Genomic DNA, 57,671 nt, shown 5'->3' with positions numbered 1-57,671 from the left:
GGTCGAACGACCAGGGGGCCTCCGCGAGCTCGGGCGCGCAGGTGGCGCCGGGCGCGGAGCCGCCCTCGATGAGCCGGATGGTGCTGTCGACGGATGTCACGGTCTTCTCCTCGTGAGGCGGGTGGGGGGAGTCGGGCGGCGCGCTCAGACGGGCAGCGGGCCGTTGTCGACGAGCGCCGCCGACTCGTCGTAGCGGTAGAGGCGCGGGGGACGGTGGCGGGTGCCCGTCAGGCGCTCCCCGGTGGGCACCACGGTGCCGGAGCTCTCGATCGTCCGGCGGAAGTTGGCCGGGTCGAGGGGCTTCTGCAGGACGGCCTCGTGGACCTCCCGCAGCTGGGACAGGGTGAAGGCGCCGCCGAGGAAGGCCTGCGCGATGCGGGAGTACTCCATCTTGTTGCGCAGGCGCCAGAGGGCGTAGTCGACGATCAGGCCGTGGTCGAAGGCGAGCTCGAGCGGCAGATCGGTGCAGAGCCAGGCGACGTTCTCTCCCACGATGGCCTCGTCGGCCTCGGCGGAGCGCACGAGCGCCCAGTAGACGATCGACACGACGCGGTCCTCGCCGGGGGAGCGGTCGGTGCCGCCGACGGCGTAGAGCTGCTCGAGGTAGCGCGGAGCCAGGCCCGTGGTCTCGCGGAGAGTGCGGCGGGCCGACTCGGCGAGGTCCTCGTCCGGATGCAGCGGTCCGCCGGGCAGCGCCCAGAGTCCCTCGAACGGCTCGCGGATGCGCCGGACGACGGGGATCCAGACGGTGCTCGCTCCGGTCTCCGGGTGCGGCCGCAGCGCGAAGATCACCGTCGACACGGCGAGCTGCACGTCCGGCATCCAGTGCTCCCTAGTAAGAGTCGCACCGACTGTAAGTGCTGCAACCACCTTAGTGTCACCGCCACCCGAACACCTAACGGAAGGAGCGACACGCCGCGACGAGTCCGCCCCGCCGCTAGGCTGACCGCACAACCGAATACCGGGCCGCAATACGCGACGCGGGAGAGCCGACTCCGGTCGGCACCGAAGGAGCAAGCCTCCCCGCCAATCTCTCAGGTCTCTGTACCGCGTCGAACTGGCCACTCTGGAAAGCGATCCGCTCGGATCCGCCCATGGTGAAAGCGCACGACCCCTCGGGGCGGCGCGAATCTCTCAGGCTCCACGACAGAGGGGGAGTTCCCACGGCACTGCTGTGCTCTGCCGCGAACGCGGCGCGAGTCCAGCACTGCGACGAAATGGAGAACTCATGTCCGAGACCCCGACGACGGCCCCCGAAGCCCGCTACTCGCCCCTGCACGACGTGCACGTGGCCGCCGGCGCGTCCTTCACCGACTTCGCGGGGTGGCAGATGCCGGTCCGGTACTCCGGCGACCTCGCCGAGCACCACGCCGTGCGCACCGCCGCCGGCCTGTTCGACCTCTCGCACATGGCCGAGATCCTCGTCGTCGGGCCCGAGGCGGTCGACGCCCTCGACTACGCGCTGGCGAGCGACATCTCGGCCGTCGGCGCGGGCCGCGCGAAGTACACCCTCCTCCTGGAGCGCACGGGCGGTGTGATCGACGACCTCGTCGTCTACCGCACGGGCGAGGACCGCTTCATGGTCGTCGCGAACGCGGCCAACCGTCACATCGTCGTCGAGACGCTCCGCGACCGCACCGCGATGTTCGAGTGCGAGCTGTTCGACGAGAGCGACGACGTCGCCCTGATCGCGCTGCAGGGCCCGCGCTCGCTCGAGATCCTGCAGAACGTCCAGGGCCTCGCCGTCGAGACCGAGCGGGGAGCGGAGTCGGTGCTCGACACGGACGACGCCGCGCGGCTGCTCGCGGAGCTGCGGTACTACCGCGCCGTGCCCGCCACCTTCGAGGCGCACCCGATCCTGATCGCGCGCACCGGGTACACGGGCGAGGACGGCTTCGAGATCTACGTCTCGCCCGACTCCGCTCCCGCGCTCTGGCAGGCGCTCGCCGAGACCGGCGCCGGGGCGGGCCTCGTCCCCGCCGGCCTCGCGGCGCGCGACACCCTCCGCCTCGAGGCGGGCATGCCGCTCTACGGCCACGAGCTCTCCCGCGACGTCTTCCCCGCGCAGGCCGGCCTCGGCCGCGTCGTCGCCCTCGGGAAGCCGATCGACTTCGTCGGCCGCGCGGCGAGCGAGGAGGGTCCCTCCGGAGACGCTCCCGTGCTCGTCGGGCTCGTCGGCGAGGGCCGCCGCGCCGCCCGCGCCGACTACACCGTCCTCTCCGGCGACGACGCGGTGGGAGTGGTCACCAGCGGCGTCCTCTCGCCGACCCTGGGCGTTCCGATCGCGATGGCCTACGTCGCCCCCGCCTCCGCACAGCCCGGGACGGCGCTCGCCGTCGACATCCGCGGCACGCGCCTCCCGATGACCGTCACCGAGCTCCCCTTCTACTCGAGAAAGAAGAACTGACATGGCCGTGCCCACCGAGCTGCAGTACACCTCCGACCACGAGTGGATCCGGGTCGACGGTGAGGTCGCGACCGTCGGCATCACCGCCTACGCCGCCGACAAGCTGGGCGACGTCGTCTTCGTCGAGCTCCCCGAGGCGGGAGCCCGCGTCGAGGGCGGCAGCGTCGTCGGCGAGATCGAGTCGACGAAGTCGGTGGGCGAGCTGTTCGCCCCCGTCGACGGCGAGGTCCTCGAGGCCAACACCGCCGTCGTCGACAGCCCCGAGCTCGTGAACTCCGACCCGTTCGGCGAGGGGTGGCTGATCCGGGTCCGCTTCGACGCCCTGCCCGACGGCCTCCTCGACGCCGCCGCCTACACCGAGCTGGTCGGCGAGTAGATGGCGGCCACCAGGACCCCCGGCGCCTTCGAGTCCCGCCACATCGGGACCGACGCCGACGCGCAGCGCACCATGCTCGCGGCTCTCGGCTACGACTCCGTCGAGGAGCTCGTCACCGCCGCCGTCCCCGAGTCGATCCAGGTCCGCGACCTCCCGCGGGTGCTGCCCGCTCCGGCCACCGAGACCGAGGCGCTCGCCGAGCTGCGCGCCCTCGCCGCGCGGAACACGGTGCGACGGCCGATGATCGGCCTCGGCTACTACGGCACGCACACCCCCGCCGTGATCACGCGCAACGTGCTCGAGAACCCCAGCTGGTACACGGCCTACACGCCCTACCAGCCCGAGATCTCGCAGGGGCGCCTGGAGGCGCTGATCAACTTCCAGACGATGGTCTCCGACCTCACCGGCCTCGACACGGCCGGCGCATCGATGCTGGACGAGGGCACCGCCGTCGTCGAGGCGATGCTGCTCACCCGCCGCGCCTCGAAGGCGCGCACCGACGTCTTCGTCGTCGACTCCGACGCCCTCCCGCAGACCCTCGCGCTGCTGCGCGGCCGCGCGGAGGCCGTCGGCATCCGCATCGTCGAGCTCCCGCTCTCGCGCACCGCCGCGGAGGAGGTGCCGGAGTGCTTCGGCGCCCTCGTGCAGTACCCCGGCGCATCCGGGCACCTCTGGGACCCGTCCGCCGTGCTCGCCGCGGTGAAGGCCCACGGCGGCCTGGCGGTCGTCGCCGCCGACCTGCTCGCGCTGACCCTGGTGCGCTCGCCGGGCGAGCTCGGCGCGGACGTCGCGGTCGGCACCACGCAGCGCTTCGGCGTCCCGCTGGGCTTCGGGGGACCGCACGCCGGCTACCTCGCCGTCCGCAAGGGACTCGAGCGCCAGCTTCCCGGCCGCCTCGTCGGCGTCAGCCAGGACGCGGACGGCCACCCCGCCTACCGCCTGTCCCTCCAGGCCCGCGAGCAGCACATCCGCCGCGAGAAGGCGACCTCGAACATCTGCACCGCCCAGGTCCTGCTGGCCGTCATGGCCGCGATGTACGCGGTCTACCACGGGCCGGACGGGCTCGCCGCGATCGCCGAGCGCGTGCACGGCCGGGCCGCGCTCCTCGCGCGCCTCCTCCTCGACCGGGGCCACTCCCTCCGGCACGCCGACTTCTTCGACACCGTCTCGGTCGTCGTGCCCGGCGGCGCGGAGGCGGCGGTCGCCCGCACCCGCGAGGCCGGCTTCGACGTGCGCCTGGTCGACGCCGACACGGTCTCGGTCTCGATCGACGAGACGGTCACCGACCTCGAGGTGATCGCCGTCGCGACCGCCGTCGGGCAGCTGGACTCGTCGTTCGGCTTCCTCGGCGGCTCCGCGCGGAGCATCCCCGCCGAGCTCGACCGCCGCACGCCCTTCCTCGTGCACCCGGTCTTCAGCAGCCACCACAGCGAGACCTCGATGATGCGCTACCTCAAGCGCCTCGCCGACTCGGACTACGCGCTCGACCGCGGCATGATCCCGCTCGGCTCCTGCACCATGAAGCTCAACGCCGCCACCGAGATGGAGGCGGTCAGCTGGCCCGAGTTCGCGGATCTGCACCCGTTCGCCCCCGAGGCGGACGTGCAGGGATCGCTGGCGCTGATCGACCAGCTGGAGGGGTGGCTCGCCCACCTCACCGGCTACGACTCCGTGTCGCTCCAGCCCAACGCCGGCTCGCAGGGCGAGCTCGCGGGCCTGCTGGCGATCCGCGGCTGGCACCGCTCCAACGGCGACGAGGACCGCACGGTCTGCCTGATCCCCTCGAGCGCACACGGCACCAACGCCGCGAGCGCGGTCCTCGCCGGCATGCGCGTCGTCGTCGTGGCCTGCGACGAGCTCGGCAACGTCGACCTGGACGACCTCCGGGCGAAGATCGCCGAGCACGCGGGCTCCCTCGCCGCGCTGATGATCACCTACCCGTCGACCCACGGCGTCTACGAGCACGAGGTCGCCGAGATCTGCCGCCTCGTCCACGAGGCCGGCGGACAGGTGTACGTGGACGGCGCGAACCTCAACGCGCTCCTCGGCTTCGCCCGCTTCGGCGACTTCGGCGGCGACGTCTCGCACCTCAACCTGCACAAGACGTTCTGCATCCCGCACGGCGGAGGCGGTCCCGGCGTCGGGCCCGTCGCCGCGAAGGCGCACCTCGCGCCGTTCCTGCCCGGCCACCCGCTCGCGCAGCGGCTCGAGCACGGCGTGGGCACGAAGGGCGAGCGGATCGTCCACGGCGGCGCGCCGGTGTCGGCGGCGCCCTACGGCAGCCCCGGCATCCTGCCGATCTCGTGGGCGTACGCCCGGATGATGGGCGAGGAGGGCCTGCGGGCCGCGACCGGGGCGGCCGTCCTCTCGGCCAACTACGTCGCCGCGCGCCTGCGCGAGCACTACCCGGTGCTCTACACGGGGGACAACGGGCTCGTCGCGCACGAGTGCATCCTCGACATCCGCCCGCTGACCGCGGCGACCGGAGTGACCGTGGACGACGTCGCCAAGCGCCTCGTCGACTACGGCTTCCACGCGCCGACCATGAGCTTCCCCGTCGCCGGGACCCTGATGGTCGAGCCGACGGAGAGCGAGGACCTCGCCGAGATCGACCGCTTCATCGACGCGATGATCGGGATCAAGCGGGAGGCCGACCGGGTCGGCGCGGGGGAGTGGCCGGTGGACGACAACCCGCTGCGCGGTGCCCCGCACACGGCCGAGTGCCTGACGGCCGAGGAGTGGACGCACCCCTACAGCCGCGAGGAGGCCGTCTACCCGGTCCGCTCGCTGGTGCGCGGCAAGTACTGGCCGCCGGTCCGCCGGATCGACCAGGCCTACGGCGACCGCAACCTCGTCTGCGCCTGCCCGCCCATCGAGGCCTTCGCCTGATCCGCCCGCACGCGCTCGTCGCGACCGAGGGTGAGAGAGCAGGAACGGAGCCTGGAGCCCGTCCTCGGCTCTCGCACCCTCGGTTGCGGACACCGTCGGTCCCTCACAGGCGCGCAGTGGGGCGCAGTTCACCCGGTCCCGGGGGGAACGGCGCACGGCGACTCCGGTGCGCGAGGGAGCCTGACCGTGTGGAACGCGTGGTGCAGGTGCTGGCAGGGCTCGACGGAGTCGCGACGAGCGAGCAGCTCCGACGTGCGGGCGTCACGCCGCGGCAGCTGAGGGCCGCCGTCGAGCGCGGCGCGGTCCTGCGGCTCAGGCGCGGGTGGTACGCCCTTCCGGCCGTTCCGTCCGCCCAGCGCCGCGCCGTCGCTGCGGGCGGCGTGCTCACGTGCGCCTCCGCGCTCTCCTCCCGCGGCCTCTGGGTCCTCGAGTCGGAGCAGCTGCACGTCGCCGTCCCGCCACACGCCTCCGAGCGTCGAGGGGGCAACGGCGTCCTGCTCCACTGGCGCCGGTGGGAGGGGTGCGGGCACGAGACCTCCTCCCTCGACGGACTCCGCTCCTCTCTGCTGCACCTGCTCGCGTGCGTCGACGGGGAGGACGCGCTGATGACGTTCGACAGCGCCGTGAACTCCGGAACCGTCGATCTCGACGATCTCCTCGGGCTTCGCGCTCTCGCCCCGGCCGGGAAGCGATGGGTGTTCGACGAGATCGAGCCGCGTGCGCAGTCCGGACTCGAGACGAGGGTCCGCCGGTGCGGACGCCGACTGCGCGTCCGCGTGCGGTCGCAGGTCGATGTCCCGCGGGTCGGGCGGGTCGACGTCGTCCTCGGAGACCGACTCGTGCTCGAGCCGGACGGGCGCGCTTTCCACTCCGGTTCGCACCAGCTGGAGGAGGACTACAGGCGCAGCCTCGAGCTCGCGGCGCAGGGCTACCTCTGCCTCCGGCTCTCGACTCGTCAGATCATCGGCTCCTGGGACCGGACCGAGGCGGTCATCCGTGGTCTCGTCCGACGTCGCGAGCACCTCTGGTCGGCTCTCCGGCCTGCAGACCGTCCGTGATCGAGGTGGGATCGGCGCCACGGGCCGCGAGGGGCGCGCCTGTGCCTCCTGACCTCGGTTGCGAACAGTCCGAGGTCACGTCTGCGGGGACGGCGGCGCGAACAGCTCGGGCCAGAGGGCGACGGCGAGCGGGTAGCCGACGAACGAGACGATGTCGATGATCGAGTGGGCGATCACGAGCGGCAGCGTCCGGCCGAAGCGCTGGTAGAACAGCCCGAACACCACTCCCATGACCACGTTCCCGATGAAGGGCCCGATGCCCTGGTACAGGTGGTAGCTGCCCCGCAGCAGTGCGCTGGTCACGAGGATCCGCCACCGGCCCCAGCCCAGGTCGCCGAGCCGCGCGTAGAGGTAGCCGATCACGACGACCTCCTCCTGCACCCCCGCGCGGATCGCGGACAGCACGAGCACCGGCACCGTCCACCAGTACGCGTCGAGCGGGGAGGCCACGACCGCCACGGTGATCCCCAGCGCGCGGCCGACGGCGTAGAGGGCGATGCCCGGCGCGCCGATCGCCACCGCCAGGATCGTCCCGGTCCCCAGGTCCGCCAGGGGCCGGCGCAGGTCGAGTCCCAGCCGCCCGAGCGGCCGGCCCGTGCTCTGCCAGAGCAGGAACGCGCAGAGGGCGACCGGCACGAGATCGAAGAAGAGCGCGAGCAGCTGGTACACGAGGTCGAAGCCCGGGCGGTCGCTGAGGGCGCCGTTGATCGTCGCGGTCTGGTCGGCCAGGGCGGTCGAGCGGGTGAGCCGGTTGGCGATCGAGACCACCGAGTAGACCGCGGAGGCGCCCAGCGAGAGCCCGAGGACCAGCAGGATCTCGACGCGGATCCGGCGCGGCGAGACCGCGGATCCTGACAGGTCGGTGGACACTTCGTGCGTCTCCTCTGAAGTCGATGTGTTGCGCGGTGGCCGCCCTGTGCGCACGTTTCGTGCAGAACGACGCAAGGATTCCACCTCCCGGTTACCGCTGTGTAACGGTTGCCACATGCTTTTGTGCAGATAGCGAGCGAATACATAGTCTCGTTCCAGGCATCCGCGCGACGGCCACCAGTCTCGTGCGCCGCCGCCGTCGCCACGCGCACGGCACTCCACGCGTCAGGGAAACCACTTCTCGCGCGCCCCCACACCACTGGAGGAATAGTGAACATCAGACGTTACGGATTCGGGGCTCTGGCGCTCGTCGCCGCGAGCACGCTGGTCCTGGCCGGCTGCAGCAGCTCGAACGACTCGGGCGGAGGTGCATCGGGAGGCGACGCCGCCGCGATCATCTCCACGAACGGCTCCGAGCCGCAGAACCCGCTGATCCCGACGAACACCAACGAGGTGGGCGGCGGCAAGATCCTCGACGAGATCTTCGCGGGCCTGGTCTACTACGACGCCAAGGGCGCCCCCGAGAACGACGTCGCCGAGTCCATCGAGTCGGACGACGCGCAGAACTACACCATCACGATCAAGTCGGGCCTGACCTTCACCAACGGCGACCCGGTCACCTCCAGCTCGTTCATCGATGCGTGGAACTACGGCGCCAAGCTGTCGAACAACCAGCTCAGCGCGTCGTTCTTCTCGAACTTCGAGGGCTTCAGCGACACCGAGGACAGCGAGCTCACCGGCCTCAAGGCCGTGGACGACACCACCTTCACCGTGGCGCTCAAGTCCCCGCAGTCGGACTTCCCGATCAGCCTCGGCTACTCGGCGTACTACCCGCTGCCGGCCGCCGCGTTCGACGACATGGCCGCCTTCGGTGAGAACCCGATCGGCAACGGCCCGTACAAGCTCGACGGCGACGACGCGTGGCAGCACGACGTCCAGATCGAGCTCGTCAAGAACGACGAGTACACCGGCCCCCGCGAGGCCCAGAACGGCGGCCTGAAGATCGTCTTCTACGCCACGCAGGACGCCTCCTACGCCGACCTCCTCGGCGGCAACGTCGACGTGATCGACCAGATCCCGGACTCCGCCTTCGGCACCTTCGAGAGCGACCTCGGCGACCGCGCCGTGAACCAGCCCTCGGCCGTGTTCCAGTCCTTCACCATCCCGGGCCGTCTCCCGCACTTCGACGGCGAGGAGGGCAAGCTCCGCCGCCAGGCGATCTCGATGTCCTTCGACCGCAAGGAGATCACCGACGTGATCTTCGAGGGCACCCGCACCCCGGCCTCCGACTTCACCTCCCCGGTGATCGACGGCTACAGCGACGCCCTCTCCGGCGCGGACGTGCTCGAGTACAACCCCGACGAGGCGAAGGCGCTGTGGGCTCAGGCCGACGCGATCAGCCCCTGGGACGGCACCTTCAAGATCGCCTACAACGCTGACGGCGGCCACCAGGGCTGGGTCGACGCGGTGACCAACTCGATCAAGAACACGCTGGGCATCGACGCCGAGGGCGACGCGTACCCGACCTTCGCCGAGGCGCGCACCAAGATCGTCGACCGCTCGATCGAGACCGCGTTCCGCACCGGATGGCAGGCCGACTACCCGAGCCTCTACAACTTCCTCGGACCGCTCTACGTGACCGGCGCCTCGTCCAACGACGGCGACTACTCCAACCCCGAGTTCGACACCCTGCTCCAGCAGGGCCTGTCGGACGCCGACGCCGACGCTGCGAACAAGACGTTCCAGCAGGCCCAGGAGATCCTCCTGCAGGACCTCCCGTCGCTGCCCCTGTGGTACGCGAACGTGACCGGCGGCTACGGCGAGGGCGTGTCGAACGTCGAGTTCGGCTGGAACTCGGTGCCGCTCTACTACGAGATCACCAAGAACTAAGCTCGAACCACTGGGGCGCTTCGCCCGTGCCGTCGGCCACCCGGTCACGGCACGGGCGGAGCGCCCTGTTTCGGTCACAATCGAATGAGGTCCCCATCCATGCGACTCCGGAACCGGCTGGGCTGACATGCTCGCCTACATCGTCCGACGCATCCTGCAAGCCGTCCCCGTGCTCATCGGCACCACGTTCCTCATCTACTTCATGGTCTTCTCCATGCCGGGGAACCCGCTCCTGTCGCTCTTCGGCGACAAGACGCCGAGCCCCGCGCTCCTCGCCCGCCTCGAGGAGCAGTACCACCTGAACGAGCCCTTCTTCGTCCAGTACCTGTACTACCTGGGAGGCGTCGTCCGCGGCGACTTCGGCATCTCGTTCTCCGGCCAGTCCGTCAACGAGATCCTCGCCCGCACCTTCCCGGTCACTCTGACGCTGGCCATGATGGCGATCGTCATCGAGATCGTCGTCGCGCTGACCATCGGCCTCATCAGCGGCCTGCGCAAGGGCAGCTTCTTCGACGCGAGCGCGCTGGTCGTCAGCCTCCTGCTCGTCTCGGTGCCGATCTTCGTGCTCTGCTTCATCGCGCAGTCCTTCTTCGCGATCCAGCTGGGGTGGTTCCCCCCGACCGTCGGAGCCGACGCGTCGTTCCAGAGGCTGCTGCTGCCCGCGATCGTGCTCGCCCTGTTCGTCGTCGCCTCCGCCATCCGCCTCACGCGCGGCTCGGTCATCGAGACGGCCGGCTCGGACTTCGTGCGCACCGCGTACAGCAAGGGGCTCTCGCGACGCCGCGTCATCCCCGTGCACGTCCTGCGCAACTCGCTCATCCCGGTCACGACGCAGTTCGGAGCCGACTTCGGCCTCCTGATCGTCGGCGCGACCGTGACCGAGGGCATCTTCAACGTTCCCGGAGTCGGGAACACGCTCTATCAGGCGATCATCCGAGGGGAGCGACCGACCGTCGTCTCCTTCGTCACGGTCATGGTGCTGTTCTACCTCGTGGTGAACATCCTCGTCGACCTGCTCTACGCCGTACTCGACCCGAGGATCCGCTATGCCAAATGAGTCCACCGGCGGCGTGCAGAAGTCCCGCCGCATCGACCACTTCGTGGCCCCGCTCGAGGAGACGCCGATCGCGTCGGTCGACGCCGTCAGCCTCGACGAGAAGCCCAGCAACCTCTGGACCGACGCGTGGCGCGACCTGCGCAAGCGCCCCATGTTCTGGATCTCGGGCGTCCTGATCCTCGTCATCATCGCCGTCGCACTGTTCCCGGGCCTGTTCACCTCGGTGGATCCCCGCCAGTGCGCGCTCTCGTTCAGCAACCAGGGCCCCGGCGACGGCAGCGTGCTCGGCTACACCAAGCAGGGCTGCGACGTGTTCTCGCGGATCATCCACGGCACGTCCACGTCGCTGACCGTCGGCCTCATCGTGATCGTGATCACGACGGTGTCCGGCGTCATCGGCGGCGCGCTGGCCGGCTTCTTCGGCGGCTGGGTCGACACCGTGATCATGCGCCTCGGCGACATCTTCTTCTCCATCCCCTACATCCTCGCCGCGGTCGTCATCATGTCCGTCTTCTCGGCCCACCGGAACGTGTTCGTCATCGCCCTGGCGATCGGCGCGTTCGCGTGGCCGACGACGGCGCGCGTCCTGCGCTCCGAAGTCCTCCGCGTGAAGCAGTCCGACTTCGTCGGCGCCGCCACCGCGACGGGCCTCTCGCGCATGGCGATCCTGTTCCGGCACGTGCTGCCGAACTCGATCGCGCCCGTCATCGTCGTCACGACGATCTCGCTCGGCGCGGCCATCACCGCGGAGGCGACGCTGTCGTTCCTCGGCGTCGGCCTGCCCGGCTCGGTCATGTCGTGGGGCAACGACATCAGCCAGGCCCAGCGCGACCTGCGCACCAACCCGCAGACGCTGATCTACCCGTCGATCGCCCTGACGGTCACGGTGCTGAGCTTCATCCTCCTCGGCGAGTCGCTCCGCGACGCGCTCGACCCGAAGGCGAGGGCCCTCCGATGACCGCCACGACACCGAACGCACCGCGGGGGCCGCTGCTCGAGGTCACCGACCTCGAGGTCGGCTTCCAGACCGGCAGCGGACTGGTCCCCGCCCTCCGCGGCGTGAGCCTCACGATCGAGCACGGCCAGACCGTCGCGATCGTGGGGGAGTCGGGCTCCGGCAAGTCGACGACCGCCGCCGCGATCATCGGCCTGCTCCCCGGCACCGGCCAGGTCACCGCCGGCTCCGTGCTCTTCGACGGCAAGGACCTCGCGAAGGCCTCGAGGACCGAGCTCGAGGACATCCGGGGCCGCCGCATCGGCTACGTCCCGCAGGACCCGATGTCGAACCTCAACCCCGTGTGGTCGGTCGGCTTCCAGGTCGAGGAGACCATCAAGGCCAACGGCCTGGCGACCGGTCGCAAGGAGGTGCGCGCCAAGGCGATCGAGGTCCTGCAGAACGCGGGCCTCGCCGACGCGGAAAAGCGCCTCAAGCAGTTCCCGCACCAGTTCTCCGGCGGCATGCGCCAGCGCGTGCTGATCGGCATCGGCCTGGCCGCGGCTCCCCAGCTGCTGATCGCCGACGAGCCCACCTCGGCGCTCGACGTCACGGTCCAGCGCCGGATCCTCGACCACCTCGAGACGCTGACGAAGACCGACGGCACCGCGCTGCTCTTCATCACGCACGACCTGGGCCTCGCCGCCGAGCGCGCCGAGAAGCTCATCGTCATGTACAAGGGCCGCATCGTCGAGTCCGGCGCGTCGGTGGAGGTGCTGCAGAACCCGCAGCACCCCTACACGCAGCGCCTGATCGCGGCGGCGCCCAGCCTGGCGTCGCGCCGCATCCAGTCGACGGCCGGGCGGGCCGTGGAGTCGGTCCCCGGCGAGTCGGAGGCCGTCCGCGAGGTCGACCTGGTCGGCGCGGGTGCCGCGCACCACGCCGGCGCCGTCGCCTCCGGCGCGCCGATGATCGAGGTCGACGGCCTCACCAAGGTCTTCAAGATCCGCCGCGGCGGCCTGAAGGCCGAGGACTTCACGGCCGTCGACAACGTGTCGTTCTCGATCCCGAAGGGCACCACCACGGCGCTCGTGGGCGAGTCCGGCTCGGGCAAGTCGACCATCGCCCGCCTGGTGCTGGGCCTCGAGACGGCGACCTCCGGTGCGATCTCGATCGCCGGCCGCCGGACCGAGAAGCTCAAGGGCCGCGACATGCTGGCGCTCCGGCGCTCCATGCAGCCGGTGTTCCAGGACCCGTACGGCTCGCTCGACCCGCTGCACAACATCGGCAACACCATCTCGGAGCCGCTGCGGGTGCACAAGGTCGGCGACCGGACGTCGCAGCGCGAGCGCGTCCTCGAGCTGCTCGACCAGGTGTCCCTCCCGCGCGTGATCGCGAGCCGGTACCCGAACGAGCTCTCCGGCGGCCAGCGCCAGCGCGTGGCGATCGCCCGCGCGCTCGCGCTGAAGCCGGAGATCGTGGTGCTCGACGAGGCCGTGTCGGCACTGGACGTCCTCGTCCAGGCGCAGATCCTCCGCCTCCTCGCCGATCTGCAGGCCGAGCTCGGGCTCACCTACCTGTTCATCACGCACGACCTGGCGGTGGTCCGCGTGATCGCCGACGACGTCTGCGTGATGCAGAAGGGCCGGATCGTCGAGCACGCGCCGACGGACACCGTGTTCGACTCGCCGCAGCAGGAGTACACCCGCGAGCTGCTCGACGCCATCCCCGGCGCCGGCATCGAGTTCGCGGTCTGACCGACGGTCACCAGGGCCCCGGCCCCGCCTGGACCGCTCCTCGGAGCCCTCCGGAGCGGGGATCCGGGGCCCTTCGCCGTGCGGACGCCTCGCTGCGGTACGATGGATGGTCCCCCTTTTGCACGAGAACACGAGACGAGTCCGTATCCATGGCAAGTGCCACCCGCTCCGACCTGCGCAACGTCGCGATCGTCGCCCACGTCGACCATGGCAAGACCACGCTGGTCGACGCCATGCTCAAGCAGACGAACTCCTTCGACGCGCACGCCCACGTGGACGAGCGCGCGATGGACTCCAACGAGCTCGAGCGCGAGAAGGGCATCACGATCCTCGCGAAGAACACCGCTGTCTCGTACAGCGGCAAGCACGCGAGCGACGGTCCCATCACCATCAACGTCATCGACACCCCGGGCCACGCCGACTTCGGAGGCGAGGTCGAGCGCGGCCTGTCGATGGTCGACGGCGTCTGCCTCCTCGTCGACGCGTCCGAGGGCCCGCTGCCCCAGACCCGCTTCGTGCTGCGCAAGGCGCTCGAGGCGAAGCTCCCCGTCATCCTGCTGGTCAACAAGACCGACCGCCCCGACGCGCGCATCGACGAGGTCGTCGCCGAGAGCCAGGACCTGCTCCTCGGCCTCGCCTCCGACATGGCCGACGACGTGCCGGACCTCGACCTCGATGCGATCCTCGACGTCCCCGTGGTCTACGCCTCCGGCAAGGCCGGCCGCGCCTCGGCGAACAAGCCCGAGGACGGCACGCTGCCGGACGCCGAGGACCTGGAGCCGCTGTTCGAGGCGATCCTCAAGCACATCCCGGCGCCGACCTACGACGACGACGCGCCCCTCCAGGCCCACGTCACCAACCTCGACGCGTCGCCGTTCCTCGGCCGCCTCGCCCTCCTCCGCGTCTTCAACGGCACGATCAAGAAGGGGCAGACGGTCGCCTGGGTCCACCACGACGGCACCCACACCAACGCGCGCATCACCGAGCTGCTGATCACCAAGGCGCTCGACCGCTACCCGGCCGAGTCCGCGGGCCCCGGCGACATCGTCGCGATCGCGGGCTTCCCCGAGATCACCATCGGCGAGACCATCGCCGACCCCGAGGACATCCGCCCGCTGCCGGCCATCACGGTCGACGACCCGGCGATCTCGATGACCATCGGCACCAACACCTCGCCGCTCGTCGGCAAGGTCAAGGGCCACAAGCTCACGGCGCGCATGGTCAAGGACCGCCTCGACCGCGAGCTCATCGGAAACGTGTCGCTCAAGATCGTCGACATCGGACGCCCCGACTCGTGGGAGGTCCAGGGCCGCGGCGAGCTCGCGCTGGCCATCCTCGTCGAGCAGATGCGCCGCGAGGGCTACGAGCTGACCGTCGGCAAGCCCCAGGTGGTCACCCGCCAGGTCGACGGCAAGACGCACGAGCCCTTCGAGCACCTCACGATCGACGCGCCGGAGGAGTACCTCGGCGCGATCACGCAGCTCCTCGCCGCCCGCAAGGGCCGCATGGACGGCATGTCGAACCACGGCACCGGCTGGGTCCGCATGGAGTTCATCGTCCCGTCGCGCGGCCTGATCGGCTTCCGCACCGAGTTCCTCACCACCACGCGCGGCACCGGCATCGCGAACGCGATCCTGCACGGCTACGAGCCGTGGGCGGGCGCGATCGTCACCCGCAACAACGGGTCGATCGTCGCGGACCGCAACGGCGTCGTGACCCCGTTCGCCATCATCGCGCTCCAGGAGCGGATGACCTTCTTCGTGAACCCCACCGAGGAGGTCTACGAGGGCATGGTGATCGGCGAGAACTCGCGCAACGACGACATGGACGTGAACATCACCAAGGAGAAGAAGCTGACCAACATGCGTCAGTCCACCTCCGACACCTTCGAGTCGATGACGCCGTCGCGTCAGCTGACGCTCGAGGAGTGCCTCGAGTTCGCCCGCGAGGACGAGTGCGTCGAGGTCACCCCCGAGGTCGTCCGCATCCGCAAGGTGGAGCTCGACGCGAACGCCCGCGCGCGCATGACGAGCCGCCTCAAGAAGCAGGGCTGAGCCCCGGGCGCCTCGGCGCCCGCCCACGACGAGACCGGCCGGAGCGATGCTCCGGCCGGTCTCGTCGTCTCCGCGCGGTCCTGCAGCGCGTGCCGCAGGATCTCCTCCCTGCGGGTCGGATCAGCCCGCCGGGCTCGGAGAGGGAGAGGGAGTCGCGGACTCCGCCTCGAGCGTCGAGGTGACGAAGGAGACGAACGCCGCCGCGTCGTCCGGCTTCCCCGTGTACTGCTCGCCGTTCACCAGGACGGTCGGAGTCGACTCCAGCTTCTCGAGGGACGAGTTAGCCAGCGGCTGCGTGGTGGCCCGCTGGGTCGCGGCCTTCACCCAGGGCCGGAACTCGCCCGCCGTCATGCAGGCGAGGACGTCGTCGTCGGTGACGCCCGCTCCGGTCACCAGCGCCCGCAGCGCGTCGTCGTCCAGGCCCGTCGTCCCCTCCGCCGGCTGCTGCGCGAAGAGCGCCGCGTTCACGGCGAGGAAGCGGTCCGGATCCTCGTCGGCGACGCACGCAGCGGCGTTCGCGGCCCGGCTGGAGTACTCGGAGCCGGCCGAGGAGGAGTCGAGGATCGCGATCGGGTGGATCTCGAGCGTGATCGCCCCCTTCGTCAGCCACGACTGCAGCTGTTCGGCGTTCGCCTTCTCGAACTGCCCGCAGTACGGGCAGAGGTAGTCGACGTAGAGGTCGACGGCGACGACTCCGCCCGCCCGCGTGGCGCTCTCGTCGGTCGGGACGGGGGAGGCCCCCGGAGCGAGCGCCGCGGTCGTCGTCGCCGTCACGGCCGAGCCGTCGCCCGCGAGGACGATGCCGTCGCTGAGCATGTTCGCCGGGCCGGCGCTCGCGACCTCCTGCTGCGACCAGACGTTCCAGCAGACCAGGGCCACGACCGCGAGGAGCCCGACGACCGCTCCGCCCTGCCCGAGCAGCCGGTTCCGACGCCGCCGGCGCCTCTCTGCTTCGCGGCGCTCCCGCGCCTGCGCTCGGGCGAGCTCCTGGCGCTCGCGCTTGGTCAGGCCGCTTCTCGCACTGTTCCCGGACATCGCCGGCGACGCTACGGGCGCAGGCTTCGGCGCTCCGTGGAGTGCGCCCGCCGGATCCTGGGACGGAGTGCGGGTCCTCTCAGGGATCAGGCGAAGAGGCCGGAGCCGAGGAAGTCGCTCTCGTCGCGGGCGCCGGGCGGCACGGCGAACACGGCCGAGCCGACGTGCTTCACGTACTCGTTCAGTGCATCCGTCGCGAGGTTCCGCTGCACGGTGACGAACTGCTCGGGGGAGCGCTGGAACGAGAGGAAGAACAGTCCCGCGTTCAGGCGTCCGAGCTCGTCGTTGCCGTCGACGAAGTTGTAGCCGCGCCGCAGGAGCCGCACCCCGTCGTTCGCGCTCGGGTGCGCGAGGCGCACGTGCGACTCCTGATCGATCAGCGGGGCACCGGTGGCGCCGGCGGCCGCGAAGTCGGGCTCGGTGGACTCCGTGCCGCCCGAGAGCGGCGCGCCGGACCCCTTGCTGCGGCCGATGACCCGCTCCTGCTCGCCCAGCTGGCTGCGGTCCCAGGTCTCGATGATCATCCGGATCTTCCGCGCGACCAGGTAGCTGCCGCCGACCATCCACGCGGGGCCGTCGGAGGACGGGACCCAGACGTGCTCCTGGACCGCGTCGGCCTCCTCGGACTTCACGTTCGCCGTGCCGTCCTTGAAGCCGAAGAGGTTGCGCGGAGTCGCCTGGGCGGTGGACGTCGAGGAGGTGCGGCCGAACCCGAGCTGCGACCAGCGGAGCGAGGCCCGGCCGAACGCGATCCGGCTCAGATTGCGGATGGCGTGCACGGCGACCTGGGGGTCGTCCGCGCAGGCCTGGATGCAGAGGTCGCCGCCGCCGGCCGAGGGGACGAGCGCGTCGCCGCGGAAGCGGGGCAGGGCCTGCAGCTCCGGAGGCCGGCGGTCGGCGAGGCCGAAGCGGTCAGCGCCGGACTCGTCCGTGAAGAGTGTGGGTCCGAAGCCGACCGTGACGGTGAGGGACGCGGCGTCGAGCCCGAGCGCCTCCCCGGTGTCCTCCGGGGGAGCCGTGTCCGGCCCGTCCACCGCGCCGGTCTCGCCGACCTCGAGGCCCTGGGTCATCCGCGAGGCGGCGAGCGTCCAGTCCTTCAGGAGCTCGACGAGGTCCTCGCGCGTGGTACCCGCGGCGACGTCGAACGCGGCGAAGTGCAGCCGGTCCTGCGCGGCGGTGGTGATCCCCGCCTGGTTCGCGCCGAAGAACGGCACGGTGCGCGTGGCGGAGGAGGCCGTCGCGCTCGCGGAGGAGGTGACGGCCACCGTGCCGCCCACTCCGGCGGCCAGTCCGGCGGTCCCCGCCGAGACGAGGCCGAGCAGCCCGCGCCGCGAGAGGCGGCGGGGCTCGTCGGCGGACTGCTCCGGATCCGCGGGCAGGGCTCCCTCGTGCTGCGCGGCGTCCACTACGCGGCCGGCTCCTCGACGCCGAGCACCGTGTGCGTCAGCTGCGAGAGCGGCTCCGAGAGGGCGTTGACCGCGTCCGAGAGCTCCTTCTTCTGATCCGCGGTGAGGGTGGAGTACGCGGCGAAGCCGGAGTCGATCGAGCCGTACTGGGCGAGCAGAGCGTCGAGCTCCGAGAAGCGCTGCGTGATCCGCCCGGTGAGGTCGGCGCCCTCGTCGCCGCTGGCGGTCGCGATCGGCTCGACGTTGCCGAACGCCACCTCCGCGCCCTGGACGTTGGCCGCGAAGTCCGTGAGGTCGGTGCTCGACCACCAGTCCTCCTCGCCCGTGATCTTCCCGGCCGCGACCTCGTCGAGCAGGCCGATGGCGCCGTTGGAGATGTCGCCCACCGACACGGTGAAGCCGGGGGCGTTCACGAGGTCGGCCAGGCTCTGCACGTCGTCGACGAGGCCCTGGCCGAACTGCGTGCGCTGCTCGGGGGTGGAGGGCGCCCAGTCGAGGAGCGCGCTCGTGCCGTCGGAGTTGAGCGCACCGTCCGCGGGGGCCCACAGGTCCTTCTCGATGCGGTGGAAGCCGGTCCAGTCCAGGCCCTCGGCGACCGCGTCGACCTCGCGGTAGTCGATGCGCGGGTCGAGGTCGCCGAACGCCTCCGCGGTCGGCTCGATCCGCTCGTAGAAGACGCGGGTCGACGCGAACAGGCCGCGCGCCGACTCGTCGTCGCCGGCCTCGTAGGCCTGCGCGAACTCGGCGACCGCGGGGAGCAGCTCGCCCACCTGCGACTTCACGTACGCCACGTAGTTGGTGACCGCCGCCTCCGTCGCCGCCTTCTCGTCCGCCGACTGCGCGGTGGCCTCACCGGTGACGGTGAACTCGCTCAGCCCGACCGGGGCGCCCACCTGCTGGAACTTGCAGGCGGTGTAGTAGGTGCCCGGCTCGAGCTGAGCGACGTAGGAGACGTTCTGGCCCGGGGTCACGTTCTCCTTCTCGCCCACGATCCGCAGCTTGTCCTCGGCCAGGATCTCGAACTCGTTGACGTCCGAGCCGCCGTTGGTCAGCGAGAACGTCACCGCTCCCGCCTCGGCGGTCGCCGTCGACACCTCGCAGGCGTCGTCGCTGATCGCGACGTCGAGCGCGGCGGAGGAGGAGGACGCGGGGGTGTTCGGCACGCAGCCCGTGAGGATCAGCGCCAGGGCGCCGGCGCCGGCGAGGCCGAGGGTGACGCGGGGGAGGGTGGGACGAGCGCGCGAGGACATGCTTCTCCTGGATCGGGGCGAGTGCGCCGGCGGGGCCGGAGCGGGTCAGACGGAGGTGGGAGCGGGAGCGGCGATCGGGGCCGCGCTGCCCCGTCGCGGGCCGCGCAGGCGGACCTGGCGGACGAACAGGGCGCCGACGACGACGAGGTAGAGCAGCCAGGCGGTGAACTGCAGCGCGGTCGGCTCGGGCGTGTAGTTGAAGAGGCCGCCGACCACGGCGGTCACGGGCGGCGGGAGGATCGGGCCGAGCGAGAACAGCGGGGTCCCCCAGCCGGGCAGGAGCGACGCCTCCTGCAGGTCGCCGACGCCGTAGGAGAGGACGCCGGCCGCGACCAGGATGAGGAAGCCGCCCGTCCAGGTGAAGAAGCGCCCGAGGTCGATCCGGACGAAGCCCCGGAAGATCAGGTACGCGATGACCACCGAGCTGAGGATGCCCAGCAGTGCGCCGATCGTGCCGACCCAGGCGCTGGATCCCGACCCCGCACTGCTCGAGGACACGCTCGCCCAGACGAAGAGCGCCGTCTCGATGCCCTCGCGGCCGACGCTGATGAAGCCGAGGACCACGATCCCGAGAGCCGACCCTGCGACGGCGCCGTCGAGCCGGGACTCGAGGTCGCCCTTGAGGCTGCGGGCGTTCGCGCCCATCCAGAAGATCATCCACGTGACCAGGCCGACCGCGAGGATCGAGAGGCCGCCGCCGATGAGTTCCTGGGCCTGGAACGACAGGGTCGAGGGGCCCCAGGTGAGGATCGCACCGGTCACGAGCGAGATCGCGATCGCGGCGGCGATGCCGGTCCACAGCCGCGGCAGCACGTCGCGCCGGCCGAGCTTGGTCAGGTAGGCCACGAGGATGCCGACGACGAGGCCGGCTTCGAGGCCTTCGCGGAGGCCGATGAGGTAGTTTGCGAGCACGCGTGTTCTCTTGGTCGATGGTGGACGAGGAGGGGGCGACTCCCGCCCCGAGTCGATCCGGTCGGCGAGGCCCCGTTGTTCGGTAAGCCTTGCCTAACCCGGGTCGACTGTAGTCCGCTGCCCGGTCGCTGTCCAGAAGCGCCCGCAGCGGAGGCCGCGCAGGACGAGAGGCGGAGAGTGGACGCGGGCCGGGACGCAGCAGCGGAGCGGGTGGTGGCGGTGCACGCCCACCCCGACGACGAGACGATCACCATGGGCGGGACCCTGGCGCGACTGGTGGCGAAGGGCGCCTCCGTCACCGTCGTCACCGCCACGCGGGGCGAGTGCGGCGAGGTCATCCCCGAGGACCTCGCTCCGCTCGAGGGCTCGGCCGAGCTGGCCGCGCACCGCACGACCGAGCTCGTCGTCGCGCTCACGGCCCTCGGCGTCGCCGACCACCGCTTCCTCGGCGAGGCGGGCGCCCGCGCCCCCGGTCTCGCCCCGCGCGTGTACCGGGACTCCGGCATGCAGTGGGGGCCCGGCCGCGTCCCGGTGCCGCTCGAGCCGGTGGATCCCGCCTCCTTCACCGCCGCGTCCGAGGACGAGGAGGTGGCCGATCTCGTCGCCGTCCTCCGCCAGGTCGACGCGGGAGTCGTGCTCTCCTACGACGCGGGCGGCGGCTACGGCCACCCCGACCACGTCCGCACGGCCCGGGTCGCCGAGCGCGCCGCCGAGCTGCTGGGACTGCGCTTCCTCGCGGTGCTGCCCGAAGCTGCGCCGCCCCTGCCCGGCGACGTCGTGATCGAGCTGACAGCGGAGGACCACGCCCGCAAGCGAGCCGCTCACGAGGCGCACGCGACGCAGCTGGTGGTCCACGGCGACGAGGCGCGGCTCTCCAGCGGCCCGCCGTTCCCCATCGGCCGCATCGAGCGCTTCCGCCCGGTCGCGCAGGCGGGCCGTCCGACGCCGCTGCCGGAGGAGCACCCGACGCTCGGGTCGCGCGTGCTCTCGGGCGTCGCCGGAGTCGCGGTCGGCGCGGTGGTCGGAGCGATCACGACGGTCGCCCACCAGAGCACCGTGCAGGTCGGCGGAGTCGTCCTCCCCGTCGGCCTGGCCGCCTCCCTCGCCGGGGTGCTGCTGCTCCTGCTCGGGCTGCGCCTCGTGCTCGTCGACCGGTTCGTCGCGTTCTGCACCGCGATGGGCCTGCTCGGGACGATCGGGCTGCTCGCCCTGCGCAGCACCGGCGGCTCCGTCCTCGTCCCGGCGAACGGCCTCGGCGTGGCCTGGACCTTCCTGCCCGCCCTCATCGCCCTGGTCGTCATCGCCTGGCCGCGGCTGCGGACGCCCGCACCGGCTCCCGCCTCCGCACCGCTGCCCGCGGACGCCGACGCCCCGTCGGCCCCCGTACGATAGAGACACTGTTCGAAGGGACCTGGAGCACCGTGACCTACGTGATCGCACTTCCGTGCGTCGATGTCAAAGACCGCGCCTGCATCGACGAGTGCCCGGTCGACTGCATCTACGAAGGCGAGCGCTCGCTCTACATCCACCCGGACGAGTGCGTCGACTGCGGTGCCTGCGAGCCGGTCTGCCCCGTCGAGGCGATCTACTACGAGGACGACCTCCCCGAGGAGTGGTCCGACTACTACAAGGCCAACGTCGAGTTCTTCGACGAGATCGGCTCCCCGGGCGGAGCCGCCAAGGTCGGCGTGATCGCGAAGGACCACCCGGTCGTCGCGGCGCTGCCTCCGCAGAGCCACTGAGGCCGCTCCCGTGGCTCTCGGAGCGCTGCCCGACTACCCCTGGGACCTGATGGCGCCCTTCGCCCGCACCGCGGCGGAGCACCCCGGCGGGATCGTCGACCTGTCGATCGGCTCGCCGGTGGACCCGACACCCGCTCCCATCCGCGATGCGCTCGCCCGCGCGACGGACTCGCACGCCTACCCCACGACCGTGGGCACCCCCGCTCTGCGCGAGGCGATCGCCGCCTGGTACGCGCGGCGCCGCGGGGTCGAGGGCCTCGGGGTCGACGAGGTCCTGCCGACGATCGGCTCCAAAGAGCTCGTCGCCTGGCTGCCCTTCCTCCTCGGGCTCGGGGAGGGGGACGTGGTCGTGCATCCGCGCGCCGCCTACCCGACGTACGCGATGGGCGCGGCGATCGCCGGGGCCGGGGCGCTCGCCTCCGACGACCCCGCCGAGTGGCCCGGGACGACCCGCCTGGTCTGGCTCAACTCTCCCGGCAACCCCGACGGCGCCGTGCTCGACGTGCCCGCCCTGCAGCGCGCCGTCGCCCGGGCCCGTGAGCTGGGTGCCGTGATCGCCGGGGACGAGTGCTACGCCGAGCTCGGCTGGGACGGCCGCTGGGCCGGCGAGCCGATCCCGAGCGTCCTCGACCCGCGCGTCGTGGGCGAGGACCGCACCGGGGTCCTCGGCGTCTACTCGCTGAGCAAGCAGTCGAACCTCGCCGGCTACCGCGCCGCCTTCGTCGCCGGGGACGCGGCCCTGATCGCGCGCCTGGTGACCGTCCGCAAGCACGCGGGCATGATCGTGCCCGGTCCGCTGCAGGAGGCGATGATCGTCGCCCTCGCCGACGACGAGCACGTCGCCGCGCAGAAGGAGCGCTACCGCTCCCGCCGCGACCGCCTCCGGCCCGCCCTCGAGTCCGCGGGCTTCCGGATCGACCGCAGCGAGGCCGGCCTCTACCTGTGGGCGACCGAGGGCCGCCCGGCCTGGGAGTCCATCGACCGGCTCGCCCGCCTCGGCGTCCTCGCGGGCCCCGGCGTCTTCTACGGCGACGGCTTCCCTGAGCACGTCCGCCTCTCGCTGACGGCCTCCGACGAGCGGATCGACGCGGCCGTCGAGCGCCTGTCCGGCGGCCTCTGAGGCGCTCGACGCACCCGATCCTGGCGGGTTCCGACAAGGCCCCGGGCCCAGCGCTGGGCGATGTCACAGTGCCCCCGCTTTGCCCATAGGCTGTATGTGGTTCGGTCGACGGCGCCTCGCGAGGCCCCGGCTGCACCACGATCCAGACCCGGCGCCGCTCGCTCCGCGCGAGCGCTTCCGGGGTGCGACCGCGACGACCTGGGAGGCGTTGTGACCGAATCCGGCACGCAGAGCGACGGAACCGCGACGGTGGGCTCCACGGAGTCCGCGACCGGGAGCGCCACGACGCCGCCTCCCGCGCCGGCGGAGCAGGAGCTCCCCGAGAAGGTCACGCTCACCTTCGGCGACCGCACCGCGGACTTCCCGGTCCTGCGGAGCGTCGACGGCTCCTCGAGCATCGACTTCTCGACGCTGTCGAAGCAGACCGGTCTCATGTCGCTCGACTACGGCTTCGTGAACACGGCGGCCACCAAGTCGCAGATCACCTACATCGACGGCGACCAGGGGATCCTCCGCTACCGCGGCTACCCGATCGAGGAGGTGGCCACCAACGCGACCTACCTCGAGGTGGCCTGGCTCCTCATCTACGGCGAGCTGCCGACCGCCGACGAGCTCGCGGGCTTCGACGAGCGGATCCGCCGCCACACGCTCCTCCACGAGGACCTCAAGCGCTTCTTCGACGCGCTCCCGCACAGCGCGCACCCCATGTCGGTGCTCTCGGCCGGAGTCTCGGCCCTGTCGACGTACTACGAGGACAGCTCCAACCCGAAGGACCCGGAGGCGGTGGAGCTCACCACCATCCGCCTCCTGGCGAAGCTGCCCGTGATGGCGGCGTACGCCCACAAGAAGGCGATCGGCCAGGCGTTCCTCTACCCGGACAACTCGCTGAGCTTCGTCGACAACTTCCTCCGCCTCAACTTCGGCACGATGGCCGAGCAGTACCAGGTCGACCCGGTGCTCTCGAAGGCGCTCGACCGCCTCCTGATCCTCCACGAGGATCACGAGCAGAACGCGTCGACGTCGACCGTCCGCCTCGTCGGCTCCACCGAGGCGAACCTCTACGCCTCCGTGTCGGCCGGCATCAACGCCCTGTTCGGCCCGCTGCACGGCGGAGCGAACGAGGCGGTGCTCACCATGCTCGGCCGGATCCGCGAGTCGGGCGAGAGCGTGTCGACCTTCGTCGAGCGGGTGAAGAACAAGGAGGAGGGCGTGCGCCTGATGGGCTTCGGCCACCGGGTGTACAAGAACTACGACCCGCGCGCGAAGCTGGTCAAGGAGAGCGCCTCGGAGGTCCTGCAGGCCCTCGGCGTGAAGGACCCGCTGCTCGACATCGCGATGGAGCTCGAAGCCCTCGCGCTCGAGGACGACTACTTCAAGGAGCGGCGCCTCTACCCGAACGTCGACTTCTACACGGGCGTCATCTACAAGGCGATGGGCTTCCCGACCCGGATGTTCACCGTGCTCTTCGCGATCGGCCGCCTGCCCGGCTGGATCGCGCACTGGCGCGAGATGAACACCGACAAGCAGACCAAGATCGGCCGCCCGCAGCAGCTCTACATGGGCTCGCCCGAGCGCCACTGGCCGACCGACCGCTGACCGCGTATCGAGACCTCGCGTCCGTCCTGTTCGCGAGGTCCCGTCCGCTCCCGCCTGGACCTTGTCAGCCCTTTGCTGGTCGAGTAGTCCGCGCAGGTCCCTTGCTGGTCGAGTAGTCCGCGCAGGTCCCTTGCTGGTCGAGTAGTCCGCGCAGCGGACGTATCGAGACCTCCTCCACAGGCGCGCTCTCCTGCGTCCTCTCCCCGATCGGCGCCGAAGACACGGACGTGGGCGACCTCGATCGCCATGCTCGGGCTCATGCCTTCCGTCTACATCCTGGAATGCTCCGATGGCAGCTACTACGTCGGAAGCACTCGCACTCTCGCCCGCCGTGTCGACGCCCACATGATGGGCCTCGGGGCTGCCTACACTCGCTCCCGACTCCCGGTCCGGCTCCTCTGGCACGAGGAGTTCGAGAACATCGCCGAGGCGTTCTGGTGGGAGAAGCGGATCCAGAACTGGAGCAGGGCCAAGCGGGAGGCCCTGATGCGTGGCGACTACACCGCGTTGCGTCGTGCAGCGAAGAAGCGGTTCGAGCCCCGGGCGCCGGTCGATGAGGCGGAGTGATCGTCTCGCGCTGCGTGGGAGACGGCGATACGCCGCCCAGGGCGATGCTCGACCGAATGGCGGCTTATTGGTGGGTCTCGATACGCCGCCTGCGGCGGCTACTCGACCAGCAAGGGTTCCGAGTGAACGTGGGGGTGGGGGTGGGTCTCGATACGCCGCCTGCGGCGGCTACTCGACCAGCAAGGGCGCCTGGGGCGGCTGCTCGACCGGCAAGGTGTCGACCTGCAGGGTGGCCGGGCGGGCGCGCGCCGGCGGGGTCAGGCGTGCAGGGCGGCGTTCAGCTCGATGCCGGCGCCGGTGCGGGGGAGGACCTCGACGGCGCCGGTGAGGGAGTTGCGACGGAAGAGCAGGTTCGGCACGCCCGAGAGCTGCACGGCCTTCACGGTCTGCGGGGCGCCGTCGGCGTGCGGCGCTCCGCCGACCACGACCACCTTGGTGCCGGCGGTCACGTAGAGGCCGGCCTCGACGACGGTGTCGTCGCCGAGGGAGATGCCGATGCCCGAGTTCGCACCCAGCAGCGCCCGCGCGCCGATCGAGACGCGCTGCACTCCTCCGCCCGAGAGAGTGCCCATGATGGAGGCGCCGCCGCCGATGTCCGAGCCGTCGCCGACCACGACGCCCTGCGAGATGCGCCCCTCGACCATCGAGCTGCCGAGGGTCCCGGCGTTGAAGTTGACGAAGCCCTCGTGCATGACCGTGGTGCCGGGCGCCAGGTGCGCCCCGAGCCGGACGCGCGAGGTGTCCGCGATGCGCACCTTCGCGGGGGTGACGTAGTCGGTCAGCCGCGGGAACTTGTCGATCCCGGTGGCCTGGATGCCGTGGCGGCGGAGCGAGGGGCGCAGGCGGGTGAACGACTCCGGCGAGACCGGACCAGCGTTCGTCCACACCACGTTCGGCAGGTGGGCGAAGACGCCGTCCAGGTTCACCTCGTTCGGGCGGACCAGGAGGTGCGAGAGCAGGTGCAGACGCAGGTAGGCGTCGGACGTGGAGGCGGGCGGCGCCTGCACGTCGATCTGCAGCGTGACCACGTCGATCCGGACCTCGCGGCGCGGATCCTCGCCGGCCTGCTCCTCGAACTCCGCCGGCACGATCCAGGGGTCGCGGCCCGCCGGGATGGTGCCGAGGCGCGGCTCCGGGAACCAGGTGTCGAGGACGGTGCCGTCGGCGGCCACGGTGGCGAGCCCGTATCCCCAGGCGGAGGCGGGCGCGGAGGAGTCTGCGGAGTGCTCGAGGGTCATGCCGATCAGGGTAGCGCGGAGCGTGCGGCCGCTACCCTGGGGCGCATGGCCGATGCGACCACCGCCCCTCCGCTCGATCTGCGCACCGATCCGGTCGCCCTGACGCGGATCCTCTGCGACATCCCGTCCGTCTCGGGCGATGAGCTCGAGATCGCGGACGCGGTGCAGTGGGCGCTCGAGCAGTACGACCACCTCGAGGTGATCCGCGACGGTCACACCGTCGTGGCGCGCACGAATCTCGGTCTCGCGCAGCGTGTCGTGATCGCCGGGCACCTCGACACCGTGCCGGTGAACGGCAACCTGCCGGTCGTCGCCGAGACGATCGACGGCGTCGAGCACCTCGTCGGCCGCGGGACCGTCGACATGAAGGCGGGAGTGGCCGTGCAGCTCGTCCTCGCCGCCGAGCTCACCGATCCGGCCGTCGACATCACCTGGATGTGGTACGACAACGAGGAGGTGGCGGCGGACCTCAACGGACTGGGCCGCCTCTCCCGCCACCGCCCCGATCTCTTCTCCGCCGATTTCGCCGTCCTCGGCGAGCCGACGAGCGGCGCTGTGGAGGGCGGCTGCAACGGAACCCTGCGGGTCGACGTGGTGACCCGCGGCGTCCGAGCCCACTCCGCCCGCAGCTGGGTCGGCGAGAACGCGATCCACGCCGCCGCACCCGTCCTGGACCGCCTCGCCGCCTACGAGCCGCGCGAGGTCGAGGTCGAGGGGCTGGTGTACCGGGAGGGTGTCAACGCCGTCCGGATCACCGCCGGGGTCGCGGGCAACGTGATCCCCGACCTCTGCACGGTGCAGGTGAACTACCGCTTCGCGCCCGACCGCTCCGGGGAGGAGGCGCTCGCCCACCTGCAGGAGCTGTTCGAGGGCTTCGAGGTGACGGTGGACGATCTGGCCGAGGGGGCCCGCCCGGGCCTGGACGCGCCTCTCGCTCAGGCCTTCCTCGCGGCCGTCGGAGCGGAGGCGAAGCCGAAGTACGGCTGGACGGACGTCGCCCGGTTCTCCGCCCTGGGCATCCCCGCGGTCAACTACGGGCCCGGCGATCCGCTCCGCGCCCACGCCGACGACGAGCGCGTGGCGGTGCACGAGATCACCGAGTGCGCCGAGAGCCTGCGTCGCTGGCTGACAGCGTCCTCGTGAGCGCGACCGCCACGGCCGTCCCCGTCCGCCTCCGCCTGCGCCTGGTCCCGTGGTGGGCGCGGGTCCTCCTGGTGTACGTCGCGACCCGTGTGATCACGACCGTGATCCTGCTGCAGTTCGCTGCGCACCAGCTCGCGAACCCGTGGACCGGGCCCTCCCCGTCCTACTCGGCGTTCGCGTCGATGTGGGACGGCCGCTGGTACGAGATCATCGCGGCCACCGGGTACCCCGGCTTCCTGCCGATCACGCAGGACGGCCACGTGGGAGAGAACGCCTGGGCGTTCATGCCGCTCTACCCGGGCGTCGTGAAGGCGCTGATGGCGGTCACCGGCCTCACCTGGGCTCCGGCCGCCGTCACCGTCTCCGTCCTGTGCGGAGCCGGAGCCTGCCTCGTCCTGTACCGCCTCTTCCGGCACTCCCTCGGCGAGTCGCAGGCGCTGACGGCGGTGCTGCTGTTCTGCGTGGCGCCGACCTCGCCGCTGATGCAGCTCGCCTACGCGGAGTCGATGGCGATGCTCCTGACCGCGATCACGCTCCTCCTCCTGGTGCGGCGCCGCTGGCTCGCGGTCGTGCCGGTGGTGCTGCTGCTGGGCCTGACGCGGCCGAGCGGGCTCGCCTTCGCCGCCGCGCTGGGCCTCTACGTCGTCTACCGGTCCGTCCGGCGCCGCACGGAGCCGTTCCCGCGGTCGGAGTGGCTGCCGGCCCTGGGGCTGACGGCGTGGGGGCTCGTGGTCGGCTTCCTCTGGCCCGCCGTGGCGTGGGCCGTCACCGGGTCGATGACCGCGTACACCGACACCGAGCTGGCCTGGCGCGCGGTCTACATCGGCTACCAGGAGCTGCTCCCGCTGACCCCGTGGTTCCAGGGCGGCGCCTGGTGGGGCTCGTGGTGGTTCGGGGCTCCGGCCGTGGGCGTCGTGCTGGTGGTGCTCCTGCTGGCGGCGTTCGTCGGCGTCCTCGCCGCACCGTGGACGCGGAGGCTGGACCTCTTCAGCCGGGCCTGGGTCGCCGGGTACGGCGTCTACCTGCTGGCCTTCTTCTTCCCGCAGTCGAGCACCTTCCGGCTGCTGGGCCCGATGTTCCCGCTCGTCGGAGCGCTGGCGGTCCCGCGCTCGCCGGTCTTCCGCGTCGCGCTGGTCCTGCTCGGGATCGGCGGCCAGATCGTCTGGGTCTCGCTGTGCTGGGCCGTCGCCGGATCGGACTGGACTCCGCCGTGATCGCTCCGCGCGTGCAGCCGGCGCGGTGCTGCTCCGGGGACTCCCGACTCCCGCGCGGGTATGCTCGTCGGAATGTCTCCCCTCACGCCAGCCGGTGAGCCGCGACACGCGTCGCCCCTCCTCCGGCCGACACGCCGGCGAGCCGCGGCGACTCCCGCCCGCCCCCCGCTGACGACTCCCTCCGCCTCCTCGACGGACCGCGGGCCGCTCGCGTGAGCGCCACCGCGATCGCGCCGGAGACGGAGGACGCCTCCCCGTCCCGCTCCCGCTGGTCCGTGCTCCGGAGGATCCCGTGGTGGATCCAGGTGCTCCTGGTCTTCGCCGTGTCCCGGGTCGTCACGACCGTGATCATGCTCCGGGTCGGCGCCGTGCGTCAGGGCGTCGAGTGGACGGGACTCCGCGACACCTACGTCCGGTTCGCGACGACGTGGGACGGCGGCTGGTACGAGCGGATCGGGATGACGGGGTACCCGTCGGTCCTGCCGCTCTCGCCGTCCGGAGCCGTCGAGCAGAACCCCTGGGCGTTCATGCCCGTCTACCCGTTCACCGTCCGCGGCCTGATGAACATCACCGGGCTCGACTGGGCGAACGCGGCCGTGCTCGTCGCCCTGGTCTGCAGTGCAGCCGCGTGCCTGGTGATCTACCGGCTGTTCCGCGTCTCGCTCAGCGAGGGCCAGGCGCTGATGGGGATCGTCTTCTTCTGCGTCGCTCCGACGTCGCCGATCCTGCAGATCGGCTACGCGGAGTCCGGCGGCATCCTCCTGACGGCCGTGCTGCTCCTCCTGCTGGTGCGCCGCAAGTGGATCTGGACGTTCCCCGTCGTGCTGGTCGTGGGGCTCCTGCGCCCGAGCGGTCTCGCGATCGCGGCGATGACGGGCCTCTACTTCCTCTACCGCGTCTGGCGCCACGTGCGCGGCACCGAGCCGTTCGCCCGCCGGGAGTTCGCCTTCACGGTGTCCCTCACGGTCTGGTCCCTCGCGGTCGGCTTCGCCTGGCTTCTCATCGCCTGGGCCGTCACCGGCTCCTTCACCGCGTACACCGACACCGAGCTCGCCTGGCGCAGCGTCTTCATCGGCGAGGGCGAGCTCATCCCGTTCACCTCCTGGTTCGCCGGCGGAGGCTGGTGGGGAGGCCTCTGGTTCGGCTCGCCGATCACGGGGATGGGCATCACCGTCGTGGTGGTGCTCGGATTCCTGGCGATCCTGTTCTCGCGGGCCACGCGCAGCCTCGACGTCTTCTCGCGGCTCTGGGTCGGCGGCTACGCGATCTACCTCTTCGCGTTCTTCTACCCGCAGTCGAGCACGTTCCGCATCCTGATGCCGATGTTCCCGCTGGCCGGGGCGCTCGCGGTGCCGCGGTCGACCCTCCTGAGGGTGTTCGTGGTGGCCGCATCGATCGTCGGGCAGATCGTCTGGGTGCTCCTGTGCTGGGTGTTCACCCCGGGCGACTGGTCTCCGCCGTGATCGGCTGACGCCCGACTTCCGGGCGCGGTTCGGATCACCCCCGCGGATGCACGATAATAGAGGGATACGTCACGAAAGGGGAACTCTATGGCGGCCATGAAGCCGAGGACCGGAGACGGACCGATGGAGGCTGTTAAGGAGGGCCGACTCATCGTCGTGCGCGTTCCGCTCGAAGGAGGCGGACGCCTCGTCGTCTCGGTCAACGATGCAGAGGCGAAAGAGCTGCACGACGCGCTCGCGTCGGTGGTGTCTCCCGCCTGATCCGCACCGTCGTGAACGCCCGTCGCACACCGTGCGGCGGGCGTTCCGTCTGTCCCGGGGGAGCAGCGCTCGTCAGGCGCGGCGCTTGTTGGCCTGCAGCAGGCCGTCGCCGATCGGCGAGAGCACGCTGACCACGGCGGGGGAGGCGCAGACCTCGGCCACCAGCGTGCGGAACGCGGTCGCGATCTCGTCGCGCTGAGCGGGGTTGGCCACGCGCCCGCGCCACAGCGCGTGGGGGACGAGGACCGTCCCGCCCGGGCGGACGAGCCGCAGCGCGTGCTCGACGTTCTCGATGACTTGCAGCGGATCGCCGTCGACGAAGACGATGTCGTAGGAGTTCTCGTTCATCCGCGGCAGCACCTCGAGGGCGCGGCCCGGGATGAGCCGGAGCCGGTTGGGCGAGATGCCCGCCTCGTGGAACTGAGCGCGCGCGTGCTGCTGATGCACCGCCTCGGAGTCGATCGAGGTGAGCATGGCCTCGGGGGCGCCGTCGAGCAGCCACAGGCCGCTCACTCCGGTGCCGGTGCCGATCTCGATGATGGAGGTCGCGCGGGCCGCCGCGGCGACCAGCGCGGCCTGCGCGCCGATGGAGGGGGAGACGGCGTCGATGCCCAGCTCGACCGAGAGCCGGCGGGCCGAGGCGATGGCCTCCGACTCGACGACCGCGTCCTCGGCGTACTTCCAGTTGGCATCCTTGTCGGACACGGGGGCGCTCCTCTGATCGGTGCACCGGGCGGATCGCGCCCGGGCATCGTCAGGGTACGGTGGCGCGCGGGCTCCGCGAGGGAGGCGCGGCGGGTTAGTGTTGTCCTCGTGTTCGGTCTGACGTTCGACAAGCTCCTCATCATCGGGGTCATCGCCGTCTTCGTGCTGGGTCCCGACCGCCTCCCGCACTACGCCGCCCAGCTCGGGCAGCTCGTGCGCAAGGTGCGCGGATTCGCCACGCAGGCCAGGGAGCGCGTCAAGGACGAGATGGGCGACGAGTTCAACGACGTCGACTGGAAGAAGCTCGACCCGCGTCAGTACGATCCCCGCCGCATCATCCGCGACGCCCTGCTCGAGGACGATCCGGCCCCCACGGTGAAGCCACCCACCGCTGTCGCCGCTCCGGTCGTGCCGGGTGGAACCGGCTCGGCGCAGGACAGCTACTACACGACGATGCAGCGCTCCGTCTCGTCCGGAACGCTCTCGAGCGTCGCTCCGCCGCCGATCGACTCCGAGGCCACCTGACCCCTGCTCCGTGAGGAGCACCGGAAAGGCGTCTCGACCGACGCCGCCCGTACGAAGGGGTGCGGAGGAGTCAGCCGACGGCGAGCGGGAGCCGACGGCCGGTCAGTCCTCGCGGCCGCGCGGCGAGCGTCGCCGCCAGGGCGTCGATCGCCCGGGCAGCAGGATCCTCCGGATCGCCGACGACGACGGGCACGCCCTCGTCGCCCCCCGCCCGCAGCGCCACGGAGATCGGCAGCGACGCGAGCAGCGGCACCTCGTCGCCCGCCGTGGTGAGCCGACGCGCGACCTCGGCTCCGCCTCCGCTGCCGAAGAGCTCCAGTACCGAGCCGTCGGGCTGGGGGAGCCCGGACATGTTCTCGACCACTCCGATGATGCGCTGACCCGACTGGCGGGCGAGCGCCCCGCTGCGCTCGGCCACGTCGGCGGCCGCCGGCTGCGGAGTGGTGACGATCAGCACCTCCGCGTGCGGGAGCAGCTGCCCGATCGAGATCGCCACGTCCCCCGTCCCCGGAGGCAGATCGAGCAGGAGCACGTCGAGGTCGCCGAAGTACACGTCGGTGAGGAACTGGGAGATCGTGCGGTGCAGCATGGGCCCGCGCCACGAGACGGCGGCCCCTCGGGTGTCGCCCTCGAGGAACATCCCGATCGAGATGACCTTCACGCCGTGCGCCACCGGCGGCAGCATCAGCTCGCCGACGCGGTTGGGCCCCGCGACGCGCCCGTCGTGCATCAGCCCGAGCAGGCCGGGGATGGAGAAGCCGTGCACGTCGGCGTCCACCAGGCCGACCGCGAGTCCCCGCTGGGCGAGGGCGACCGCGAGGTTGGCGGTGACGGTCGACTTGCCGACACCGCCCTTGCCGCTGGTGACCGCGTAGACGCGGGTGAGCGAGTCCGGGCCGAAGGGCATGCTCCGGCGGCCGCCCTGGAGGCGCTCGGTGAGGGCGGTGCGCTGCGCCGGCGTCATGACTCCGACCACGACGTCGACGGCCGTGACTCCGGGAGCCGAGGCCGCGGCCTCGCGGACGTCGCGCTCGATCGCGGAGGCGGCGGGGCAGCCGACGATGGTCAGTCGGATCGCGACGCGGACCGCGCCGTCGACGGCCGCCTCGACCGACTCGAGCATGTCGAGCTCGGTGATGGGCTTCCGGATCTCCGGATCGACGACGCGCGCGAGAGCCGCCCTGACGGCGGTCTCGATCGCGGCGACGTCAGGCATCGCGCCGCTCGGGCGCCTGCGCCCGATCCTTCTCGAGCTCCTCGAGCAGGCCGCGCAGCTCCGAGCGGATGAAGTCCTTGCTCGCCATGTCGCGGATCGCCAGGCGCAGGGCCACGACCTCGCGCGCGAGGTACTCGGTGTCCGCGAGGTTGCGCTCGGCCCGCTGCCGGTCCTGCTCGATCTGCACGCGGTCGCGGTCGTCCTGGCGGTTCTGCGCGAGCAGCAGCAGCGGCGCCGCGTAGGAGGCCTGCAGCGAGAGGATCAGCGTCAGCACGGTGAAGCCGAGGGCCTGCGAGTCGAAGCGCGCGTCCGCGGGCCCGTAGGTGTTGAACATCAGCCAGAAGACGCAGAAGATCGTCATCCCGACCAGGAACCACGGCGTGCCCATCCCGCGGGCGAACGACTCGGTCAGCCGGCCGAAGCGGTCGCTGCTCGGGCGGTTCCGCCGCGAGAGGACGCGGGTGCGCAGCCCCTTCGGGGCGTCCAGGCGCCGGTCCTGCTTGCTGTCCCTAGCCACGCGCGCCCCTCCGTCCCCGTCGTGTCCTGCCTGTCGCCGCGGGTGCCGGCGGCACGAGCGGGACGCCCTGCGTCGCCGTCGTCACCGGCTTCCTCGGTTCGTCGTCGTCGCCGTGGCTGCGCCAGTCGTCGGGGAGGAGGTAGTCGAGGACGTCGTCGATGGTCACCACGCCGACGAGGCGGTGGGACGCGTCGACGACCGGCACCGAGACGAGGTTGTAGCTGGCCAGGATCCGGGCGACCTCGGCCGCCGAGGTCTCGGGCGTGATCGGGTCCATGCTCTGGTCGAGCAGGGTGCCGAGGCGCTCGTGCGGCGGGTAGCGGAGCATCCGCTGGAAGTGCACCATCCCGAGGAAGCGGCCGGTCGGCGGCTCGTAGGGGGGCAGCGTGACGCAGACGGCGGCCCCGAGGGCCGGGGCGAGCTCGTGGCGGCGGATGAGGGCGAGCCCCTCGGCGACGGTCGCCTCGGAGGAGACGATGATCGGCTCCGTCGTCATCAGACCGCCGGCGGACTCCGGAGCGTAGGTGAGGAGCATGCGGACGTCGTCCGCCTCCTCGGGCTCCATCAGCTCCAGGAGCGCCTCGCCGCGCTCCTCCGAGAGCTGCGCGATCAGGTCGGCCGCGTCGTCCGGCTGCATCTGGTCGAGCACGTCGGCGGCACGGTCGTCGTCCAGCCGGCCGAGGATCTCGACCTGCTCGCTCTCGGGCATCTCCTCGAGCACGTCCGCGAGGCGGTCGTCCGAGAGCTCGCCGGCGACCTCGAGCATCCGCTGCTGCGGCAGGTCGAGGAGGGTGCTGGCGAGGTCGGCGGGCTTGAGCTCGGAGAGGCTGGCGACGTACTGCTCGGCGGACTGCGCCTCGGTCGAGACGCTCTCGCGGACCTCGCGCCAGCCGGCGAAGGCGGTCGCGCCCTTGGCGAAGGGGGAGGGGCTGGTCTTGGGCCGGCGGACGAAGAGCTGCGCGAGCTCCCACTCGCCGGGAGCGGCCTCCTCGATCGCGACGTCCTCGACGACCGCGTCACCGGAGCCGTCCACGAAGCTCACCCGGCGGCCGAGGAGCTCGGCGATGACGCGGACCTCGCCGCCCCGCTGCTCGAAGCGGCGCACGTTGATGAGCCCGGTGGTGATGATCTGGCCGCTGCCGATGCTGGTGACCCGGCCGATCGACACGAAGACGCGACGGCGCCCGGGGATCTCGACCACCAGGCCGACCACGCGCGGGGCGTCGTTCTGCCGGTAGACCAGGAGCACGTCGCGGACCTTGCCGACGCGGTCGCCCGCCGGGTCGAAGACACTGCATCCGGCCAAGCGCGCGACGAAGACTCTGGCGGAACTCACGGCTACAAACCTAGTGCCGTGCAGCCGGGCGGACGCCGAGCGTTCCCGGCCCGCCCTCGGCCGGTTCTCCGAATCCGTTCAGAGACCTTCAAGAGGCCTGTGCGATTCTGTCCGGGTGACTCAGCAGACGCCGTTCAACGGCCGAGGGCCGGCCTTCCCCACGATCCCGCGCGGGGAGATCCTCGCCACGTTCGACACTTACCAGGAGGCGCAGGCCGCCGTGGACGTGCTCGCCCGCGCCGACTTCCCCGTGCGCCAGCTCGCCATCATCGGCAACGAGCTCAAGAGCGTCGAGCGGGTGACCGGCAAGCTGACCTGGGGCCGTGTCGCCCTCGCCGGAGCGGCCTCCGGCGCGTGGCTCGGCGTGTTCCTGGGCCTCCTGCTCATCATCTTCTCGCCGACGACGGAGTTCTCCTTCCTCATCGCGGCGGTGCTGCTGGGCGCCGGCTTCGGAATGCTCTTCGGGCTCGCCTCCTACGCCGTGAACCGCCGCCGTCGCGACTTCACCTCGACCATGCAGGTGATCGCGACCAGCTACTCCGTGCTCGTGGACCCCGAGGTGGTCAACCGCGCGCGCAACCTGCTCGACGGCACCGCCCCGGCAGAGGCTCCGCAGGCGGCCTGGGCTCCGCCGCCCGCCGCGGTCGGCGACCCGCAGCCGCAGCCCGTCCACCCCGAGGACGACCCGCGCTGACGATCCTCCACGAAGGCCCCCGGTCCGCCGGGGGCCTTCGTCGTTCCCGGGCGGGGCGGCTCAGGCGGAGCCGACCGGCGGGAGGACGATGTCGACCGCGAGACCGCGGGGGGAGCGGTTGACCAGAGCGACCGTCCCGCCGGCCGAGAGCACGGTGGTGTGCACCAGGGCCAGTCCCAGACCGCTGCCGCCGGAGGCGAGGGTCCGGGAGTCGTCCGGGCGGGAGAAGCGGTCGAAGGCGACCGGGATGAAGGTGTCGGGCATCCCCGGTCCGTCGTCCGAGACGCTGAGCATCAGGCGCCCGTCCGCCTGCGAGAGGGAGGCGACGATCATGCCGCCGCCGTTCATGGCCTGGATCGCGTTCCTCACGAGGTTGTCGATCACGCGTCCGAAGTCCTGGGACGCGACCGCGTAGAGCCGCGCGGGCTCGCGCTCGTCGATCTCGTAGTCGATCTCCACCCCCGACTCCGAGGCCAGCAGACGCGTGCGGTCCACGGCGCCCACCAGTTCGTCGACGAGCTCGGCGAAGGGAGCGGTCGGGCGGACGGTGCGGCTCTCGATGCGCGAGATGTCGAGCAGGGCGGAGGCGAGGCGCACGAGGCGGTCGACGCTCTTCTGCGCGTCGAGGATGACCCGGTCGACCGCGACGGGGTCGTCGACGCGGTGGTGGGCGATCTCGAGCTGCGCCGAGAGTGCGGCGAGGGGCGTGCGGAGCTCGTGGCTCGCATCCGACACCATCTGCTTCTCGCGGGCCAGCGACGCGGTCTGCTTGGTCAGGAACGCGTTCAGCGTCACGGCGAGCTCGTCGATCTCGTCGCGCGTGCCGACGACCGGGAGCTGGTCGCCCTGCCCGGGCTCGGCGGCGATCTGATCCGCTCGCGCCCGCATCCGGCGGACCGGGGCGAGTGCCGCGCCCGTCAGGATCCACGAGGCGAGCCCGAACGTGACGACGAGGAAGATCGCGGCGTAGACCAGCACGTGGGCGAAGTCGTCGAGGACGAGCTGCGAGGCGGCCTGGTCGCGGGCGGAGGCGACCTGCCAGACGCCGCGGTCGCTCTCGATGGCCGTGAAGCGGACCAGGTAGCTGCCGTTCGCCGTCGTCACGTCGGCGTACCGCGGCGAGGTGTCGGCGGGCTCCTCCGCCAGAGCGCCCAGCACTGCGCCGCTCAGGCGCGAGGGCATGGTCGAGGTGCTGACGCTCCCGTCGGGCGCGAGGGCCAGGAACAGCTGGCCGGTCGACGAGCCCTGCGTGCGCGGGACGTTGCCCGCGGAGATGTCGCGGCGCACCTCGTCCTCGATCGACATCAGGATCGTCCGCTCGCTGCGGTCGACGATGCCGGTGACCACCTGGTAGAAGAGCAGCGCCGCGAGCGCGAAGAGGGCGGTCGCCACCGCCACCGTTCCGACGGTGATCCTCGCGCGGATCGAGAGCGCGCCGACCCGGCGGCGTGCCGTGCTCATCCGCGACACGGGCTACTCGACCGGGCGGAGGAAGTAGCCCTTGCCGCGGACGGTCACGATGCTGACGCCCGTGTCCTCGGTCGGGAGCTTCTTGCGCAGGTAGCTGACGTACTGGTCGACGATGTTGTTGTCGACGATCTCGCCGCCGCCCCAGATCTCCGAGAGGATCCGCTGCCGGGTCACGACGGAGCCGACGGGAGTGATGAGGAGCTTGAGGAGCTCGAGCTCCTTCGGGCTGACGTGGATGCGCGAGCCGTCGGCGGTGCGGCGGATGCTCGATCCGTCCACAGTGATGCGTCCGACGTCGATGGAGGTGGACATCAGCGACGGGCTGCGGCGCAGGAGGGCCCGGAGGCGCGCGTTGAGCTCGGTGAACGCGAACGGCTTGGTGAGGTAGTCGTCCGCTCCGGCGTCGAGGCCGAAGACGCGGTCCTCGATCGCGTCCCGCGCGGTCAGCAGCATGATCGGCGTGGGCCGGCCGAGCTCGCGGATCCGGCGGCAGATCTCGAAGCCCGACATCGCCGGGAGCATGACGTCCACGATGGCGGCCGAGAACTCGGCGTTGCTGAACGCGACGAGCGCGTCGATGCCGTTGGTGGTGAGCACGGCCTCGTAGCCGGCGTCTTCGAGGCCGCCGACGAGGGCCTCACCCATGGCTGGATCGTCTTCGACGACAAGGATCTTCACGCGCTCACCCTACGGCCCGGCTCTCAGGAAGACGCACTGCGCGGGCCGTGTGTCGATCGGTTGCGGGATCGACCCATCCGATCGGCGCCGGGCGACGAATGAGGGATGACAGACCGCTCGGGGGCGTGGCGGGAGAGGCGCGATCAGTGTCGCAATTCTACTCTTCTCCCCCCGACTGCTCGATGATACTGTTCGCGAAGTTCACCTCTACCGTCACCCGAAGGCGGCACAAACATGCTCAATATTCTTTCCATCTGGGCGCGTCTCGCGCTGTCGGTCCTCCTGTGGATCGTCCTTCTCCCCGTCATGCTCGTCCTGCTGCCGTTCCGCACGGGCAGGAGCGCCTCGCTCCCCGCCCTGCGACCGGTGCCGGTGCCCGCATCGACGGTGGCGATCGACACCCGGAGCACCAGCGGCGCGTACTAGCCCCGCTTCCCGGGTCGTTCCGGGTCCGACGCCGCGCTCCCGTGAGCTCCGGTGTCGTCCGCCCGCCGATCCTCGACACCCCGAACAGCCGCGCTGCTCTCCGCCAGGAGGTCGCGCGGCTGTTCGTCGTCTCCCGAGTCGATCCCGACTGACCGACAGGTGTCGCTTTGAGCTACTCTCGATCGCGAGCCGCGTCAAGCCCTTCGCAGAATCTCAGGGACTGGCAATACAGTGCTCCCACATGGTTCACCGATCGGAAGGAACACGGATGCTTCGCGCCACGCTCGACACCGCTGGGATCCAGCTCGATTCGACCACCGGAGTCCCCGTGCGACCCGACACCCCGGTCTCGGTGGTCGCGTCGGCGCCTCAGAGCCTGATCTCGCGGATGCTCGGACGCCGCCGCTGCGAAGCATGCGGGGCGGCCTCGGCCCGTCGCCGCGACGGCTTCTGCTCGGCCGACTGCGCCGGCACCTTCCACCTCTACGAGTGAGCCCGACCGGCCGAGCGCCGGTGGTGAACGTCCCGAAGGCCCGTGATCGACGATCGCGGGCCTTCGTGCTGTCCGGGGGGGGGGCACCGGACGAGAAGCGCTCGTGACGGACTCGGTCGCATCCCGGGTGACGCTGCTCGGCCCGCAGCGGCGAGGGTGCTCCTCGAGGGGCGACCGGCATCGGAGCCGAGCGCTCGCATGCCGGGAAGAGGAGCGGAGGACCGCGGATGTGCCCCCAGTAGGATTCGAACCTACGCCCCTGCCTCCGGAGGGCAGTGCTCTATCCCCTGAGCTATGGGGGCCAGGAGTGCCTGACCACATTAGCACCCGGGCGGGGCGGGCCCCGACGCCGGGAGCGGTCCTCGCGCGTGCCACCATGGAGCCATGCTGCGCACTGTCTCCGCCTCGCTGGATCTGCGTCTGAACGGTCCGACCGACCTCATCTTCCTGGTGGCGGCGACGCCCACCGGCGATGCGTTCGAGGACTCGTTCACCGTCCGGCTCGACGGGCAGGACGTGCCTGTGCGGGAGTTCCCGGCCCGGCACGGCGCGCGCGTGCACCGTGTCGCGGGGAACGAGGGCGACCTGCGTGTCGAGTACCGGGCGCGGGTCGCCGGGCACGGCGCTCCGGACGAGCCGAGCGAGCTCGAGCTGGTGGAGTACCTCCGCCCGAGCCGGTACGCCGAGGCGGACGTGCTCGGCGGCATCGCCCGGCGCGAGTTCGGGCGGGCCCGCGGCTTCGAGGCGCTGACGGCCGTGGAGGAGTGGGTGCACGGCAACCTGTCCTACGTCTACGGGTCGACGGTCGGCACCGGGGGAGCGGCGCAGGTGATCGAGAGCGGCCAGGGCGTGTGCCGCGATTTCGCGCACACGGTCGCCGGGCTCCTCCGCGCCCTCGACATCCCCGCCCGGGTGACGGCGGTCTACGCGCCGGGGCTCGAGCCGCGGGACTTCCACGCGGTCACGGAGGCGTGGGTCGGCGGCGCCTGGCACGTCGTGGACGCGACCCGGCTGGCTCCGCGCGGGTCGATGCTGCGCATCTCGTCGGGCCGGGACACGGCCGACACGGCGTTCCTCAGCAGCTATCTGACGGACCTGCGCCTGACCGGGATGAGCGTGGAGGCGGACTGCGACGCGGCGCTCGTCGACGACCACGTCTCGCCGGTGCGCCTGGGCTGACGCCGGGGTCAGCCGGCGAGGGCGCCGATCGCCGACCGCACGAGCGGCTCGGGGTCGCCCGGCTCGACGAAGGAGGCGCTGGACGCCTCGATCCAGTACTCGCCGACGAAGGCGTCCGCGGCGCCCCTCCCCTCGGCCACCTGGTAGTAGCCCTCGATCTCCGGCGGCTTGCCGTAGGTGGGGACGGCCTTGCTGGTGGTGAAGAACTCGTTCTTGAGCGCCTCGATCACCGCGGGGTCGAGGTGGGCCACGGCCAGCTGCAGCTCGGCTCCCGAATCGTCGGACCATCCGCAGACCAGCCCGTCGTACTGGGCGATCTCCTCGGAGACCGCGGTGGTCTCGATGCCGTCGTCCGGGGAGAATCCGCCCCAGAGGCCCGCGAGCGCCGTGGCCGGGACCAGCTGCTCGCAGGCGAGGGGGATCGGCGTGCCGCTGACGGCACCGCTCGCGCTGGGCTCCGGATCGGCCGCGGGGGAGCAGCCGCAGAGAGCCGCCGCGACGAGGGCGACGAGGAGGAGGGCGGCGGGACGGCGCATGCGTCGCACCCTAGCAACGCCGCCCTGCTGAGCGGCTCCGCGGTGCAGGAGAGACGGAGGGCGCGGGCGCGGCGGCCGGTAGAATCGCTCCCCGTGACTCCCGAACAGCTCGCCGCCTCCCTGCACGCCCTCGTCCTCGACGCCGTGCAGCGACGGGGGAGCGACGCGGGCGTCGAGCTCTCGGACGTCGTGCTGGAGCGCCCGAAGAACCGCGACCACGGCGACTGGGCCTCGAACATCGCGATGAAGCTCGCGAAGCGGGTCGGCGCGAATCCGCGCGAGCTCGCCGCCGAGCTGGCCGAGGGGCTCGGCGCGGTCGAGGGCGTCGCCTCGGTCGAGGTCGCCGGTCCCGGCTTCCTCAACGTCCGGCTCGAAGCCGCGGCCGCGGGCGCCCTGGCCGGCGCCGTCGTCGAGGCGGGCGAGGCCTACGGCACCGGATCCGCCTACGCCGGCGTGCGGATGAACCTCGAGTTCGTCTCCGCCAACCCCACCGGCCCCATCCACATCGGCGGGACGCGCTGGGCGGCGGTCGGCGACAGCCTGGCCCGGATGCTCCTCTCGCAGGGCGCCGAGGTGACCCGCGAGTACTACTTCAACGACCACGGCGCGCAGATCGACCGCTTCACGCGGAGCCTGCTCGCCGCCCACCGCGGCGAGCCGACCCCGGAGGACGGCTACGGCGGCGCCTACATCGGCGACATCGCCGAGCGCGTCGCCGCCGCCTACCCGGGCGACCTCGCCGTCCTGCCCGAGGAGGAGCTCGCCGAGACCTTCCGCTCGATCGGGGTCGAGCTGATGTTCGGCGAGATCAAGCAGAGCCTGCACGAGTTCGGCGTCGACTTCGACGTGTACTTCCACGAGAACTCCCTGCACGAGTCGCGCGCCGTCGACCGCGCGATCGAGCGCCTCCGCGAGCTCGGGCACATCTTCGAGGCGGACGGCGCCACCTGGCTGCGCACCACCTCGTTCGGCGACGACCGCGACCGCGTCATCATCAAGAGCGACGGGGAGGCGGCCTACATCGCGGGCGACCTCGCCTACTACCTCGACAAGCGCGAGCGCGGCTTCGACCGGGCGATCATCATGCTCGGCGCCGACCACCACGGCTACATCGGCCGGATGATGGCGATGTGCGCGGCGTTCGGCGACACCCCGGGCGTGAACCTCGAGATCCTGATCGGCCAGCTGGTCAACCTGCTCCGCGACGGCGAGGCGGTCCGGATGTCCAAGCGGGCGGGGACCGTCGTCACGATGGAGGACCTCACGGAGGCCGTCGGCGTGGACGCCGCGCGCTACTCGCTGGTGCGCTCCTCCGCCGACTCGACCCTCGACATCGACCTCGACCTGCTGACCAAGCGGAGCAACGACAACCCCGTCTACTACGTGCAGTACGCCCACGCGCGCACCCGCCAGGTCGCGGCGAAGGCCGCGGCGTCGGGCGTCCCCGTCGAGCCGTTCGCGCCCGAGACGCTGGTGCACCCGACCGAGTCGGCGCTGCTCGGCGGCCTCCAGGAGTTCCCGCGCATCGTGGCGCACGCCGCGGAGCTGCGCGAGCCGCACCGCGTCGCGCGGTACCTCGAGGAGGTCGCCGGGCTCTACCACCGCTGGTACGACAACTGCCGGGTCGTGCCGCAGGGCGAGGACCCGGTCGAGGCCGTGCACTCGACCCGGCTGCGCCTGAACGAGGCGACCGGGCAGGTGCTCCGCAACGGGCTCTCACTCCTGGGCGTCACCGCTCCGGACCGGATGTGAGCGCGTCGGGGGCGGCGCCGCGGCGCCGGCGCGGGGGACGCGCGGTCGTGGTGGTCGTCGTGGTGCTGGTGCTGCTCGTGGTCGCGGCGGTTGTGGGCGACTCGCTCGCTCGCCGCGCCGTCGCCGACCGCGCCGCCGCGAGCCTCCGCGAGGCGCTCGCGCTGCCCGCGGACCGGGCGGTGGACGTCGACGTCGCCGGCTGGGCCGTGCTCCCGCAGCTCGTCTCGGGGCGACTGGACCGGCTCGACCTGAGCAGCTCGGACGTGACCTTCGGCGAGCTCGACGGCGATGTGACCGCGACCCTGATCGGCGTGCCGGTGAGCGGAGTCGGAGCGGTCGAGTCCGGCAGCACGACGGTCGCGATCGACGCGGCCTCGGTCGCGCGGCTCGTGACCGAGCGCAGCGCCGTGCCGGTCGACGAGGTGACCCTGGACGCTCCGCTCGTGCGCGTGACCGCCTCCGTCGAGGTGCTCGGCCTCCGGCTCGGCGCGGGCGTCGGGATGGAGCTCGCCGCCGTGGACGGAGCCATCCGGCTGACCCCGGCCGAGGTCTCCGCCGCCGGAGCGACCTTCTCGGCGACCGACTTCCGCGACCGCTTCGGCGCCGTCTCCGGCGACCTGCTCGCTCCGTCCTCCGTGTGCATCGCGGACTCGGTGCCGCGCGGGCTGACGCTGACCGGTGTCGAGGTCGCCGACGAGTCGCTGAACGCGAGCTTCGCACTCTCTCCGACGTTCCTCAGCGACCCCGCCGAGCAGGAACCGGGCACCTGCGCCTGAGCCCGCGCGGCGCCGCCGCCCCGGACCGGTAGGATCGGAGCCCTGTGCCGGCGTCTTCCGCGGGCCGAACACTGACATCGCTGGCTTCAGGGGTCAATCCGGACCCGCTCGCCCCGCAGTGACGCTCCCACTCTCTCCTGTGAGGTCTCACCCGTGGACACCGTCGACGCCCGCGCCCCCCGGCATCCGCTCGCGCCTGAGTGGCTGCACACGCCCGCCGACCCGAACGCGCTGGCCGACGGCGTGTGGCCGGACAGCGCCGAGCGCGGCGAGGACGGCGCGCTCCGGATCGCCGGAGTGCCCGTCGCCGAACTGGTGCGCGAGCACGGCACTCCTCTCTACGTGGTGGACGAGGCCGATGCCCGTCGCCGGGCCGTCGAGATGCGCGAGGTCTTCGCCCGCGAGCTCGGCCGCATCGGCACCGGCGTCACCGTCTACTACGCGGGCAAGGCGTTCCTCTCGACCGAGGTCGCCCGCTGGATGCGCGACGAGGGGCTGAACCTCGACCTCTCCAGCGGCGGCGAGATGGCGGTGGCCCTCGCGGCCGGGATCGAGCCCGAGCGCTTCGGCCTCCACGGCAACAACAAGTCGCTCCGCGAGATCGACCGGGCCGTCGAAGTGGGCGCGGGCACGATCGTGCTCGACAGCCTCGTCGAGATCGAGCGCGTCGCGGCCGCGGCCGAGCGGCACGGCCGCGTGCAGGCGGTGCGCCTCCGGGTCAACAGCGGAGTGCACGCGCACACCCACGAGTTCCTCGCCACGGCGCACGAGGACCAGAAGTTCGGCCTCGCGCTCGCCGACTGCCCGGCCGCGGTCGCCCGCATCCGCTCCTTCTCGTCCCTGCGGTTCCTCGGGCTGCACTGCCACATCGGATCCCAGATCTTCGGCTCCGCCGGGTTCGCGGAGTCGGCGTCGCGCCTGCTCGACGTCCACGCGGCACTGCTCGCGGACGGCCCCGTGCCGGAGCTCAACCTCGGCGGAGGCTTCGGCATCGCCTACACCAGCGCCGACGACCCGACCCCGATCGCCGAGATCGCGGCCGCCGTCGCCGACGCGGTGGCCGAGCAGTGCGCGGCCCGCGGCGTCCCGGTCCCGCACATCGCGATCGAGCCCGGCCGCTCGCTGATCGGGCCCGCCGGCGTCACCCTCTACGAGGTGGGCACCGTGAAGGACGTGACGGTCGGCTCCGAGGGCTCGACCGCGGTCCGCCGCTATGTCAGCGTCGACGGCGGCATGAGCGACAACGCCCGTCCGGCGCTCTACGGCGCCGACTACACGGCGCGGATCGCCGACCGCTCCTCCTCGGCCGAGCCCGCCCTCGTGCGGGTGGCCGGGAAGCACTGCGAGTCGGGCGACATCGTCGTCCACGACGACTTCCTGCCCGCGGACGTCCGGCCGGGCGACCTGCTCGCCGTCGCCGCGACCGGCGCCTACTGCTGGTCGCTCGCCAGCAACTACAACTACCTCGGGCGCCCCCCGGTGGTCGCCGTCCGCGACGGGCGCTCCCGCGTCCTCGTGCGCGGCGAGACCGAGGAGGACCTCCTCCGCCGCGACGCCGGCATCGAACGAAAGGCCACCTCCCGATGATCGAGTACCGCAGCCTCCGCGTCGCCCTGCTGGGCGCCGGGTCCGTCGGTGCCGAGGTGGCGCGCCTCCTGCTCGACCACGGCGACGAGCTCGCCCAGCGCGTGGGGGCGCCGCTGGAGCTCGTGGGCGTGGCCGTCAGGGACGTGGACGCGCCCCGCACCACCGACATCCCGAAGCACCTCCTGACCACCGACGCCGAGTCGCTGATCCTGGGCGCCGACATCGTGGTCGAGCTGATCGGCGGGCTCGAGCCCGCCCGCAGCCACATCCTCACCGCGATCTCGTCCGGCGCGGACGTGATCACGGCCAACAAGGCGCTGCTCGCCGCCCACGGCAACGAGCTCTTCGAGGCGGCCGACCAGGTCGGCGCCCAGCTCAACTACGAGGCGGCCGTCGCCGGCGCGATCCCGATCATCCGGCCGCTGCGCGACAGCCTCGCCGGCGACCGGGTCCACCGCATCCTCGGCATCGTCAACGGCACGACCAACTACATCCTCGACCGGATGGACACCGAGCACGCGAGCCTGGAGGACGCGCTCGCCCGCGCCACCGAGCTCGGCTACGCGGAATCCGACCCGACCGCCGACATCGAGGGCTACGACGCGGCGCAGAAGGCGGCGATCCTCGCCCGCCTCGCGTTCCACACCGACGTCCCGGTCACCCTGGTGCACCGCGAGGGCATCACCGGCATCACGAAGGCGCAGGTCGACCAGGCCCGCGACTCCGGCTACGTGATCAAGCTGCTCGCGATCTGCGAGCGGCTGACCGACGCCAAGACCGGCGTGGAGGGCGTCTCCGCGCGGGTCTACCCCGCGCTCGTGCACCGCTCCCACCCGCTCGCGGCTGTGCACGGGGCCAACAACGCGGTCTTCGTCGAGGCGGAGGCGGCCGGGGACCTGATGTTCTACGGCGCCGGCGCCGGCGGGATCGAGACGGCCTCCGCCGTCCTCGGCGACGTCGTGTCGGCCGCCCGCCGCCACGTCGTCGGCGGCCCCGGCCTGGTGACCAGCGCGAGCTCCGGGCTCGCGGTCCTCCCGATCGGCCACGTCACGACCCGGTACCAGGTCACCCTCGAGGTCCTCGACCGGCCCGGCGTCCTCGCGCAGATCGCGGGCGTCTTCGCCGACCACGGCGTCTCGGTCGAGACACTGGTGCAGACCCCGCCCGACGCCGACCCGCTGGAGGAGCAGGGCGGTGCGGAGCGGCGCGAGCCGACCGCTACCCTGGTCATCGGCACGCACGCCGCGGCGGAATCCGATCTGGCGGCCACCGTCACCGCCCTCCATTCGCATGGTTTCGTCGGCGCCGTGACGTCCGTTCTACGAGTTGAAGGAGCCTGAGATGGCCAAGCAGTGGCGCGGAGTCCTGCACGAGTACGCGGACCGCCTCGATGTCACCGAGGCGACCCCGGTCATCACTCTCGGTGAGGGCGGCACGCCGCTCATCCCCGCGGCGGCCCTCTCGGCGCGCACGGGCGCGAAGGTGTGGGTCAAGTACGAGGGCATGAACCCGACCGGCTCCTTCAAGGACCGCGGCATGACCATGGCGATCTCGAAGGCCGTCGAGCACGGCGCGAAGGCCGTCATCTGCGCCTCGACCGGCAACACCTCCGCGTCGGCCGCCGCCTACGCGACGCACGCCGGCATCACCGCGGCCGTCCTCGTGCCCGAGGGCAAGATCGCCCTGGGCAAGCTCAGCCAGGCGATCGCGCACAACGCGCAGCTGCTGCAGGTGCAGGGCAACTTCGACGACTGCCTCGACATCGCCCGCGACCTCGCGAAGAACTACCCGGTCCACCTGGTCAACTCCGTGAACCCGGACCGGATCGCCGGCCAGAAGACCGCGGCCTTCGAGGTCGTCGAGGTCCTGGGCGACGCGCCGGACTTCCACATCGTGCCGGTCGGCAACGCCGGCAACTACACCGCCTACTTCCGCGGCTACTCGGAGGAGCTGGAGCGCGGCGAGTCGACCCGCCTCCCGCGCATGTTCGGCTTCCAGGCCGAGGGCTCCGCCCCCATCGTGCACGGAGCGCCGGTCCGCCACCCCGAGACGATCGCCAGCGCGATCCGGATCGGCAACCCGGCCTCGTGGGAGCTCGCTCTGAACGCGCGCACCGTCAGCGACGGCTACTTCGGCGCGATCAGCGACGAGAAGATCCTCGAGGCGTACCGCATCCTCGCGGGCGAGGTCGGCGTGTTCGTCGAGCCGGCGTCGGCGATCAGTGTCGCGGGGCTCCTCGAGCGCGCCGAGGCCGGAGCGATCCCGAAGGACGCCACCGTCGTCCTGACGGTCACCGGCCACGGGCTCAAGGACCCGCAGTGGGCGCTCCGCACGGCCGACGGCGAGGACATCACGCCGACCGTCGTCCCGGTCGACACCGCCGCGATCGCGGACGTGCTGGGGCTGGCCGGCGCATGACCTCGGCGGTTCCCGTCGGCCGCACCGTCCACGTCAAGGTCCCCGCCACCTCGGCGAACCTGGGCCCCGGCTTCGACACGCTCGGCCTGGCGCTCTCGTTCTACGACGAGCTCGACGTGACGGCCGTCGCGGCCACGGGTGCGCGGGTCACCGTGCACGGAGTCGGCGAGGGCGAGGTGGCGACCGACGAGACGAACCTCGTCGTGCAGGCCATCGCGTACACGTTCGCCGACCAGCGGCAGGAGATGCCCGGCATCGAGGTGATCGCGCGCAACATCATCCCCCACGGCCGCGGGATGGGATCCTCCGGCGCCGCGATCGTCTCCGGCATCATGGCCGCGAAGGGCCTGCTCGAGGGCGTCGTCGAGCTGGACTCGGACGACCTCCTCCGCATCGCCACCGAGATGGAGGGGCACCCCGACAACGTGGCGCCCGCGCTGTTCGGCGGCCTCACCATCGCCTGGGTCGAGCCGCACGCGTCCGGCGCCGACGACTCGCCGCTGCGCCCGCGCTCGAAGAAGCTCATGGTCCACCGCGGTGTGTCCCCGGTCGTCTTCGTGCCCGAGCACACCATGTCGACGCGGTTGGCACGCTCGCTGCAGCCGCAGAGCGTGCCGCACGAGGACGCGGTGTTCAACGTCTCGCGCTCCTCGCTCCTGATCGCCGCCCTCATCCAGAGCCCGGAGCTGCTGTTCGCGGCGACCGAGGACAAGCTGCACCAGAACTACCGCGCGGCCGCCATGCCCGAGACCTCCGCGCTGATCGCGCTGCTGCGCTCGCACGGCTACGCGGCCGTCGTCTCGGGTGCCGGACCGAGCGTCCTGGTGCTCTGCAGCGACCCTGCGCAGCGCCTCGCCGCCGCGGATCTGGTGGAGCGGGAGGCCCCCACGCCGTGGCGCGCGCACATGCTGGCCGTCGACTTCAAGGGTGCTACAGTGGGGACCGCATCCCGAGGAACCGCGTAACGAGCGGAATCTGTCCGACGGATCGTCCCGACAACCACGGCCATCACATCGTGTGAAGGGCGCCCCTGCTCCTCTTGCAGACCGGCGCCTGGTCTCCGGGCCCTCTCTTCGCTCTCTGCGGCAGTCGGTCCCGGCGGCCGAGAGCATCGCGTGGATCAGAACACGCGATGGCACCGCACGGTCGATGAGCTCTCCCGGTGAGCACTCGTTCCCGGGGGGAAGGAACCCTCTCCAGTGACAGACGTCAACACCCACGGCTCGACCGTGGACCTCACCGCCGACCTCTCGGGTCTGCGCGTCGCCGAGCTCCAGGCTCTCGCGACGCGGCTCGGCCTCGGCGGCGCCTCCAAGCTCCGCAAGGGCGAGCTGGTCCAGGCCATCTCGGACCTGCGCGCCGCCTCCGCCGAGGACGCGCCCGCCGCGATCGCCGACGCGGTCGCTCCGGACGACGCAGCGGTCGCCCCGGACGTCGACGCCACCGGCGTCGAGGCCGAGCCGGCCGATGTGGCCGAGCAGTCCGCTCCGCAGCCCGAGGCGCCGGCGGAGCTGCCGACGCCCGTCGAGAGCACCGAGGCCGACACGGCCGACGTCCTCGAGCAGGCTGCGCCCACCGTCGACGAGCCCTCCGCGACGGCCGCCGAGTCGGCTCCGGTCGAGCTCGAGCTCCCCGCGGCGGCCGAGCCGGTCGCCGAGCCCGCCGAGCGCACGCCCCGCCGCCGCAGCTCGCGCCGTGCCTCCAGCGGCACCGTCGCCGCCGGCGAGCACCTCAACATCCCCGGCGGGACCGGCGTCGAGTCGCTGATCCCCGACCTCCCCGTGATCGAGCAGGACCGCGACGCCGACCAGGCCCCGAGGCCCGTCATCGACATCGAGCTGCCCAACGGGCCGGAGTCGGACGACTCCTCCCGCGAGGGCGGCCAGCGCGAGCGCCGCGGACGCCGCCGCAGCCGCGGGGGCGGCTCCGAGCAGGGCGAGCACGCCGAGCAGGCGCCCGCCGAGAACGACGCCGACTCCTCCGACTCCGGCGACCAGCAGGAGCAGCAGAGCGGCGACCAGCAGCAGAACGGGGACCAGCAGGGCACGGGCCGCGGCCGCAACCGCCGCAACCGCAACCGCAACCGCGGGGACGACCGCCAGAACGACGCTCAGCAGAGCCCCGCCGCGCAGCCGCAGAACGGCCAGGGCACGCGCGCCGCGCAGTCCGAGGGCCAGCAGGCTCCTCAGCAGAACGGCTCCGGGCAGCCCCAGAACGGCCAGCAGGCCGAGGGCGAGGACGGCCGCCGCAGCCGCTACCGCGACCGCAAGCGCCGCGGCGGAGCGATCGGCGACGACTTCGAGCCCGAGATCGGCGAGGACGACGTCCTCATCCCCGTCGCCGGCATCCTCGACGTCCTCGACAACTACGCCTTCGTGCGCACGACCGGCTACCTGCCCGGCGTCAGCGACGTCTACGTCTCCCTCGGCCAGGTCAAGAAGTACAACCTGCGCAAGGGCGACGCGGTCGTCGGCGCCATCCGCCAGCCCCGCGAGGGCGAGGGCGGCGGCCGCCAGAAGTACAACGCGATCGTCCGCGTCGACTCGATCAACGGCCAGACCGTCGAGGAGGCCGCGGCTCGCGTCGAGTTCCAGAAGCTCACGCCGCTCTACCCGACCGAGCGCCTGCGCCTCGAGACCGAGCCCGGCAAGCTGACCCAGCGGATCATCGACCTGGTCGCCCCCATCGGCAAGGGACAGCGCGGCCTGATCGTCGCGCCGCCCAAGGCGGGCAAGACCATCGTCCTGCAGCAGATCGCCAACGCGATCGTGCAGAACAACCCCGAGGTCCACCTGATGGTCGTCCTGGTCGACGAGCGTCCGGAGGAGGTCACCGACATGCAGCGCACCGTGCGCGGCGAGGTCGTCGCCTCCACCTTCGACCGCCCGGCCGAGGACCACACGACCGTCGCCGAGCTCGCTATCGAGCGCGCCAAGCGCCTGGTCGAGCTGGGCCACGACGTCGTCGTGCTGCTCGACTCCATCACCCGCCTCGGCCGCGCCTACAACGTGACGGCGGCCCCCTCGGGCCGCGTGCTCTCGGGCGGCGTGGACGCCTCGGCGCTGTACCCGCCGAAGAAGTTCTTCGGAGCGGCGCGCAACATCGAGAACGGCGGCTCGCTCACCATCCTCGCGACGGCGCTCATCGAGACCGGCTCGAAGATGGACGAGGTGATCTTCGAGGAGTTCAAGGGCACCGGCAACATGGAGCTCCGCCTCTCCCGCCACCTCGCCGACAAGCGGATCTTCCCCGCCGTCGACGTCAACGCCTCCGGCACGCGCCGCGAGGAGATGCTGCTCAGCGCCGACGAGGTCAAGATCACCTGGAAGCTGCGCCGCGCCCTCGCCGGGCTCGACCAGCAGCAGGCGCTCGAGATCATCCTGTCGCGCCTGAAGGAGACCTCGTCCAACGTCGAGTTCCTCATGCAGGTCTCGAAGTCGGCCGTCGGCCCGGCCACCGCCGGCCACGGCAACGGCCACCACTAGCGCCCCGACGTCCGCGGTCGCCCCTGTCACCGGGGGCGGCCGCGGACGTTTTCGCGTCCCCGGGCGATGAGCCCGACCCCGACCACCTCCGGAAACCAGGACCCCATGTTCGAATCCGTCAGCGTCCTCCTCGCCGAGCACGAGGACCTGCAGACGCAGCTCTCCGACCCGGCCCTCCACGCCGATGCCGCCCGCGCCAAGAAGGTCAACCGGCGCTACGCGGAGCTGAGCCAGATCAAGGCGGCGCACTCCGCCTGGGTCCAGGCCGGCGAGGACCTCGAGGCCGCGCGCGAGCTCGCCCGCGAGGACGAGGCCTTCGCGGAGGAGGTCCCCGAGCTGGAGGAGTCGCTGCGGGTGGCGCAGGAGAAGCTGCGGCGCCTGCTCATCCCGCGCGACCCGGACGACGGCCGCGACGTCATCATGGAGATCAAGGGCGGCGAGGGCGGAGCCGAGAGCGCGCTGTTCGCGGCCGACCTCCTCCGGATGTACCTGCACTACGCCGAGTCGAAGGGCTGGAAGACGGAGATCCTCGACCGCGACGAGTCCGACCTGGGCGGCTACAAGAACGTGCAGGTCGCCATCAAGAGCAACGCCACCGATCCCTCGCAGGGCGTGTGGGCGCACCTCAAGTACGAGGGCGGCGTGCACAGGGTGCAGCGCGTCCCCGTGACCGAGTCGCAGGGGCGGATCCACACCTCCACCACGGGCGTGCTCGTGTTCCCCGAGGTGGACGCGCCCGAGGAGGTCGCGATCAACCAGAACGACCTGAAGATCGACGTCTACCGCTCCTCCGGTCCCGGCGGGCAGTCCGTCAACACGACCGACTCCGCCGTGCGGATCACCCACCTCCCGACCGGGATCGTCGTCTCGATGCAGAACGAGAAGAGCCAGCTGCAGAACCGCGAGGCGGGCATGCGCGTGCTGCGCGCCCGCATCCTGGCGCGTCAGCAGGAGGAGATCGCCGCGGCGGCCTCCGACGCGCGCAAGACGCAGATCCGGACGATGGACCGCTCCGAGCGCATCCGGACCTACAACTTCCCCGAGAACCGCATCGCCGACCACCGCACCGGCTACAAGGCGTACAACCTCGACGGCGTGATGAACGGTGCGCTCGATCCCGTGGTGGAGAGCGCCATCCAGGCCGACGAGGAGGCCCGCCTGGCCGACATCGGCTCCGAGGAGGCGTGACCCTCGTGACCACCGGCGTCGACGCGCGCACCCTCCTCGCGGACGCGGTCGCCCGCCTCGCCGCCGCCCGCGTCCCCACGCCGGACGTCGACGCGGAGCTGCTGCTCGGGCACCTGCTCGGGCTCGGCCGCGGCCGGCTGCAGGCGCGCCTCATCACGGGGCTGAGCGTCGACGACGAGCACGCCGCAGCGTTCGCGAGCGCGATCGAGCGCCGGTCCGCTCGCGAGCCCCTGCAGCACATCACCGGGATCGCGCCGTTCCGCTCGCTCGAGCTCGCGGTCGGACCCGGCGTGTTCGTCCCGCGCCCCGAGACCGAGGGCGTCGCGCAGATCGCGATCGACGCCCTCCGAGCGGTCGTCGACCCGGAGCCGGTCGCCGTCGACCTCGGCACGGGCAGCGGAGCCCTGGCCCTCGCACTCGCGCACGAGGTGCCGCACGCGCGCGTGATCGGCGTGGAGAACGCTCCCGAGGCGTTCATCTGGGCCCGCGGCAACCGCGAGCGGCTCGGGCTCGAGAACGCGCGCATCGTCTTCGACGACCTCGCCCGGGCGCTGCCCGAACTGGACGGCACCGTCTCGGTGGTCGTCTCCAACCCGCCGTACATCCCGGCCGCGGCCGTCCCGCGCGACCCGGAGGTGCGGCTGTTCGATCCCCCCTCCGCGCTCTACGGCGGCGAGGACGGGCTCGACGTCGTCCGCTCGCTCTCGGCCACGGCCCTCCGCCTGCTCCGGCCCGGGGGAGTGCTCGTGATGGAGCACGGCGAGCTGCAGGGCGCCGAGATCCGCGACCTGCTCACCGCCGACGGCTGGCGCGGAGCGACCACGCAGCGCGATCTCACCGGCCGCGACCGCGCGACGGTGGCGGTGCGCTGACGCGTCGCGGGGCTCTGCTAGCCTCAGCGGCGATCCGGTGGCCGCGCCGGGCAGGCAGGCTCGGGAGGCTCGCATCGTCCCTGCACGCGATCGGCCGCGCCGTCGGCTCCGCCGCACGCTGGTGATCGTCCTGGCGGTCGTGGTGGTCGCGGCCCTCGTCGTCGTCGCCGTGCGGCTCCTCGAGCGGGGCGACCGCACTGCTCCCGTGGCCTGCGCGCCGGCGTCCGCCTCCGCGTCGCCAGCGGGGACATCCGCCACCGGCTCGGTCGACGACTACCTGGGCGGCCGGTCCGCCCTCCGCGGCGTGAACGTGTTCGACCTGCAGTCGCGCGTCGACGTCGGAGTCGACTGCACCGCCGGGAACCCGGCCGAGAGCTACGAGTTCCTGGCGGGCCGCGGGCTCACGCTGGTCCGGCTCGCGGTGCCCTGGTCGCTCCTGCAGCCGCAGGCCGAGGGGGAGAGCACCGACGACGCGCTGGCGAAGGGGCTCGATCCGGCGGCGGTCTCGCTGCTCCGGACCGAGATCGCCGCCATCGGCGCCGCCGGCATGCGGGTCGTGCTCGACCTGCACAACAACGGCACCTACCCGGCGAGCCAGGGCGATCTGCCCGAGGGGACGGTCTGGTTCGGATCCGGGCTCTCGGTGTCCCAGGCGCAGCGGGTCTGGACCCTGCTCGCGGCGGAGTTCCAGGACGACGGACGCATCGCCGCCTACGACCTCTTCAACGAGGTGAAGCGGGCGCTGGTCCCGGTCGAGACCTACAAGGCCTACACGCAGGCCGTGGTGTCGGCCGTCCGGGGGACCGGCGATCGGCACACGATCTGGGTCGAGGGGATGCGGGAGGCGACGACCGGCACGGTCGCCGCGATCGCGCCGGACGGGCCGTGGATCCAGGATCCGCTGGACCGGATCGTGTACTCGCAGCACTTCTACCCCGGCGGCACGGGGACGACCCTGCGCTCGGACAAGCAGGGCGGCAGCGACGAGGAGGTCTTCGTGGCGGCTGTCACGACCTTCGGACAGTGGTGCCGGCAGTACTCGGTGCACTGCTCGGTCGGCGAGGTCGGCTGGCCGAGCGATCAGAGCCTCTCCCTCGCCGCGGGCGGCGCGGGCTCCTGGACGGACGTCGGCGAAGCCTTCTACACGGCCGCCGACACCTACGGCCTCGACGTCACCTACTTCGGCTCCACCCGGAAGTCGGACTGCGGCTGGCTGATGGCCTACTGCGGCGACGATCACGAGATCGACGACACACGCTCCCAGAGCTCCGTGATCGAGGCGCACCTCCTGCGCTGAGCGCAGATGTCCCCCTGGTGGGAGGGGGTCTCCTCGAATAAGGCTCACTCGCGCCACCCGTCGGCGACCCCTTCCGACAATGGGGGCGCGGGGCTCTCCCCGCGCCCACGACCGCACGTCCGGGAGGCCCCCCTTGATCGGCGACCGAACCACTCACGAGAACCCGGGGCGTCCCGCCTCCCTCCTGCGTCGCGGTGTCCTCGCCGCCGGTGCGATCGGCGCGGTCGGCGCCTGGAGCGCCGCCGCGGCCCCCACCGCCGAGGCCGCGGTCACGATCTCGCAGGGCGAGCTCGACCGGATCGCCGTGGTCGCCTCCGCCGCCCGCTTCTCGGGCATCGACGCGACCGGCGCGACGGACTCGAGCGCCGGCCTGCAGAAGGCGATGAACGCCGTCCCCGAGGGCGGCCTGCTGGTGATCCCGACCGGCACCTACCTCGTCGGGACCTCGCTCTACCCTCGGCTCGCCAAGTCCCTGCGGGTGAGCGCGCACGGGGCGACCCTCATCGCCACCTCGTCGAAGCCGATCTTCTCGGTCTCCGGGGCGTACGGCACCGTCCTCCCCGTCACCGCGGTGACGATCGCCGCGCCCGCCGGAGCCTCCGCCGTGTCGCAGCTGAGCGTCGGCGGCACACCGGACTGGGCTCCCGGCACGATCGTGAAGATCGTCTCGGACGACCCGATCCCGGAGCGCCGGCCGGGGGACGGCGTCGTCGAGTCGCGCCTGGGCGAGTTCGCGGTCGTGCGCTCCTCCTCCGGATCGACGGTGGTGCTCGGCGGAGTGCTCCGCGAGACCTACAGCACCAACATCCGCGTCGCGCAGATCTCGGACCAGACCTTCTCGATCGAGGGGGGCACCTTGATGGTCGCGGCTGCGCGCGCGACCGCGTCGAACGAGCCCCTCGTCTACTTCTCCCGCCTGCGCTATCCGCAGCTGCGCTCCGTGACGGTCACCCGTGCCTCCGGCCCGGTCTTCCGCTTCACCTCCTGCTACGGATACCTCGTCGAGGACGCGGTCGTGCGGTTCGCGACCGACGACGCGGGCTCGTCGATCCTCGGGTACGGCGTCTCCGACGTCGGGAGCAGCTTCGGCCAGGTCGACCGCGGCGTGTACTCGCATGTGCGCCACTCCTACTCCGACGACACCAACCGCGTCGCGGCCAACAGCGATCTCTCCGGCTACGGCCGCACCTACGGCACGGTCGTCTCGGGAGTGAACGCGCTGATGACCACCTCGAGCGCCTTCGACACCCACCACTGCTCGGAGGGAGTGACCTTCATCGGCTGCACGGCCACCTCCGGCATCGGCCAGGGCAGCCAGGGGCAGTCCGGCTACCAGCTGCGGGGGATCGGGCACCGGGTCGTGGACTGCACGGCCCGCTTCGTCGAGAACGGCGTCATCGTGCAGGACGAGGCCAAGGGCGGGGACTCGCGCTCGCACCAGATCAACGGATTCCGGGCGTTCGACGCCCGGGGAGCCGCGGTGCGCGTCGTCCGTCGCCCCGCCGGGCACCCGAGCGCCGGCGTCTTCGACCCCTCGCCGACGGTGACGGCCTCGGACGTCTACGCCGAGCGCACCGGAGCGCTGCTGGTCAGCTTCAACGCCTCGGTCGTGCTGGCCGGTGGCGTGTTCCGCGCGGGCGCGAGCAACCCCGGCACCGGCGACTACCACGGCATCTACTCCGAGAACAGCCTGCTGCGGATCCGCGACACCATCCTCGACTTCGAGGCCAACACCTCCGGCACGCCCCGGCCCATCGGCTCGGGCAGCACGGCGGGCGCGGTCCCGGGTCAGCAGCGCACGGAGATCGACGGACTGGAGGTGCGCAGCACGCCCGACGTGGTCGCCCGCACCTGGGGCGTCTTCAGCGGAACGGACCACCTGGTGCGCGCCCGCAACGTGCGGTTCAGCTACCCGTTCCGCTACATGCCGGGGGAGAACCTGTCGCCGCAGTCGTCCGTCGAGTGGCGGTGCGACGTGCCCGCCGACGGAGCGACCGAGGTCGCCACCTCCGGCGTCTTCGTCTGGGGCAACAACGAGGTCACGGCGACCCAGAAGCGCCTGCCGCTCTCACCCGACCCGGTGATCATGGTGCGCCTGGTGTCCACGAACACGCTCACGATGGCGGCCCTGCCTTCGGGCAGCGTCTTCGGTCAGCGGCTGCACCTGCTGCACGCCGGGGCGCGTCCGGTCACGGTGCGTCACGGCGCGGCGGGCGGTACTGCGCTCACCGGCGGCCAGGACGTCGCCGTCGATCCGGGCGGGCAGCTGCTGCTGTTCTGGGACGGCGGGGCCTGGCGCCAGTCGGTCTAGCCGCAGGGCTGCACGGCCGGCCGACGTCCGACCGTGCACCGGGTCAGCGGGGGAGGTACTGCCGGCTACGCTTCGGCGATCCGGCCTTCGACGGCGGCACCGGAGGCGTCTTCGCTCGACGAGCCGCGACGGCCACGGCGAAGACCAGCGGCCAGAGCGCGAGGGGCACGCCGGGGTTCGAGAAGTGACTGTGGATGGTGGAGATCACCACGAGCACGACCATCAGGATCGTCACCGGGAACACGGCCGCGGCTCCGAGCATCCGACGGGAGCGGAGCACGACGGCGAACGCGACCAGCAGCAGCAGGACCTCGGCGAGGAGGCCGAGGACTCCGCTCGCGATCAGCGTGCGCATCCACTCGGACTCGGGCGACACCCACACCAGCGAGGACGGCCGCACGGGCCAGCCCTTGTCGACGGCCGAGTAGACCTGGGTGCCCCAGCCGTTGAGCGGACGCTCCGCGATGGCGGGGAGGGTCTCCGTCACCCAGATGTTGACCCGGTAGCCGATGGTCTGCGGCAGCCAGGAGTACTGAGCGATCGCGTACTGCGACTGTCCGGACTGCTGCTCCAGGCGCGCGGCGATGCTCTGCCCGAGCACGAGCCAGCCGGCCGCCAGCACGGCCACTCCCGAGAGGACCAGGACGGGGCGGGCCTTCAGCCGCAGGGCGGTGAGAGCCAGGATGACCGCTGCGGCGCCGATCGTCGCGAACGTCAGCGTCGTGACGGCGCCCGCGAAGAGCACGGTGAGGGCCGCGACCGGCCAGGGGGCGAGCTTCGTACCTGCGGAACTGATGATCAGGTCGACGCAGGACGCCGCGATCACGCAGGCGAGGTACCCGCCGAGAGCGGTCCAGTGGCCGATCGTCGACGTGCCCCGGATGTCCCAGCCGCTCGAGAGCCGCTCGGCGAGACCGCCGGAGCTCGTGATCTGCACCAGCACCTCGTTGACGCCGGGCACGCGCAGCAGCTGGGCGATCGCGATCAGCGCGACGAGCACGCCCGGTGCGCTGAACCCGCGGAGGAACGGCGCCAGGTCCGACGGAGCGCGGACGACCATCCGGACCGGGAAGGTGGCCGCATAAGAGACACCGATAGTGAGCAGTACGCCGATGAAAGGCGAATGCCTCAATTCGCCCGAATTCACGAGTTCGAGCATTCCCCAGACGGTGAGGAGGAGAAGGAAGGAGTAGTCGAGAGAAGTCAGTCTCACTCGGGCGAGAAGAGCTCTGTCCTTCCAGAGAAGTGCCGTGAGGAAAGACAGCCCCACCAGCAGCATGCTCACTCCCTGGAAAGGCCCGAGAGCATTGACCTGGACTCCGACGAGTCCTGCCGCGGAGCCCAGGAGCGCGCCTACCAGTAGCGGTCGTCTCGCCCGTCGAGGATCGCTCGAGGGCATTCCGCGTCGCGCGACTCTCTGCCGCCCGTTGGGGGGTACAAGAGCTGATCGATTGTTCGAGATGGGATCGTCTTCCGTCGAGAGCGCGGGCGCCGCTCGCTAGCGGGGATATCACGCGGTGAGGCAGCTGTGCCGAGTGCCGTTAGTCTAGGTCGGCGTCGTGATTCTCGCATGCCGCAGGACGAGGAGAGCATACTTCTGTGCCGAAGATCGACGTGGTCCACTGGAATCCCGCACAGCCGATCAGTCGCGCCCCCTGGGCCCGATTCGTGCCGATCCGCAGGAGAGTCGACAACTTCGGCGATCTGCTCGGCCCGATGATCGTGGAGCGGATCCTGCAGCGCGAGGGGATCTCGCCCGGCTCCGCTGCCGAGCGCCGCCGACTGCTCGCCGTGGGGTCGATCCTCAAGCTCGCCCGCGACGGGGACACCCTGTGGGGCATCGGTGCGAACGGCAAGTCGCTGGACGCGCGGTTCGACTTCACCGACCTCGACGTCCGGGCCGTCCGCGGCCCTCTGACCCGCGGCTTCCTCCGCGCCCGGGGCATCGCCGTCCCCGAGGTCTACGGCGAC

The 57,671-nt window shown here is 71.7% G+C and carries 51 protein-coding genes, 1 tRNA gene and 1 riboswitch (2 of these 53 running past the window's edge); of the genes, 35 read left to right on the top strand and 17 right to left on the bottom strand.

The window, feature by feature from the left end; translation table 11 throughout:
- A protein-coding gene (nadA, locus tag C5D44_RS03805; protein WP_104280885.1) for a quinolinate synthase NadA crosses the window boundary here: on the bottom strand, nt 1-100 show its 5' end (the start). It extends 1,193 nt beyond the left edge of the window; 100 of the gene's 1,293 nt are visible here — the first part of the coding sequence; its start codon is at nt 98-100; the stop codon falls past the left edge of the window.
- Nucleotides 101-144: 44 nt separating this feature from the next.
- A complete protein-coding gene (locus tag C5D44_RS03800; protein ID WP_104222969.1) occupies nt 145-822 on the bottom strand; it encodes an NUDIX domain-containing protein in 678 nt (225 codons plus the stop codon).
- Nucleotides 823-971: 149 nt separating this feature from the next.
- A riboswitch (glycine riboswitch) is annotated at nt 972-1,060 on the top strand.
- A 168-nt stretch (nt 1,061-1,228) separates the two neighbouring features.
- Here C5D44_RS03800 and gcvT point away from each other — a divergent pair.
- From gcvT to C5D44_RS03780, 4 genes are all read left to right on the top strand, one after another.
- Complete coding sequence (gene gcvT / locus C5D44_RS03795; protein WP_104280884.1) at nt 1,229-2,407, top strand: glycine cleavage system aminomethyltransferase GcvT; 1,179 nt, start codon at nt 1,229-1,231, stop codon at nt 2,405-2,407.
- A gap of 1 nt (nt 2,408) precedes the next feature.
- Nucleotides 2,409-2,783 carry a glycine cleavage system protein GcvH gene (gene gcvH / locus C5D44_RS03790; RefSeq protein ID WP_104277220.1) on the top strand — a complete coding sequence of 125 codons (375 nt, stop codon included), beginning with the start codon at nt 2,409-2,411 and terminating at the stop codon, nt 2,781-2,783.
- Nucleotides 2,784-5,672 carry an aminomethyl-transferring glycine dehydrogenase gene (gcvP, locus tag C5D44_RS03785; protein ID WP_104280883.1) on the top strand — a complete coding sequence of 963 codons (2,889 nt, stop codon included), beginning with the start codon at nt 2,784-2,786 and terminating at the stop codon, nt 5,670-5,672.
- Between the two features lie 188 nt (nt 5,673-5,860).
- Nucleotides 5,861-6,730: a type IV toxin-antitoxin system AbiEi family antitoxin domain-containing protein gene (locus tag C5D44_RS03780; RefSeq protein ID WP_146087968.1), complete on the top strand. Its 870-nt coding sequence runs from the start codon at nt 5,861-5,863 to the stop codon at nt 6,728-6,730.
- A 75-nt stretch (nt 6,731-6,805) separates the two neighbouring features.
- On the opposite strand, the gene C5D44_RS03775 is transcribed toward C5D44_RS03780, so the two are convergent.
- Complete coding sequence (locus C5D44_RS03775; protein WP_258064997.1) at nt 6,806-7,600, bottom strand: CPBP family intramembrane glutamic endopeptidase; 795 nt, start codon at nt 7,598-7,600, stop codon at nt 6,806-6,808.
- A gap of 270 nt (nt 7,601-7,870) precedes the next feature.
- On the opposite strand from C5D44_RS03775, the gene C5D44_RS03770 reads away from it, so the two are divergent.
- From C5D44_RS03770 to typA, 5 genes are all read left to right on the top strand, one after another.
- Entirely contained in the window at nt 7,871-9,490 is a 1,620-nt protein-coding gene (locus C5D44_RS03770) for an ABC transporter substrate-binding protein (RefSeq protein ID WP_104277224.1), read from the top strand.
- Nucleotides 9,491-9,617: 127 nt separating this feature from the next.
- Nucleotides 9,618-10,547, top strand: coding sequence for an ABC transporter permease (locus tag C5D44_RS03765; protein WP_104222975.1), 930 nt, complete (start codon nt 9,618-9,620; stop codon nt 10,545-10,547).
- Nucleotides 10,537-11,505, top strand: a complete 969-nt coding sequence (locus C5D44_RS03760) for an ABC transporter permease (RefSeq protein WP_104277225.1) — start codon at nt 10,537-10,539, stop codon at nt 11,503-11,505. Before C5D44_RS03765 ends, C5D44_RS03760 begins: the two co-directional genes overlap by 11 nt.
- Complete coding sequence (locus C5D44_RS03755; protein ID WP_104280880.1) at nt 11,502-13,238, top strand: ABC transporter ATP-binding protein; 1,737 nt, start codon at nt 11,502-11,504, stop codon at nt 13,236-13,238. Before C5D44_RS03760 ends, C5D44_RS03755 begins: the two co-directional genes overlap by 4 nt.
- A 149-nt stretch (nt 13,239-13,387) precedes the next feature.
- Nucleotides 13,388-15,292 carry a translational GTPase TypA gene (typA, locus tag C5D44_RS03750; RefSeq protein WP_104222978.1) on the top strand — a complete coding sequence of 635 codons (1,905 nt, stop codon included), beginning with the start codon at nt 13,388-13,390 and terminating at the stop codon, nt 15,290-15,292.
- A gap of 120 nt (nt 15,293-15,412) precedes the next feature.
- On the opposite strand, the gene C5D44_RS03745 is transcribed toward typA, so the two are convergent.
- The 4 genes from C5D44_RS03745 to efeU all read right to left on the bottom strand — a co-directional run bounded on the left by C5D44_RS03745 (nt 15,413) and on the right by efeU (nt 19,895).
- Nucleotides 15,413-16,327, bottom strand: coding sequence for a thioredoxin domain-containing protein (locus C5D44_RS03745; protein WP_104280879.1), 915 nt, complete (start codon nt 16,325-16,327; stop codon nt 15,413-15,415).
- Between the two features lie 86 nt (nt 16,328-16,413).
- Entirely contained in the window at nt 16,414-17,733 is a 1,320-nt protein-coding gene (gene efeB, locus C5D44_RS03740; protein ID WP_374954065.1) for an iron uptake transporter deferrochelatase/peroxidase subunit, read from the bottom strand.
- Complete coding sequence (gene efeO, locus C5D44_RS03735; protein ID WP_104280878.1) at nt 17,733-18,983, bottom strand: iron uptake system protein EfeO; 1,251 nt, start codon at nt 18,981-18,983, stop codon at nt 17,733-17,735. Before efeO ends, efeB begins: the two co-directional genes overlap by 1 nt.
- Before the next feature lie 45 nt (nt 18,984-19,028).
- A complete protein-coding gene (efeU, locus tag C5D44_RS03730; RefSeq protein ID WP_104280877.1) occupies nt 19,029-19,895 on the bottom strand; it encodes an iron uptake transporter permease EfeU in 867 nt (288 codons plus the stop codon).
- Between the two features lie 177 nt (nt 19,896-20,072).
- Here efeU and C5D44_RS03725 point away from each other — a divergent pair, with 177 nt between their 5' ends.
- The 5 genes from C5D44_RS03725 (at nt 20,073) to C5D44_RS03705 (ending at nt 24,920) form a co-directional block, all read left to right on the top strand.
- Complete coding sequence (locus tag C5D44_RS03725) at nt 20,073-21,287, top strand: PIG-L family deacetylase (protein ID WP_104280876.1); 1,215 nt, start codon at nt 20,073-20,075, stop codon at nt 21,285-21,287.
- A 29-nt stretch (nt 21,288-21,316) separates the two neighbouring features.
- Nucleotides 21,317-21,637, top strand: a complete 321-nt coding sequence (gene fdxA / locus C5D44_RS03720) for a ferredoxin (RefSeq protein ID WP_104277231.1) — start codon at nt 21,317-21,319, stop codon at nt 21,635-21,637.
- A 10-nt stretch (nt 21,638-21,647) separates the two neighbouring features.
- Nucleotides 21,648-22,757, top strand: coding sequence for a succinyldiaminopimelate transaminase (dapC, locus tag C5D44_RS03715; protein ID WP_104280875.1), 1,110 nt, complete (start codon nt 21,648-21,650; stop codon nt 22,755-22,757).
- 210 nt (nt 22,758-22,967) lie between these two features.
- The gene (locus C5D44_RS03710) at nt 22,968-24,353 is read left to right on the top strand and encodes a citrate synthase (protein WP_258067396.1); all 1,386 of its coding nucleotides are present in this window, start codon (nt 22,968-22,970) and stop codon (nt 24,351-24,353) included.
- Nucleotides 24,354-24,611: 258 nt separating this feature from the next.
- Entirely contained in the window at nt 24,612-24,920 is a 309-nt protein-coding gene (locus tag C5D44_RS03705; protein ID WP_219815175.1) for a GIY-YIG nuclease family protein, read from the top strand.
- A gap of 257 nt (nt 24,921-25,177) precedes the next feature.
- Here the strand turns inward: C5D44_RS03705 and dapD are convergent, their stop codons facing one another.
- Nucleotides 25,178-26,158: a 2,3,4,5-tetrahydropyridine-2,6-dicarboxylate N-succinyltransferase gene (gene dapD, locus C5D44_RS03700; protein WP_104277234.1), complete on the bottom strand. Its 981-nt coding sequence runs from the start codon at nt 26,156-26,158 to the stop codon at nt 25,178-25,180.
- A gap of 45 nt (nt 26,159-26,203) precedes the next feature.
- Here dapD and dapE point away from each other — a divergent pair, with 45 nt between their 5' ends.
- The 4 genes from dapE (at nt 26,204) to C5D44_RS03680 (ending at nt 30,239) form a co-directional block, all read left to right on the top strand.
- The gene (gene dapE, locus C5D44_RS03695; protein WP_104277235.1) at nt 26,204-27,301 is read left to right on the top strand and encodes a succinyl-diaminopimelate desuccinylase; all 1,098 of its coding nucleotides are present in this window, start codon (nt 26,204-26,206) and stop codon (nt 27,299-27,301) included.
- On the top strand, nt 27,298-28,515 hold the full coding sequence (locus C5D44_RS03690; protein WP_258067866.1) for a hypothetical protein: 1,218 nt from the start codon (nt 27,298-27,300) through the stop codon (nt 28,513-28,515). The genes dapE and C5D44_RS03690 overlap by 4 nt, the downstream gene beginning before the upstream one ends.
- A gap of 212 nt (nt 28,516-28,727) precedes the next feature.
- A complete protein-coding gene (locus C5D44_RS03685) occupies nt 28,728-29,978 on the top strand; it encodes a hypothetical protein (RefSeq protein WP_104280874.1) in 1,251 nt (416 codons plus the stop codon).
- An 87-nt stretch (nt 29,979-30,065) separates the two neighbouring features.
- Complete coding sequence (locus C5D44_RS03680) at nt 30,066-30,239, top strand: DUF3117 domain-containing protein (RefSeq protein ID WP_068208299.1); 174 nt, start codon at nt 30,066-30,068, stop codon at nt 30,237-30,239.
- 72 nt (nt 30,240-30,311) lie between these two features.
- On the opposite strand, the gene C5D44_RS03675 is transcribed toward C5D44_RS03680, so the two are convergent.
- Nucleotides 30,312-30,944 (bottom strand): O-methyltransferase, encoded by a 633-nt coding sequence (locus C5D44_RS03675; RefSeq protein WP_104222989.1) that lies wholly within the window; start codon nt 30,942-30,944, stop codon nt 30,312-30,314.
- Nucleotides 30,945-31,052: 108 nt separating this feature from the next.
- On the opposite strand from C5D44_RS03675, the gene C5D44_RS03670 reads away from it, so the two are divergent.
- Nucleotides 31,053-31,469: a twin-arginine translocase TatA/TatE family subunit gene (locus tag C5D44_RS03670; RefSeq protein WP_146076468.1), complete on the top strand. Its 417-nt coding sequence runs from the start codon at nt 31,053-31,055 to the stop codon at nt 31,467-31,469.
- A gap of 70 nt (nt 31,470-31,539) precedes the next feature.
- Here C5D44_RS03670 and C5D44_RS03665 read toward each other — a convergent pair whose 3' ends face one another.
- From C5D44_RS03665 to C5D44_RS03655, 3 genes are read right to left on the bottom strand one after another with little or no spacing between them, the layout of a single operon-like run.
- The gene (locus C5D44_RS03665) at nt 31,540-32,685 is read right to left on the bottom strand and encodes an Mrp/NBP35 family ATP-binding protein (protein ID WP_104280873.1); all 1,146 of its coding nucleotides are present in this window, start codon (nt 32,683-32,685) and stop codon (nt 31,540-31,542) included.
- Nucleotides 32,678-33,202 carry a DUF1003 domain-containing protein gene (locus tag C5D44_RS03660; RefSeq protein ID WP_104277239.1) on the bottom strand — a complete coding sequence of 175 codons (525 nt, stop codon included), beginning with the start codon at nt 33,200-33,202 and terminating at the stop codon, nt 32,678-32,680. The genes C5D44_RS03665 and C5D44_RS03660 overlap by 8 nt, the downstream gene beginning before the upstream one ends.
- On the bottom strand, nt 33,195-34,538 hold the full coding sequence (locus C5D44_RS03655) for a magnesium transporter MgtE N-terminal domain-containing protein (RefSeq protein WP_104225554.1): 1,344 nt from the start codon (nt 34,536-34,538) through the stop codon (nt 33,195-33,197). Before C5D44_RS03655 ends, C5D44_RS03660 begins: the two co-directional genes overlap by 8 nt.
- Nucleotides 34,539-34,653: 115 nt before the next feature.
- On the opposite strand from C5D44_RS03655, the gene C5D44_RS03650 reads away from it, so the two are divergent.
- Nucleotides 34,654-35,232, top strand: a complete 579-nt coding sequence (locus tag C5D44_RS03650) for a general stress protein (protein WP_104280872.1) — start codon at nt 34,654-34,656, stop codon at nt 35,230-35,232.
- A 60-nt stretch (nt 35,233-35,292) separates the two neighbouring features.
- Here the strand turns inward: C5D44_RS03650 and C5D44_RS03645 are convergent, their stop codons facing one another.
- Together C5D44_RS03645 and C5D44_RS03640 are read right to left on the bottom strand one after the other, a co-directional pair.
- A complete protein-coding gene (locus C5D44_RS03645) occupies nt 35,293-36,693 on the bottom strand; it encodes a cell wall metabolism sensor histidine kinase WalK (protein ID WP_146087967.1) in 1,401 nt (466 codons plus the stop codon).
- A 12-nt stretch (nt 36,694-36,705) separates the two neighbouring features.
- Nucleotides 36,706-37,380: a response regulator transcription factor gene (locus C5D44_RS03640; protein ID WP_258059273.1), complete on the bottom strand. Its 675-nt coding sequence runs from the start codon at nt 37,378-37,380 to the stop codon at nt 36,706-36,708.
- A 234-nt stretch (nt 37,381-37,614) separates the two neighbouring features.
- Here C5D44_RS03640 and C5D44_RS03635 point away from each other — a divergent pair, with 234 nt between their 5' ends.
- A complete protein-coding gene (locus tag C5D44_RS03635; RefSeq protein ID WP_104249560.1) occupies nt 37,615-37,806 on the top strand; it encodes a hypothetical protein in 192 nt (63 codons plus the stop codon).
- A 268-nt stretch (nt 37,807-38,074) separates the two neighbouring features.
- A complete protein-coding gene (locus C5D44_RS03630) occupies nt 38,075-38,299 on the top strand; it encodes a hypothetical protein (protein ID WP_104277242.1) in 225 nt (74 codons plus the stop codon).
- A gap of 230 nt (nt 38,300-38,529) precedes the next feature.
- Here the strand turns inward: C5D44_RS03630 and C5D44_RS03625 are convergent.
- Nucleotides 38,530-38,601: transfer RNA gene (locus C5D44_RS03625), tRNA-Arg, on the bottom strand.
- Nucleotides 38,602-38,683: 82 nt separating this feature from the next.
- Here C5D44_RS03625 and C5D44_RS03620 point away from each other — a divergent pair.
- The gene (locus tag C5D44_RS03620) at nt 38,684-39,478 is read left to right on the top strand and encodes a transglutaminase family protein (protein WP_104280870.1); all 795 of its coding nucleotides are present in this window, start codon (nt 38,684-38,686) and stop codon (nt 39,476-39,478) included.
- An 8-nt stretch (nt 39,479-39,486) separates the two neighbouring features.
- On the opposite strand, the gene C5D44_RS03615 is transcribed toward C5D44_RS03620, so the two are convergent.
- Nucleotides 39,487-40,014 (bottom strand): hypothetical protein, encoded by a 528-nt coding sequence (locus C5D44_RS03615; protein ID WP_104280869.1) that lies wholly within the window; start codon nt 40,012-40,014, stop codon nt 39,487-39,489.
- 93 nt (nt 40,015-40,107) lie between these two features.
- Here C5D44_RS03615 and argS point away from each other — a divergent pair, with 93 nt between their 5' ends.
- From argS to C5D44_RS03560, 11 genes are all read left to right on the top strand, one after another.
- Nucleotides 40,108-41,766, top strand: coding sequence for an arginine--tRNA ligase (argS, locus tag C5D44_RS03610; RefSeq protein ID WP_104280868.1), 1,659 nt, complete (start codon nt 40,108-40,110; stop codon nt 41,764-41,766).
- A gap of 47 nt (nt 41,767-41,813) precedes the next feature.
- The gene (locus C5D44_RS03605; protein ID WP_181109921.1) at nt 41,814-42,542 is read left to right on the top strand and encodes an LmeA family phospholipid-binding protein; all 729 of its coding nucleotides are present in this window, start codon (nt 41,814-41,816) and stop codon (nt 42,540-42,542) included.
- A 153-nt stretch (nt 42,543-42,695) separates the two neighbouring features.
- On the top strand, nt 42,696-44,129 hold the full coding sequence (gene lysA, locus C5D44_RS03600; protein ID WP_104280866.1) for a diaminopimelate decarboxylase: 1,434 nt from the start codon (nt 42,696-42,698) through the stop codon (nt 44,127-44,129).
- Complete coding sequence (locus C5D44_RS03595; protein WP_104280865.1) at nt 44,126-45,469, top strand: homoserine dehydrogenase; 1,344 nt, start codon at nt 44,126-44,128, stop codon at nt 45,467-45,469. The genes lysA and C5D44_RS03595 overlap by 4 nt, the downstream gene beginning before the upstream one ends.
- Nucleotide 45,470: 1 nt before the next feature.
- Nucleotides 45,471-46,547 carry a threonine synthase gene (gene thrC / locus C5D44_RS03590; RefSeq protein WP_104280864.1) on the top strand — a complete coding sequence of 359 codons (1,077 nt, stop codon included), beginning with the start codon at nt 45,471-45,473 and terminating at the stop codon, nt 46,545-46,547.
- On the top strand, nt 46,544-47,512 hold the full coding sequence (gene thrB / locus C5D44_RS03585; RefSeq protein ID WP_104223004.1) for a homoserine kinase: 969 nt from the start codon (nt 46,544-46,546) through the stop codon (nt 47,510-47,512). Before thrC ends, thrB begins: the two co-directional genes overlap by 4 nt.
- A gap of 234 nt (nt 47,513-47,746) precedes the next feature.
- Nucleotides 47,747-50,032 (top strand): transcription termination factor Rho, encoded by a 2,286-nt coding sequence (gene rho, locus C5D44_RS03580; protein ID WP_104280863.1) that lies wholly within the window; start codon nt 47,747-47,749, stop codon nt 50,030-50,032.
- Nucleotides 50,033-50,137: 105 nt separating this feature from the next.
- Nucleotides 50,138-51,220, top strand: coding sequence for a peptide chain release factor 1 (gene prfA / locus C5D44_RS03575; RefSeq protein ID WP_104280862.1), 1,083 nt, complete (start codon nt 50,138-50,140; stop codon nt 51,218-51,220).
- On the top strand, nt 51,217-52,092 hold the full coding sequence (gene prmC / locus C5D44_RS03570; protein WP_104280861.1) for a peptide chain release factor N(5)-glutamine methyltransferase: 876 nt from the start codon (nt 51,217-51,219) through the stop codon (nt 52,090-52,092). The genes prfA and prmC overlap by 4 nt, the downstream gene beginning before the upstream one ends.
- Nucleotides 52,093-52,213: 121 nt before the next feature.
- Nucleotides 52,214-53,389: a glycoside hydrolase family 5 protein gene (locus tag C5D44_RS03565; protein WP_181118439.1), complete on the top strand. Its 1,176-nt coding sequence runs from the start codon at nt 52,214-52,216 to the stop codon at nt 53,387-53,389.
- Nucleotides 53,390-53,522: 133 nt separating this feature from the next.
- Nucleotides 53,523-55,700 (top strand): hypothetical protein, encoded by a 2,178-nt coding sequence (locus C5D44_RS03560; RefSeq protein WP_104280859.1) that lies wholly within the window; start codon nt 53,523-53,525, stop codon nt 55,698-55,700.
- A 43-nt stretch (nt 55,701-55,743) separates the two neighbouring features.
- Here C5D44_RS03560 and C5D44_RS03555 read toward each other — a convergent pair whose 3' ends face one another.
- Nucleotides 55,744-56,913, bottom strand: coding sequence for an O-antigen ligase (locus C5D44_RS03555; RefSeq protein WP_181118438.1), 1,170 nt, complete (start codon nt 56,911-56,913; stop codon nt 55,744-55,746).
- 386 nt (nt 56,914-57,299) lie between these two features.
- Between C5D44_RS03555 and C5D44_RS03550 the strand changes: the two genes are divergently transcribed.
- Nucleotides 57,300-57,671, top strand: the 5' portion of a protein-coding gene (locus C5D44_RS03550) for a polysaccharide pyruvyl transferase family protein (protein WP_104277105.1). 462 nt of this gene lie beyond the right edge of the window; the window shows 372 of its 834 coding nt (coding positions 1-372); its start codon is at nt 57,300-57,302; its stop codon lies beyond the right edge, outside the window.

The organism is Rathayibacter sp. AY1B5 (genome assembly GCF_002932795.1).
Taxonomy (GTDB): domain Bacteria; phylum Actinomycetota; class Actinomycetes; order Actinomycetales; family Microbacteriaceae; genus Rathayibacter.
The sequence above is the reverse complement of the archived record's forward strand: the minus strand, read 5'-3'. Positions and strand labels throughout refer to the sequence as shown.

What these genes read in the sequence shown, in the direction of transcription:
- thrC (WP_104280864.1), top strand. Translation starts at nt 45,471, where the DNA reads ATGGCCAAGCAGTGGCGCGGAGTCCTGCACGAGTACGCGGACCGCCTC.
- gcvH (WP_104277220.1), top strand. Translation starts at nt 2,409, where the DNA reads ATGGCCGTGCCCACCGAGCTGCAGTACACCTCCGACCACGAGTGGATC.
- typA (WP_104222978.1), top strand. Translation starts at nt 13,388, where the DNA reads ATGGCAAGTGCCACCCGCTCCGACCTGCGCAACGTCGCGATCGTCGCC.
- C5D44_RS03745 (WP_104280879.1), bottom strand. Translation starts at nt 16,327, where the DNA reads ATGTCCGGGAACAGTGCGAGAAGCGGCCTGACCAAGCGCGAGCGCCAG.
- C5D44_RS03665 (WP_104280873.1), bottom strand. Translation starts at nt 32,685, where the DNA reads ATGCCTGACGTCGCCGCGATCGAGACCGCCGTCAGGGCGGCTCTCGCG.
- C5D44_RS03595 (WP_104280865.1), top strand. Translation starts at nt 44,126, where the DNA reads ATGATCGAGTACCGCAGCCTCCGCGTCGCCCTGCTGGGCGCCGGGTCC.
- C5D44_RS03765 (WP_104222975.1), top strand. Translation starts at nt 9,618, where the DNA reads ATGCTCGCCTACATCGTCCGACGCATCCTGCAAGCCGTCCCCGTGCTC.
- C5D44_RS03705 (WP_219815175.1), top strand. Translation starts at nt 24,612, where the DNA reads ATGCCTTCCGTCTACATCCTGGAATGCTCCGATGGCAGCTACTACGTC.
- dapE (WP_104277235.1), top strand. Translation starts at nt 26,204, where the DNA reads ATGGCCGATGCGACCACCGCCCCTCCGCTCGATCTGCGCACCGATCCG.
- C5D44_RS03755 (WP_104280880.1), top strand. Translation starts at nt 11,502, where the DNA reads ATGACCGCCACGACACCGAACGCACCGCGGGGGCCGCTGCTCGAGGTC.
- C5D44_RS03635 (WP_104249560.1), top strand. Translation starts at nt 37,615, where the DNA reads ATGCTCAATATTCTTTCCATCTGGGCGCGTCTCGCGCTGTCGGTCCTC.
- gcvT (WP_104280884.1), top strand. Translation starts at nt 1,229, where the DNA reads ATGTCCGAGACCCCGACGACGGCCCCCGAAGCCCGCTACTCGCCCCTG.
- C5D44_RS03630 (WP_104277242.1), top strand. Translation starts at nt 38,075, where the DNA reads ATGCTTCGCGCCACGCTCGACACCGCTGGGATCCAGCTCGATTCGACC.
- dapD (WP_104277234.1), bottom strand. Translation starts at nt 26,158, where the DNA reads ATGACCCTCGAGCACTCCGCAGACTCCTCCGCGCCCGCCTCCGCCTGG.
- prfA (WP_104280862.1), top strand. Translation starts at nt 50,138, where the DNA reads ATGTTCGAATCCGTCAGCGTCCTCCTCGCCGAGCACGAGGACCTGCAG.
- thrB (WP_104223004.1), top strand. Translation starts at nt 46,544, where the DNA reads ATGACCTCGGCGGTTCCCGTCGGCCGCACCGTCCACGTCAAGGTCCCC.
- C5D44_RS03620 (WP_104280870.1), top strand. Translation starts at nt 38,684, where the DNA reads ATGCTGCGCACTGTCTCCGCCTCGCTGGATCTGCGTCTGAACGGTCCG.
- C5D44_RS03800 (WP_104222969.1), bottom strand. Translation starts at nt 822, where the DNA reads ATGCCGGACGTGCAGCTCGCCGTGTCGACGGTGATCTTCGCGCTGCGG.
- C5D44_RS03645 (WP_146087967.1), bottom strand. Translation starts at nt 36,693, where the DNA reads ATGAGCACGGCACGCCGCCGGGTCGGCGCGCTCTCGATCCGCGCGAGG.
- gcvP (WP_104280883.1), top strand. Translation starts at nt 2,784, where the DNA reads ATGGCGGCCACCAGGACCCCCGGCGCCTTCGAGTCCCGCCACATCGGG.
- C5D44_RS03680 (WP_068208299.1), top strand. Translation starts at nt 30,066, where the DNA reads ATGGCGGCCATGAAGCCGAGGACCGGAGACGGACCGATGGAGGCTGTT.
- C5D44_RS03760 (WP_104277225.1), top strand. Translation starts at nt 10,537, where the DNA reads ATGCCAAATGAGTCCACCGGCGGCGTGCAGAAGTCCCGCCGCATCGAC.
- C5D44_RS03615 (WP_104280869.1), bottom strand. Translation starts at nt 40,014, where the DNA reads ATGCGCCGTCCCGCCGCCCTCCTCCTCGTCGCCCTCGTCGCGGCGGCT.
- efeO (WP_104280878.1), bottom strand. Translation starts at nt 18,983, where the DNA reads ATGTCCTCGCGCGCTCGTCCCACCCTCCCCCGCGTCACCCTCGGCCTC.